Below are 56,794 nucleotides of genomic sequence, written 5' to 3' on the forward strand. Positions count from 1 at the left end.
GCATTGTAAATCAGAAACCGTTGTCAGGGCAATTCCGCTGCCGTTATCAGGCTGGCGTTCCTGTCTATGAGCAAATCATATCCTCGGCGGATAAGGCCCACAACTACCAGTGCGTGCCTCGTCTGGTAGTCGAATCAGCCTGGGCAGAGTTTTATCGTCGTCCTGAATGTGCCGGGGTGAAGAATGGAAACTGAAATCATTAAGCCTTGGGTTGAAAAGTACAAAGACAATCGTGGCGTTCCGGTCACAACTGTTGGCGTCGATACGGTTAATCACCGCGTTATCTTTCGTCGCCCTGATTATCCGTATGACTGCATGCTGCCGCGTGTGTTGTTCAGCCAGAAGTTCAGGAAGGTATCACCATGAGTTTACTGCTTAAGGTCAAGCCGCTTGTGGTGAGCCCTGAGCTTGCCAGCCGCATTGGCCTCAATGAAGCCATAGTGCTTCAACAGATTTGCTACTGGCTGGAAGACACCACATCTGGCGTCGAATATGACGGGAAACGCTGGGTTTATAACACTATCGATGAATGGACAAATCAGTTTCCATTCTGGTCATCTGACACTGTTAAGCGTGCTCTTACGTCACTTAAAAAGCGTGACCTGATTTTCGTCGAGCAGCTTAAAAAAACTCAGCATGATCGGACTAATTATTACGCAATTAACCACGCAAACCCTTTATTGACCGATGAGGGCAATTTGCACTCATCGAAGAATGCAAATTGCACTAATCGAATGGGGCAACCTGCACCAATCGAACAGGGCAACATGCCCTCATCCATCGGGGCAAATTGCCCTCATCTTACAGAGAATACAACAGAGAATACTACAGAGATTACAGGTAAAGACTCTTGTCCGGTTTCTGCGAAACCCGACAGCGAATCTTCCGAGGATGCTTTCCGTGTTCTTGAGCATCTTAATCGCGCCGCTGGATTGCGTTATCAGAAATCGAAATCGTCACTGGGTCCTATCCGTGGTCGCCTTAGTGAAGACTTCAGCGCTGATGAGCTGATCCTTACTGTGGATTACACCATTGCCAAGTGGTCTGAAGACCCGAAGATGAGCGAATTCGTTCGGCCAGAAACCATTTTCCGTCCCGGAAAGTTTCCCGGTTATCTGAGTTCAGCCCAGAAGTGGGACCGCGCCGGGCGTCCGCCATGCATCAACGGCAAGTGGATGCGTGACGTAACCGCTTTGCCACCAGTAGACAGCCAGACGCCTCCGGGCTTCCGTGGCGCTTAGGGGGATTCATGGACAACGCCGAAATTATTCTTGAATGCCTCCGCACTCACGGTGGGATGAGCATGAAGCGCATCAGCGAAAAGACAGGCATTAAGTACGCAACAGCCCGCGATGCCGTTTTTCAGATGTGCGAGCAGCTCATCCTGATTCGCAATCAGAAGTGGCTGTTTACGGTAAACACCGCGCCCAGGCCTGAAGAGAACGGTGAATATCTCAAAGCCGTTCAGACAGCGACTGAGCTTGAGAGCAAGGGCCTGTGGCTTCGCGCCAGCCATAACTGGTTGAACGCAATGATGACAGCCACCTTTGAGCACAACCGGCAGGTTGCAAAAGTCAAAAGCGATAAGTGCGCGGCCAGAGGCGCAATACGCTGCAGCAGCTATAGCGGCATCAACAGCGGGAAAGTCAGCGATTACTGGCAGTGGGAGGTTCACCGATGAAACCAGCCCTTAAGCGCCACTTTGAAGAAAACGAATATTTCTACAGGTCTTTGCCGGAAGTGCTGGTGATCATCCTGTTACTGATTATCTCTCTGGTTATGGAGTTACACACAGTATGACTAACTTATCTCAGGTTTATAAAGGCAAAGACGAAAAAGGCACCAACATCACTACTCGCAAAACCTACTTGCTGAGCGTGGATGAGCTTTACGTCGAGCCTGGTTACAACGTCCGCGAGATTGACCAGACCCACGTTGAAGAATTCCGTGATGCGTTTATCGCTGGTGAGCATGTCCCGCCGCTTGCCGTTCAGGTTACTGAGCATGGCATCAAGGTTATCGACGGGCATCACCGTTACTTCGGCGCGAAGCTGGCTCAGGAGGCTGGTCATGAGTTGCGCCTTGAGTGCAAAGACTTCGTTGGTAGTGAAGCAGACCGCATTGCATTCATGGTGACAAGCAGCCAGGGCAGAGCATTACTTCCGCTTGAACGTGCCGCTGCCTATCAGCGCCTTGTCAATCAGGGCTGGGAACCGGCAGAGATAGCGAAGAAGGTTAAGCGCTCGGTCACTGACGTTGAACAGCACCTGCAGCTTCTGACTGTTGGCGATGGGCTGATTAATATGGTCAGGTCTGGCGAAGTAGCAGCGACCACTGCATTAGCCCTTCAGCGTGAGCATGGCGCAAAGGCTTCCAGCATTGCACAACAGCAGATGGAGAAGGTAAAAGCCGCGGGCAAAAAGAAACTGACCAAAACCGCAGCGATGCCGAAGTTCAACGCAGAGAAGGCGCGGCGATTGGTCGAATTGCTATGCGATGCGCAGGCAAGAGACGATGAAGACGGCCAGACAGCGCTGTATCACAATTCCAGCTACACCGATGAGATCATGTCTATCCTGGCAGAATACCGTGAAGGCATCCCCGGCGCTGAAAAAGCTGCTGAACCAGAGCTGTTAGAGGAGCAGCAGGGAGGCGAGCAATTACCGCTTAAGCGTGTTGATATTCTGGAGCAAAGCGGCGTTGAGACAATGGCCTGTGTAGTGGCTGCGTTCGGCATGAAGCACGAATACAGTTTCAGTGAGTCGAAATACGCCCACGTATGGGCCTCAGATTCAGTTGAAAGCCCAGAGATGTTGGTTGTGCCTGCTGAAACCATCCAGAAGGCAAAGCGACTCATCCAGGAGCATAAGGACGATCTTGAATTAAAACTGTGGATTGCTGAAAAGTTTGAAGGCCCGGATGAAGATAGCTTTCGATTCCGCCGCTTCCATTCGGTACTGGTTGAAACCCGACTTGTTAAACCCTGTACAGTCGGTGAGTTCATTGAGCTGGTGGAGCAGACAGACCCGAACTGCTGGGAAAACGTCCGCCTCTTACGTGGAGCAGTCAAAGAGCTATTAACCGAGGAGGGTTATACAGTAGGAAATTAATCCTGCCATTTCCACCAAGTGTTAACGGTTACTGGCGGGCTACGAATACGGGAATGATAATCAGCGCCTCCGGGCGCTCTTTTCGTTCCGGCGCAATCGCAGCCATCCTTACGCAGCTCAAGCGGTGCCCCTAACTTATCAAAGTGAAAGTGGAAGTTAAAGTGTGACTGTACCTGTGAAAAAATCGAAGCCGTTACCATGTTAACTATAAGAAAGGTATGAAGAATTTAAGATGAATGACGTTCATGCAAGTTAATTACTAAAAAGTAGGGTGTGATGCATCAGTTAAGATTGATTCTTATCGGTAAAAATGTTTAATATATAGTACTGGCTATTGATGATAGATGTTCCCAATATAGGAAGGGTTAATCTTACTTTCCCTATGAGCCCCTGTAGAATCGTTTCTGATTCATACAGTCACTATCATTTCCTTAGTCAACGAATATCAATATGTGATATTTTCAACTAAAGGAATTGCAAACTACTCTCAAGGCTTGATGTAGTGTTTATTTTCACTAACAACTTAAAACTGATGTGGGTTGTTATCGTTTTATTGCTTTGTAGTGATTTTAATTTAAAAAAATCCTAATTTTCTAACAGCAACTTAATACCTTAAAAGGACTAAAGAATGGGTAATTCAACAAGAAACTACTGCGCTTTTTATGTGTCAGAGCCGTTTGATCCAAGTAGATTAGGTGCTCATGCGACAAGGGATTTTGTATATTATAATCTGCTTAAAAGTTGGAAGGCAAAGGATGACGAATTTCCATTTAATAATGCGCATGATTCCACTTATAATGTTCGAGATAGCAGTGACTGGGAATCTACATTAAAACCCCGTTTGCGTGAAAGGCTAGGTAATTCAAAAAATATTATTTTTTTTCTAAGTTCTCAAACAAAAGCCTCTAAAGCAGTCACTGAAGAGTTCGAATATGGCATGGGAAAGCTTGGGCTTCCAGTAATAGTTATTTATCCTGAGCTTTCTGAGAAATCAGATATAGCTGTAGATGGGAATATAAAGGCATCTGTTAAAAAACTATGGGATTTGGTTCCGGCCTTTAAATCTAATCTGACCATGGTTCCTACTCTTCATGTCCCAATGGATAAGGAATTAATTAAAAAAGCCCTTACTGACAAGGACTTCATGGTAAATTCTAAAGCAAGCGTTTCGTGTTATTTTTTCAAATAATTTAAATTGAATTCAAACCGGCATGATTATGTCGGTTTAGGGGTTTCTATGTCTAAAATAAGTTTTTTTGATAGAAAGATAATTAAAAAATTTTCTGAATGGACTTCAGGTATAAGTACGGCTGCATCCCTCGCTTTGATTTTCATTGATATACCCAAAGAGGATAAATATACTTTGGGGCTGATTTTTGTTTTAGGGTTGGGGCTTCTTTATGTATATATATGGTGGTGGTTGGGGAATTTAAGAAATATTGATATCGATATTGAAAGTAGTACAGTCACCATAAAGGAAGGGGATTTGTTTTCGGAGGATGGATTCAAGGTTATATCATTTAATGAATATTTTGATACAAAGGTCGATGAAAAGATAATCTCCTCAAAATCATTAAATGGCGAATTTTTGAAAAAACATCTTTCATGTTCTATTAATGAACTTGATCAAAGGATTTCCAATTATCGCTTTGAAGAGTCCGAATTGAAAGGTGAAAACCTAACCCGTGTAGATGGTAAAAGAAAGCGTTATACTCCGGGTACTATTTACGTCCATGATGATTTTCTTTTAACAGCATTCGCAAAATTTGATGAGCAGAATCGAGCTTGGCTAACTATGCCTGATTATCTTGAGTTCTTACTTAATTTCTGGGACAAAGTAAACAAAATCTATGCTCAAAAAAGTGTTTCTGTTCCAATTTTCGGTTCGGGTATAACTCGCATTAAGGAACATAAAAATATAAGTGATGAAGAGTTGCTGAAAATAATGTTATGGACATTCAGAATTAGTGAAATGAGATTCAAGTATCCAGCAAAGCTAACAGTTATCATACACTCTGGAAAAATCGACAGAATTAATTTGCTAGATATAAAGTCTGCTAGGAATGGGCTTTGATTGAATAAATTACAGGAAGTATTTTTCTAATTTTATGCTCATTGGCTGAGAGGTGATTTGTAAAGCCTTGATCTATCGATTTTAAATAAACACAACTAAGAAACGTATAGGTTTCGTTGAATATCATTGGGTTTTAAATAAAGGTTAATTTCTTGATTTTCAAATGCAACCTCTAATAGTTTCAGTGAAATAAAATTGAATAGCGGTTATAGTGCGAATGCCGGGATATGTTGCAGATGTCTCTGGTAAAGGTTGGTCCCGTTCACTTGCAGGTGATGGGGCGGGGCCGTTTAAAAATAATGCGTGTAAAGTGTGTGGAGAGTTAAAAATGCTAATTCAATCAGCGGGCGCTAATGCGCCTGTAGTCAGTGCCATTCAAGCCCCGATCATGACCAGCCGTGAGATTGCCGAACTGACAGGCAAAGAACACAAAAATGTCACTGTAGATATTCGCCGTATGCTGGATGACCTGGGAGAAGATGCGCTGAGATTCCAGCGTATCTATTTCGACACCATGAATCGTCAGCAAACTGAGTATCACCTCGACCGTGAGCACACCGAATGCCTTATTACCGGTTACAGTGCCATTCTCCGAATGAAAGTGATTAAGCGGCTGCATGAGTTAGAGGAAAGCCAGCCAGCTAAAATCCCGCAGACCTTTGCTGAGGCACTCCGCCTGGCCGCCGAAATGGAAGAGGAAAGGGAACGCCTGCAGCTACAGCTCACTGAAGCCGCGCCAAAGGTTGCTTTCGTGGATCGTTATGTCACGGCTACAGGGTCAATGACATTCCGGCAGGTGGCAAAACTTCTTGAGGCCAAAGAGCCAGAGCTTCGTCTGTTCCTGCTTGAGAGCCGGATCATGTACCGACTCAATGGTGTCATGACTCCCTATAGCCAGCACATCGAAGCCGGTCGGTTTGAAGTCAGAACCGGCACCACTACCGACTCAAATTATGCGTTCAGTCAGTCACGCTTCACTGCCAAAGGCGTTCAGTGGATTGGCGGGCTGTGGACGGCTCACAAAGCGGAAAGGGGTGATGAGTGAGAGCACTGCTTACACCTGAGGTTGCTCCGCGCACAGGGATAGTGCTGCTCAAGCCTGGCTCAGACCTGATGGGGATGTTTCGTGGCCGCGTTCTGGTGAGTACGCCTACACCGGATATGGCTGACCTTCCATCGGGCAGGATCAATGATGGCACACAGCCGCTACTTGATGAGCCATCCCTTACCCCGTTCTTCAGTCATGATCGCGTTATTGCTTCCGCTGGTGGACCTAATGGCCTGGCTGGGTTCGTGCGTAGCTTTGGCTGCTGCCAGTGGCATGACGATGCAACATGGCATCACCATGAGTACACGCTTCACGAGACTGAATCCGGCCTGGTGTCATTGTGTTACAGCCACGATAATCAGTTCAGGGAGCATGGCACACCCGGCAAGCTGGACAACATTGCTAAGGGAAACACAGCGCTGTGGATAATCAGGATGGTTTGCAGCCAGCTTGGTCTGCATGGGGAGCATCAGCTTACACTGCCAGAGCTTTGCTGGTGGGCCTCACTGAATGACCTTATCGACCTGATACCTGAAACCCCGGCAAGACGTGTACTCCGCATTCCAGCAAGCATCGTCTCTGGTGAGTTAAAGGAATCGCACATCGCGCCAGAGCGCCAGCCTCAACAGGTCATTCAGCAGGCCGCTGAGCAGGTAAAAAAGATAATCACTCTTGTCGCTGACCCTGAATCGCCTGAGTCATTCATGAGACGGCCTAAGCGTAAGCGCTGGGAGAGCCAGAAATACACACAGTGGGTGAAGGCGCAGAAATGCGCATGCTGCGCTAATCAGGCAGATGATCCGCATCACATCATCGGACACGGTCAGGGAGGTATGGGAACAAAGGCACATGATTTATTCGTGATACCGCTTTGCAGGGCGCATCACGACGAGTTACACCGCGACCCAAAACTTTTTGAGTCGAATTACGGCAGTCAGATTGAACTGTTATTCCGGTTTCTTGATCACGCTATTGCAGTTGGCGTCATTGGGACAGATAAAAAATAAGTGTGTGGAGGAGATTTAATATGCGTGACATTCAACTGGTTTTAGAGCGTTGGGGCGGATGGGCTGCAAGCGAAGGCACTCAGGTCAGCTGGAATCCAACCAGCCCCATGTTTATTACACTGCTGCCAAAGAGCACCAGTAGCCGTCCTTCGTGCTGTGACAATGACGGCATGATTATTGATACCGCTGTTGGGATGCTTAAAAAGGTTGGTCGCCTGGATGAGCTGGATTTAATTATGGCGCACTACCGTTGTGACGTTTCCAAATCAACAATTGCCCGCTGGCTTAAATGCTCAGAGGGTAAAGTGCGCCAAAAGCTGATGATCGCTGAGACGTTTATTGATGCCTGCATACTGATGACAGATGCCCGGCTTGAGATGGATGAAGCCACTCAGAAAACTATTTTTCAAAAAACTGCTTAATCTGCTTTTCGTTACGAATTTCTCTATGTAATCTGTTAAGAGTGGTAACAACGCATAGCCTCTTAAATTAGAAACCTCGCCAACTGGCGGGGTTTTTTCATTTCCACACAATACCAAAGGCACTGAGCGCAGACGGGTTAACCGCTCTGTCCAGGACTGCAAACCTGTAGCGCCTTTCATATTGTGATATTCACAGCAAGATTAACCCTGTTGCCGACGGGCAAAGAAACTATCGCGGAATGCGTCAGGGATTTATGATGAATGGATTTACGTAAGAATACGTTTTTAACTTGTTAAAAAGTAATGACTTAACCTTAAATTCTATACTTTGGTATAGCTTGAATTGCACTTAAGGTTAGTTGTTCTGGTTGGGGCAAAGCATTAGTTTTGCTGAATGATTCCTTGATGGCTCTTAAGTGAAGATTCGAGGCTCTGTCTAGAAAAAAAGTCCCCAACTTCACCATCCTGCGAAGATATCTGAAGTTGGAGATGCTAAGTAGCGAACACAGGGAAAATCCAATACCAACATATCGGATTGGTTAGATAAAATAAACAGTTTGGAAACACTTAAGCTCACATATGTGAGCTTTTTTTGTGTCCGATCAAAATCCAAGAGGTCGCCATCGCGCGGCCTTTTTTCGTTTTTGCGCTCGCCAATCAGCAACCACTTACCCTTTGACGCCGTGGCGATGCGCAATCTTTTCCTCAACTACAAGCCGCCATCATTCCGGTGGCGGGAACTAAGCGCATGCCTCCAGAAAAAGACCCGGGCTTTTGGGCCACAGTGCTGCTGTGGCTGTACGCCCACAAAACAGAATGGGGATATGCCGGGGTAGCAGGCATGTTTTCACTATTACGCAGTGCCTATGCAAAAAGCCCGTGGAGTAAGCGGGTTCTCGACGCTGTTTCCTGTAGTGCGCTGGCCTTCTTCGCTGCGCCAACACTTCAGGTAGTCGGCGCTCTATTCAACTGGAACATCCCTGACGCTGCCGCACAGGTTTTCGCGGTGTACATCGGGTATGTCGGCAATGACTACATCAGCGCCAGACTGCGCGGGTGGATAGACAGAAAATCAGGGGAACCTAATGACGGACAGCAATAATTCACGCGGCATACGCAATAACAATCCAGGTAATATCCGCTGGGGCGACGAGTGGAAAGGTCTGGTGCCTGAAGGCCAGCGCACAGATAAATCATTCTGTCAGTTCAAAGCGCCAGAATTTGGCATCAGAGCGATGATAATCATTCTTCGCAACTACCAGAGCAAATACGGCCTTAAAACTATTACGGGCATCATCAAGCGCTGGGCACCGCCGAACGAGAATGACACACAGGCTTATATCCGCAGCGTGGCGCAGGCTACAGGTACTTATGCTGATAAGCCTATCGATCTGACGGACAGCCGTAAGCTGTTCCCGCTTTTGCAGGCAATCATAAAGCACGAGAACGGCTCGCAGCCATACGAATACGATGTATTTATTCGGGCGCTCGATCTCGTCTGACAGCAGGAGGTCGTATGGCCGCTTTCCAGTTCATCAAAAACTATTCACACATCTTCGTCATCGGGCTTATCTGCCTGGCACTCTGGATGCTGAACGCCCGCAGCTCACAGCTTGAGGCAACCAATCAGCGCCTTGAGAAGCTGGCGAACAGCAAAGACGAGCAGATTAACGACCTGCGATCAAAGAATGACGGCCTCGCTACCAGCGTTAACGAGCTTGTTACAGCCGTTAAGCATCAGAATGAAGTAATGGGGCAGGTCACCGAACAACGCGCCGTAACAGCCCAGCAGAACCGGAAACTACAGAATGAAATCAAGCAATATCTTGCAGCGGATAAGTGCGCTGTTGCTCCTGTTCCCGCTGATGCTGCTGACAGGTTGCGGAGTGCAGCAAAAGCCGCAAGTGGAGTACCGGACAATCAGCCAGCCAAAGGTACCACTCCCCGCTGACCTGACAAGCCCTATTGAAGCACCACTCCCGATTGAACGAATGTCTTTTGGAGACAGCGTAAGTCTCAACGCAGAGTTATATGGAGTTATTGGCCGTTGCAACATTGACAGAGCTGCGATAGCAAGGATTGAGGCTTCTCGTTAAGCAGATAAAGTCGCGCGCTTGTTTGTGTTCATTCAATGGCAAATTAGGCAGTAAAAATGTTATGCTCCCGAATCATCAAAGCATCGGGGGCGCCTAGTGTCTGCTATAAGTCACATAAAGAATCCGTTGACCATAATCGGGATTTTCGCAGGTATAGTTGAGATTTCGGCTAACGTAGTATTGCCATTACTTGATGCAGCTAATCAGACAACCTATTTATGGTTTTTGATGTTATTCCCTACAGGATTAGTTGTCATCTTTTTTGCAATATTGAACTGGAATCATGGGGTCCTTTATGCACCAAGCGACTATCAAGATGAAGGAAACTTCGTCCAAATTCATGATAACCAAAAGTTTAGCGTGCGAGACAATCAGTTTGTCGGCATTAGCTCGATAAAAGTGGAATCTTCGGAGTAAAAGTTATGGAGTTCAGAAACTGTTCATTTAACTCTGAGAGAGTTGAGTTAGATGGGAATTCTTATACAAACGTAAGGTTCACTAATTGCAAAATGGTTTTTAAAGCTTCGAGTCCAGATCCTTTGTCACTAGTAGGCTGTGGTTTCGATGGCTGCACTTGGCACTTCGAAGGTGCTGCAGGTAATACCATTAATTTCATAAATACATTAGCTCAAGGGATGGGGCCTGGCTATGGTAGAAAATTTTTGAAAAGTTTATTTAAAAATAACTTTTGATTCTGTTTTAAAAATCTTATTTTCTATATTGACCACCTCCGGGTGGTTTTTTTATGGGTAAAACATGCAAGTTTACATAGATGATATTCTTTATGAGCCTGCAATAAATCTGCCGTCTAATATCGGTGTAGCTATCAGCACTCACAACCGCCATGACGTTTTATCCCGCGCCCTTGAGCAACAGCTTAAGTTCCTTCCTGCTGGCGCGCTGGTGGTTGTGATTGATGACGGGTCAAACGTTCCGGTAACTGTTCCATCTGGAGTCAGGGTTATTCGTCGTGACGTGTCACGCGGCATAGTGGCATCAAAGAACGCCAGTCTTCAGGCGCTGATTGATGCGGGATGTGAGCATCTTTTCCTGTGGGATGATGATGCATGGCCCACTGCTGGTGGATGGGAGCAGCCTTACATCGATTCACCCGAACCGCATCTGGCTTATCAGTTTCAGGACTTTGCCACGGGGCAAAAGCTAAATGACATAGCCGTGTTGTACCGTGACGAAAAGCACGTTGCCTACACAGGCCAGCGCGGCGTGATGCTTTACTACCATCGCAGTGTGATTGAAAAGGTTGGTGGCTTTGACCCCATCTATCAGCGCGGCATGTACGAGCACTCAGATTTAGCATTACGCATTCACAATGCCGGGCTCACGTCATGGGCCTTCGCTGATGTAGTCGGTTCGGAGAAACTTATTTACTCGCTTGATGAGCATCAGGCCGTTGAGCGTTCTGTACCAAAGCCAGACCGTGAAGCACAGGTTAAGCGCAATGTGACAATTCATAATGAGCGCCGTAACAGTAGCTACACTGGATATGCTGATTACCGCGATAAGCGCAATGTGGTTATCACCACGTTACTGACCAGCCAGCCTGACCCCCAGCGCGGCAATAAGATAACACCAACACCTGACCTGCTGGCTAAGTGGGCGGCATCGCTGAGTGGTTGTGGCCGCATCGTCCTGGCTGATGAACTTGATACTGTTCCGGCTGACACAGAGTTATTTCGTGTGCCTGATGTGAAGATGAATGTCTACTTCCGGCGCTGGCTGCATATCTGGCAGCACTTGCGCGATCACCCTGAATATCACTTTGTCTGGTGTACCGATGGTACTGATGTGGAAATGCTTCAGCAGCCGTGGCAGGAAATGGAAGAGGGCAAGATTTACGTTGGCTCTGAACCCAAGACTTATGCCGACAACTGGGCTAAGCAGAATCATCCCGAAGCTATCTGTCAGGCCTTTATTGATAAGCATCGCAACGATGTGATGTTAAACGCTGGCCTGCTGGGAGGTTCCCGCGCTGATGTGATGGCAATAGCGCATGGCATTATCCGGCTGTATTACCACATCGAATCGTTGAGGTTTTGGGGCAAAGAGCAGTCAGCATCGTCCGTTGGCGACATGATCGCTTTCGGCATAGTCGCTCATCGTTACCGTGACCGTCTGGTTACAGGCCCGCGTATCCATACCGTGTTCAAATCTGACGGGCTTGGTAAGGAGTTTGCCTGGTGGAAGCATAAGTAAGGTTGAATGTGCCTATGAGAATCTTTTCAGCGGTCATGCATAAGAACAGCTTTTATCTTCATGCTAATACTCAGCAAGAGTTTTGGGTAAAGCTAAGTTCACGGTTAGGGTGGGGCAAGTTTGAATTAATTCGTCCCTCTGAGCAATTTAGCCCTATTGGAGGGCTGTTTGAATTAGTTGAAGTGCGCGCGGCAGATTCTGAACCCCCTGACTTATTAGCTGTAGGGTCAAATGTTTTATGGAGTCTGCCGGAAGCTCTCGAAGTTTTGAAATCAATCCCTTCTTCTGATCTTCAGGCATATTTGCAACGCGAATAATATCTTCAAGTGCAACGATAGTATCGTTGTGTAACCGGACTGTTTGAACTTTGAGGATTGCACTCAAGCCTCCATCATCAAGAAGGAAATCAATGCCTTTTTCAGTAATGCTGCAAGCGTCTGAGTTAAAAATGTATATTATTCCACTACCTAAAGGGTGGCTTTTTAAAAAAGGCGAGCGAACCAAATCGTGCATTTCAAGATAAAGCATGCATGCTACGAAATGCTCATAGTTGTCGAATTTATCCTTAAGATCTCGCTCCTGGTTCTTGTCAAGTGTACCAGGTGCACAGTCTATAAGCGCGTTGAGGATTTCTAACTGCAAGGCTCTATCGTATTTCCTTGATTTGTCCACTGAATTAACTCCTCTGATTTTATTAAAAGACTAACCTGAAATAGTCCTGCGTAACATCCTGACAAATGAACAGTAGCTGCCATTGTGGGGATTTTTTAATTGGAGTTTCTTTGATGACCGAAGAGATAAGGTTTTTAGTGGTCGGCCATCACTCGCGCCGGCATCAGGCTGAACAACTGGCATGGTCGCTGCGTGCTCACCTGCTGATTGATGAGGACCGGCATGGCGCGAACTGGAATCATCGTCGCGCTATCGAATGGACCAGCCAGCAGGATTGCCGGGTAGTTATACTGGAAGACGATGCGCTGCTGGTAGGTGGCTTCACCGAAAAGTTAGCAGCCTGGCTTGACCGATTCCCTGATGATTTGCTGTCTTTCTATTTAGGTACCGGCAGGCCACCACAGTATCAGCTTGAGGTTGCCACAAAGCTTATTGAAAGCGACCAGCGCCAGACAGACTACATCCTCATGAGCAGGCTGATACACGGCGTCTGTTACAGTATACCGCAACATCGTATCAGTGATGTGCTTACAAGGTGGGATAGCGCAAAGCCAGCAGACTACGCCGTTGGTGATGCCTATGGCGGCGACGTTATCTATCCATGCTATTCACTTGTTGACCATGCAGACTCGGACACCGTTGAGCAGCACCCGGACAATGAGCAACGCACACAGCGCCGCAGGGCGTGGAGGCTTGATGCCAACACTGATACCAAGAGCATGCAGAAAGCACGGCTGCGCCAAGACCACAACTGACCGTTCAGGTTACTGTGAAGCTCACCGCAATCATGGTTGGGAGCAACATCAGCAGGGACAGAGCAGGCATGAGCGCGGCTACGGCAGCAAATGGGATGTGATAAGAGCCCGCATCCTGCAGCGTGATCGGCATCTCTGCCAAAACTGCCTTAGAATCGGAAGGCCAACAGCAGCCAAGACCGTTGACCATATCGTACCCAAAGCACATGGGGGTACCGATGATGACACCAACCTTGAGGCCCTGTGCTGGCCCTGCCACCGCAGCAAAACTGCAAAAGAAAGGTTGAAGTGAGAATCAATATCATCAAAGTGATTTCAAATGTAACTATCTCAGATCAAATGATAGTCATTATCGTTTGTCAGGGGGAGGGCGGGTCGAAAGTTCAGCCCTCTCGCCTTTAAGGACCGCCGCCTAACCTTTTTCCGCATCGCCGCAGGTTAGAAAACTTTTTTATGGGTTCCCCCAAGCATCGATTGATAGGAGTTTTCGATTATGCCAGGACCGCCGAAAACCCCTACCCATCTGCAATTGGTGAGGGGTAACCCTTCAAAACGGGCCGTCAACAAGAACGAGCCTAAACCGCCCTCTGGGGTACCCACAACTCCGAAGCATTTCAGCAAGCAGGAAAAGTACTGGTTCAAGCGGCTGGGTGACGAACTCGACTGCATGGGCGTAATTACCAAGCTGGATGGCATGGCGCTGGAACTTCTGATCGGGGCTTATATTGAATGGCGCACACATCGTGATTATCTCGATGAAGAAGGCGAGACGTACACCACCAAAACACAGACGGGCGACACGCTGATAAAAGCTCACCCCCGCGTTGCCATGATGGCTGATGCGTGGAAACGGCTCAGGGGCATGATGTCGGAATTCGGTATGACACCCGCATCACGCAGCAAAGTGAATACGGGCGGTACCGGAGAGGTTGACCCGTTCGACGAATTTCTTAAAGCGAGAGAATAATGGCAAAGGTCAGTGACGGAATACGCTACGCCGAAAGGGTTGTGGCGGGGGAAATTGTTGCCGGAAAATACGTAAAGCAGGCCTGCACCCGGTTCCTCAATGACCTGAAAGACGGTGAGCAGCGCAATATCTTTTTCAGTGAGAGCCGTGCGCAGCATATTCTCAACTTTTATAAATTTGTGCCTCACGTCAAAGGCGATCTGGCTGGTAAGCCCATTGACCTGATGGACTGGCACATCTTTATTCTGATAAATATTTTTGGCTTCGTAATTCCATTAATCAACGAACAGACGGGAAAGCCGGTTATTAACGAAAAAAACCGGCCGGTTATGGTCAGGCGTTACCGTACAGCTTACAACGAGGTAGCGCGTAAAAATGCCAAATCGACAGTTTCTTCCGGCATTGGGCTTTATATGGCAGGTGCTGATGGCGAAGGTGGCGCAGAGGTTTATTCTGCGGCCACGACGCGCGACCAGGCCCGAATCGTGTTTAACGATGCAGTTAACATGATCAAGCAGTCAAAAGCCGCCCTGGGCAGGTTGATGGAATTTAACAAGATGGCGATTTTTCAGGAGCGCACAGCGTCCAAATTTGAGCCACTTTCCAGCGATGCCAACAATCTCGACGGCCTGAATATTCACTGCGCAATCGTGGATGAGCTTCACGCACACCGCACCCGTGCGGTATGGGATGTGCTTGAAACGGCAACCGGCGCACGCTCACAGCCACTTTTGTTTGCCATCACGACAGCCGGATTTAATAAAGAGGGAATCTGTTACGACACCCGCGACTACGCCACCAAGGTGCTTAACGGTATCGTTGAGGATGATTCTTTCTTTGCCATCATTTATACGCTGGATGAAGAAGACGATCCCTTTGATGAGTCGGTATGGCAGAAGGCCAACCCGGGTCTGGGGGTGTGCAAACGCTGGGACGATATGCGTCGCCTGGCAAAAAAAGCCAGAGAGCAGGTTTCTGCACGAAATAACTTTCTGACAAAGCACCTCAATATATGGGTCACGGCTGAATCCGCGTGGATTGACATGATGAAGTGGGAGGCCTGCCCGCCACTGGCTCCTGAGCATGAGCTTAAAACCTACCCGCTTTGGGTGGGTGTTGACCTTGCCAACAAGATTGATATCTGTGCCGCAGTGAAAATCTGGCGTGCGCCAGGCGGTCACGTTCATGCCGACTTTAAATTCTGGCTTCCTGAAGGGCGGCTGGAGCGTTGTTCACGTCAGATGGCAGAGCTTTACCGGGACTGGAGCGAAACCGGTGCACTGACGTTAACCGATGGTGACGTTGTGGATCACGCCGTCATCAAAGAAGACCTGATTGCCTGGCTAAGCGGCGAAAATCTTCGTGAGGTAGGTTTTGACCCATGGGGAGCCGTTCAGTTCAGCCTCGCGATGCGTGATGAAGGAGTGCCGATGGTTGAGGTCGCACAGACGGTAAAAAACCTGTCAGAAGCGATGAAAGAAACCGAGGCCATGACCTTTGCCGGAAAAATTCATCATGACAATCACCCGGTTATGAACTGGATGATGAGTAACGTCACCGTAAAGCCTGACAGAAACGAGAATATTTTCCCTAACAAGTCCACGCCGGAGGCGAAGATAGACGGTCCGGTAGCCATGTTTACGGGACTTAGCCGCCTCATACTCAACGGTGGGGAAGACAAACCCGACTTAACGGGATTCTTTGATAACCCGATCATGGTAGGTTTCTGATGAAAAAAAACAGGCATCCGGGGCGCGTTAAAAGTGCGCTCCTGAACTGGCTGGGTGTGCCCATCAGCCTGACTACCGGCACGTTCTGGGAGGAATGGTGGGGTAAAAGCAGCAGCGGAAAAACGGTGTCCGCTGATAAAGCAATGCGCCTGTCAGCAGTCTGGGCATGCACCCGCCTGCTAAGCGAGTCAGTTTCCACACTTCCGCTTAAGGTTTATCAGCGTCAGCCTGACGGATCGCGCGTTCTGGCTCTGGATAACCCCGTATATCAGGTGTTGTGCCGCCGCCCAAACCTTGAAATGACACCATCGCGATTCATGCTGTCAGTCGTTGCGTCGATATGTTTGCGCGGCAACGCTTTCATTGAGAAAAAGATGATTGGTAAAAAACTGGTGTCGCTGGTGCCGCTTCTTCCGCAGAACATGGTGGTTAAGCGCCTGGACAACGGGAGTCTTCAGTACACCTACACCGAAGTAAAGACGCAGCGCGAAATACCGGTTCAGAACATGATGCATATCCGTGGGTTTGGCCTGGACGGCGTTTGCGGGCTGATGCCAATGATGACCGGCCGGGATGTGATCGGCGCAGCGATGTCGGTAGAAGAAGCGGCAGCAAAAATATTTGAAAACGGATTGCAGAGTTCCGGCTTCCTTTCTTCAGATGCCGCCCTGGACGAAAAACAGCGTGAAAGGCTTAGAGGTTATTTAGAGCGATTCATCGGTTCGAAAAACGCCGGAAAGGTGATGGTGCTTGAAGCCGGAATGAAATATCAGGGCGTAACCATCAATCCTGAAGCTGCTCAGATGCTGGAGTCGCGCTCTTTCAGTATAGAAGAAATCTGTCGATGGTTCCGCGTGCCACCTTTCATGGTCGGGCATACCACCAAGCAGAGTAGTTGGGCTTCAAGCGTTGAGGGGATGAACCTGCTGTTCCTGACCAACACGCTTCGCCCGCTGTTGGTCAATATTGAGCAGGAGATATCACGCTGTCTGCTCGACGGCAGCGACGATGTGTTTGCTGAATTCTCTGTTGAAGGGTTGCTCCGGGCAGACACGGCAGGCCGCTCGGCGTACTACACCACCGCACTACAGAACGGCTGGATGTCGCGTAACGATGTGCGCCGTCTGGAAAATCTTCCACCGATTGAGGGTGGCGATATCTACACCGTGCAGCTTAACCTCACGCCGCTGGATCAGTTACGTGAAAACAATGCTGGTGTTCAGGCCAGTAACCTGATGAAGCTACACGCTTTCCTCTTCCCGGATATTCCACCGGAACAATCACCGCTTAAAAAAGCGGCTTAGGAGAACCCCCAGATGACGATTAAAACGCTTCCGGTTGCACCGGAGGGGCGTCCTTTTGCACGTCAGAATACAGAGCTTCCCACAGCAGCCTTTGAACGGTGGGACGGTGGCATTCGTGCAGCGGGCCAGTCTGGTGATAACACGATCTCCATTCTGGACACCATTGGCGAGGACTGGTTTGGCGATGGCGTTACGGCCAGCCGGATTTCCGGTGCGCTGAGAAGCATTGGTGGCGGTGATGTGACGGTTAACATCAACTCTCCAGGCGGTGACATGTGGGAAGGGCTGGCTATCTATAACCTACTTGTCGCCTATGAAGGCAAGGTCACTGTCAAGGTGCTGGGCATTGCGGCCTCAGCGGCGTCAATAATCGCAATGGCTGGTGATGAGATTCAGATGGGGCGAGGTGCGTTCCTGATGATCCACAACTGCTGGACGATTGCAGCCGGAAACCGCAACGACTTTCGCGCTTATGCGGACTCGCTTGAGCCTTTTGATAAGGCAATGGCAGATATTTACGCCGCCCGCTCCGGGCTGAAGCTGAGCGAAGTACAAACCCTGATGGATAACGAATCCTTTATTTCCGGCAGCGATGCCATTGAGAAAGGTTTTGCTGATTCACTGCTGTCAGCCGATGAAATTACCAGCGACGACGAAAGCCCCGCCGCCGCGCTGAGAAAAATTGATGCTTTTCTGGCTAAGGGCGGGATGCCCCGCTCTGAGCGCCGGAAGCACCTCAAGGCTTTAGGTGGCAAGCCGGGCGCTGCCACCGAAGAGAACGACAAGCCGGGCGCTGTCGATGAAATCCACCCTGAAGCACTTAACTCACTCAAAAACGCGCTGGCTTCGCTCGGCGAATAAGGAAAAAGCATGTCTGATGTAAACGATCTGTTGACGAAAGTCTCAAACAAGCTGGAAAAAGTGTCTGCTGAATTCAGCCAGAAAGCCGAAAGTGCACTGAATGAAGCGAAAAACTCAGGTCAGCTTTCTACCGAAACCAAAGCTGCTGTGGATAAAATCGCACTTGAGCATAATGCGCTCAATGATGCGTTTAAAACCCTGAAATCTTCTGTAGGCGAACTGGAACAGCACGTAGCCAGTATGCCGCTTAACGCAGCTAAAGAAGTGATCCAGTCCGTGGGACAGCAGTTTGTATCTGCTGAGGCCATGAAGGATATTCGCTCCAGCCTGGAAGGCAGCAAGCGCATTTCGGTTCCGGTAAAAGCTGCGCTGACAACCGTTGACGTACCGGGCCAGATTGTGGCGCCACAGCGTCTGCCAGGTATCGATACCGCACCGAAACAGCGACTGTTCATCCGCGACCTGATTGCGCCGGGCCGCACGCAGTCCAACACCATTTATTACGTGAAACAGACCGGATTCACGAATAACGCTGCCGTAGTGCCGGAAAACACCACCAAGCCCTACAGCGATATCAAATTTGCTGAAGAAACTACGCCGGTTCGCACCATTGCGCATATGTTCAAGGCGTCAAAGCAGATTCTGGACGACTTTGCACAGCTTCAGTCAACTGTGGATGCCGAAATGCGCTACGGCCTTCAGTATGTCGAAGAACAGGAAATTCTGTTCGGTGACGGTACCGGCGCACACCTGAAAGGCATCATCCCGCAGGCGGTGACTTTCAAACAGGCCTTTGCCGTAAAAAAACAGACCAGCATCGACGTTCTGCGTCTTGCCATGCTTCAGGCGCAGCTTGCCCGCTTCCCGGCAACCGGTCACGTCCTGCACTTTACCGACTGGGCTGGCATTGAGCTGAGCAAAGACGATCTGGGCCGCTACATCCTGGCTAACCCGGCTCAGCTTACCTCGCCAACGTTGTGGGGTCTGCCAGTTGTGGCGACCGAGGCCGCGCAATTCCTGGGCAAGTTCCTGACAGGTGCCTTTAATGCAGGTGCGCAGCTCTTTGATCGTGAAGACGCGAACGTAGTGGTTTCCAGCGAAAACCAGGACGACTTTGAGAAAAACATGATCACCATCCGTTGCGAGGAGCGCCTTGCTCTGGCGGTGTATCGTCCTGAAGCGTTTGTCTGGGGTAGCCTGAGCGGTTCAGGTAGCTGATATCAACGCGGCCTCCGGGCCGCTTTTTAACGGATTCAGCCATGATTGTTTCTATCGATACCGTCAGGGAGCACTGCCGTATTGATGATGACGATACCAGCGAAGATTCGCTGCTGACCATCTATATCGGTGCTGCAAAACGTCACATTGAGCGGTGGACACGCCGTAATATTTACGAAACCAACGCCGATCCTGGCTTTTCCACCGACGAAAACGGCCTTCTTCTTGATGATGATATCCGGCTGGTGGTGCTGCTTCTTGTCGGTCACTGGTACGAAAACCGTGAGGCCAGCGTAACGGGTGTGTCGGTGTCAACGCTGCCTCTGGCAGTTGAATCACTGCTTCAGCCATACCGCATCTACGGTCTGTAGGGGGGATTATGCAGGCAGGCCGGTTAAGGGACCGCGTAACAATTCAGAACTTCACAACATCACGCTCACTGTCCGGGCAACCGCAGAAATTGTGGATTGATGTTGCAACGGTCAGGGCAGAGGTAAAGGGTATCAGCGGGCGGGAAATGATGACCGCCGATGCCGAAAGGGCAGAATCCACTATCAGGGTCTGGATGCGCTATCGCAGCGATATCACAGCAGCATCAAGGATTTTATGTCTGACGGGGCCATTTAAAGGAAAGGTCCTGAACGTTTCTGGTCCACCAATCCCAGACAGCAAGGGTGTCAGGCTGGAAATTTTGTGTAAGCAGGGGGTTGAACCATGATCGACACGCGACTCGACTTTTCCGGCCTTATTGACCTGTCAGATGACCTGAATACGCTCAGTAAAGCCGAAAATCGTAAAGTTCTTCGTGACGCGACACGCGCCGCCGCTATGGTGGTCCGTGACGAAGCCAAAAAACGCGCCCCACGCAAAACCGGCCGGCTGGCCCGTAATATCGTTGTGGCCACGCTCCGGGAGCGCGATGGCGGTATTGCTTCCGGTGTACATGTGCGCGGCACTAACCCGGTTACGGGTAAAAGTGACGGTAAAATGAAAACGGGCGACCGCAATAATGCTTATTACTGGCGCTTTCTGGAGCTGGGCACGTCAAAGATGCCGCCTGTGCCTTTTCTGCGCCCGGCCTATGACGCCCGGCAGGAAGAGGCGGCGAAAGCGGCCTTTGAGGTGGCGAACCGGTCAATCGATAAGGTGCTGGCAAAATGACAGAGGCAGACGTTTACCCGCTGCTGGCTGGTATAGCAGGTGGCAGGGTTTATCCCTACGTTGTGCCACTCAATCCGCAGGGCCAACCGGCAGTCACCGCGCCGTGGGTGGTGTTTTCCATCATTACTGAAGTCTCAGCGGATGTGCTGTGCGGTCCGGCAGAGAAAACCGCCTCGCTTCAGGTGGATGTTTACGCCAGCAGTATCGATGAGGCCAGGCTGATTCGTGAAGAGGTCCGCAGTGCGCTTGAGCCGCTCGGTTACAGCGACATGAGCGACTCTAACGGCTACGAGCCGGACACGGCACTTTACCGCGCCATGCTCGACGTGCGCATTATCAACTGATCCACACCAAATCACCACGCCACCTTCGGGTGGCTTTTTTATTTTGGAGAAAAGCATGTCCAGTAAGTATGAAAAAACGAAGGGGATGACCTTTGGCGTGTCATCTGGCCCGGTTACGGTTGCCAATCCTGACAATGTTCAGTGGCTTGAAGCCGCCTGTGCGACCAAGGAAATTACCTACACGGGCGGTCAGAAGTCAGACATTGACGTGACCACGCTCTGCTCGACCGAGCAGGAGCAGACTAACGGCCTGGCTGCACCGGCTGAAATGTCCATTTCCCGTAACTGGGTTGGCGATGAAGAGGCGCAGATGTCACTCCAGACCGCCTATGAAAATGACGAACTCCGCGCCCTGCGGATTCTGTTCCCGTCCGGTAACGGCTTTTACGTACTGGTTGAGGTCCGTCAGAGTTCCTGGACGGCGGGCACATCGGCGGTGGTCAGTGCGACCTATTCCCTGCGTGTGAAAGGCAAGCCGGTTCCGATCAAGGCCAGTCAGCCCGGTTCTTAATTTCCACTGATGCGCCTGCGGGCGCTTTTCATCTTTTATATATGGCATCGACGCCAGCAGGAATTATGAAATGTCCAAAACAGCACAGAACAAAGCATCACCGGCTTCACTTCGCGCTCTGGCGCTTGCTCCATCGTCCGGTTTCCGTACTGCCAGCGTCACCGTGCCAGAATGGCAGGGTGTGCGTGTAAACATCCGCGAACCCTCGTCACAGGCGTGGCTTGAGTGGGAATCCGTCATTCGCCCTGCTCTTAAAGAAGGCGAAGAAGAAGACGCGCTGACTCCGGCGCAGATCGCACACCGCAACATCAAAGCCGATGTGATGCTGTTTATTGACGTGGTCCTGGATGAAGACATGATGCCGGTATTCCTGCCTGAAGACCGTGAGCAGGTTCAGGGCATTTACGGGCCCGTTCATGCCCGCCTTCTGAAGCAGGCCCTTCAGCTCAGCACGTCACAGGCAGACGCAGAAGCAAAGTAAAATCGCCCGGCATGTTCTTCCTGATGACGCTTGCGCTCCGTCTGGGGCGCACGCTGCACGAACTCAAGACCTCACTGACGGCCTCCGAACTCAGAATGTGGATCGAGTTTGACCGCATCAGCCCGATTGGTGACAGGCGCGGCGATATTCAGGCGGCGCAGGTTGCCGCTGCTACGCTCAACGCTCAGGGCGGTAAGTTCAGTATTGACGATCTTCTGCTCAGTTGGGGCCAGAGCGAAAAACAGCAGGAAGAATCTGACGGGCTGGAAAACTTCCTCGGCGAACTCAGCGCGTAACCGGACATAAAGGGTAAAAAATGGCTACGCTCCGCGAACTCATTATCAAAATTTCTGCAAACTCATCCTCGTTTCAGTCTGAGATTTCCCGCGCCTCACGTATGGGTGCCGATTATTACAAGACGATGGAGCAGGGCGGGCGCAGGGCAGCGGCGGCCTCGCGTGAATCACAGCGGGCGCTGACAGAACTTAATTCACAGCTTGCTTCAGTGCGGGCCACCGCAACCGGCATGGCGGGGGCGTTTGCGGGTGCGTTTGCAACCGGCCAGCTTATCCATTACGCCGATACCTGGAATCAGCTCAGCGGTCGCCTTAAGCTGGCCTCTACCTCTACAGAGGATTTTACCAGCGCACAGAAAACGCTGATGGACGTCAGCCAGCGTACCGGCACGTCTTTTGAGGCCAACGCCAACCTTTACAGCCGTATCGCGTCATCACTGCGTGATGCGGGCTATGCGTCACAGGACGTGGCGAAAGTCACCGAAACCGTAGCCACCTCGCTCAAGCTTTCCGGTGCCAGTACGGAGGAAGCCAGTTCCGTTATTACCCAACTCAGTCAGGCGCTGGGTTCCGGCGTCCTTCGCGGCGAAGAGTTTAACGCCATCATGGAAAACGGCGGCAGGCTGGCAAAGCTGCTGGCTACCGGGCTGAACACCACGATTGGCGGTCTGCGCAACATGGCGAATAACGGCCAGTTGACGACCGACAAGCTTATTCCGATCCTGACCAACGTCGAACTGTTGCGCAAAGAGTTTGATACGCTGCCTGCTTCCGTCAGCGGTTCGGCTCAGAAGGTCGAAAACGCCTTCATGGCGTGGGTGGGCGGCACCAACGAGACAACCGGCGCGTCAGCCGCGCTGGCGCATACCCTTGACGGTCTGGCGGGCAACATCAATAACGTGGCAACCGCCGCAGGCGTGCTGGTGGCCGTAGGCGTCGCCCGCTATTTTGGCGGCGTGACGTCCGGTGTTGCCAGTGCTACGGCAGCGCTGCTTGAAAACCGCAGAAACCAGATAGCGCTTGCCGATGCACAGGCGGTTGCCGCCGTCCAGGCTCAGCGTAAAGCGCTGGCGAACGCCGAAGCCGCCCGCTCTGATTACAACCTTGCCCTGGCTGAATCGAACGTAGCCAAAAACACCAACGCCTCCGCAATCGCCACGCAGAACCTGACGCAAAAGCGCAGTGCGATGATTGCGGCCAACGCGAATCTGGTCCTTTCAAACCGCGCCGTCACTACATCACAGGAATCGCTTAACGCGGCCACGTCGGCAGTGGGCCTGATGAAAACGGCGGGTGCAGGTCTGCTGTCTCTGGTTGGCGGCATTCCGGGGCTGGTGCTGCTCGGTGCCGGTGCCTGGTACACGATGTATCAGAATCAGGAGCAGGCCAGAAAGTCCGCGCAGGAATACGGCAGCACGATTGATGAGGTCAGAAAAAAGGCACAGTCGCTGGCGCTGCCACAGGTCGATGAAAACCGTGGCAAAACCATTGAAGCGCTGAACGAGCAGAACCGCCTGATTGATGAGCAGAAAGCCAAGGTTGCCGAAGTTAAGCAGCAGATGGCAGACCTCAGCAGCGCGCGGGGCAGTACCGGACTCAGCAGCGAAAATGAGGCCAATATCACCCGTGCAATGGCGATCCTCACGGGCAATCTCAGGGTAGAGGAGGAGCGGCTTTATCAGCTTCGTGGCCGTTCGGCAGATATTCAGCAGGCGCTGGAAGCGATTGAGCGCCGCCGTAATGATCTGATACGTGAACAGGCATGGCGGCAGAATGCCGCTTACCAGTCGCTGGTGAGCATGAACGGCGAGAATACCGAGTTTAACCGCCTGCTTTCGCTGGGTAACCAGCTTCTGGCCTCACGTAACGGCCTGGTCAGGTCACCAATGGCGGTGCCGCAGGCCGCAGTGAGTGCGCCGGATCAGCAGACACTTCAGCAGAAGCAACAGGCCGCTGAGCTGGCCGGACTAACCGGCCTGGCGAAAGTCAGGAAACAGGCTCAGTTTGACCTGGAAAAAATGGGGCGTACTGGCGTTGAGAATGCCAAGTACTCCATGCAGTACGTCAAGGCGCTGGAGGATGAGTACAACAATACGCAGAAAGTATCAGCAGCCAAAAAAGCTGACACTTCCGCGACCAACGCAAAAAACAAGGCAGAGCGTGAAGCGGCCACAACCGCTGAACAGTACAGCCGGAAAATTGCCGATCTGAGCGTAGCCATTGAGGTGCAGAAGGTCAGGGCAACACAGGGGGAAAAAGCCTCAGAGCTTTATGCTGCTTCTCATCAGGCAGGTACCAAATGGACAGAAGAGCAGCGTAAAAGCATTCGTGACAATGCGACAGAGCTTGAGCGCTGGACGCAGAAGGCCGATGCAAACGTCAAAAAGCAGAATGAGCAGGCTGAAGCGTTAAAGGATTTAACGCAGGCCGCCAGAAAGCTTCGTGACGAAGCGACGCTCACGACTGAAACCCGCGGGCTGAGCGATCGTCAGCGTTCCCGTTTTGATGAAACCCAGCAGATTAACCGGGTTTTCGACAAGACCGACAAGGGGAAACAGGCGGTTGCCGCTCAGAAAGCCGCACTGGATGAGCTGGACGCCAAATATAAAGCCATCGCGGCATCTGATGCAGACTGGCGCTCAGGTATCAGTAAAGGCTACGAAAACTGGCTTGAGAGCGTCAGTAATGTGTCCGGTACGGTTTCTCAGGGCATCACCAGTACCATGAGCAGTGCGCTTGATAACATGTCTTCCATGCTGGTTGGCAGTAAAGCCGACTGGAAGTCATGGGGCCTGTCTGTGCTTCAGATGATATCGAAGGTCGCGCTTCAGATTGCGATTGTCAATGCAGTCGGCAGCAGCGGTTCGTCACTGGGCAGTATTCTGGGCTCGGTGGCGGGCAGCTTCGGCGGCGTGTCGGCTGGCTCAGCAGGGGCAGCATCTACCGGGGCTATGGGGCTTGCAACCAGTTATAACGGCTATGACGGTGGCGGATTTACCGGATGGGGTGGAAAACATGAGCCTGCTGGCGTGGTGCATAAAGGCGAGTTCGTGTTTACCAAAGAAGCTACTGAACGCATTGGCGTTTCCAACCTTTACTCCATGATGAAAGGCTACGCCGATGGCGGCGTGGTGGGTGATGGCACACCTGCATTCTCATCAGGCGTTGATCGCGCAGGCGGTAATGGCGGCGGTATTGTTGTAAATGCATCGGTGAGTGTCGTCCAGGGCGAGGCTTCGGGTGATGCATCAGCCAGCGGTACCCTGAGTGCGGCGAAACAGCTTAAAGGCATCGTTGAAACCACGCTGACTGAACGAATCAAAAAAGAAATATCACCGGGTGGTCTGCTCTACAGGCCCGCTTAAGGGGAATTTATGGCTACAGACACATTTACCTGGTGCGCACGGGTAGAAGCCAGTGAGCAGGTCGCTGTCTCAGTCATACAGGCGCAGTTCGGAGACGGCTACAAACAGGTTTCAGGCCGGGGGATTAACGATCAGTCAGAGTCATGGTCGCTGACGTGTAACGGTAAAAAATCAGTAATGGCTGAGGTCCGGGCTTTTTTACGGAGCCATGTCACAGCGTCATTCTGGTGGACTAACCCCTGGGGGGAGAAAAAGCTGTACCGCGTTAAGGCTGACTCTATCAATCCAAAATTTGTTAACGGCAGCTTTGCGGAGATCGCCTTCACGTTTGAGCAGGCTTTCGCGCCGTGACATGTCACGCACCATCAGGACGCTACGGCGTCCTTTTTTTATGGGTGAAAAATGAGCTTTAATCAGGATATTCAGACGCTGGAGCCGGGAAGCCTGGTGCATCTGATAGAAATTGACGGTACGGCCTTCGGGCTCGATACCGTTCTCCGCTTCCATGCCTACAACATCTCAGCCGAGGGCTGGAAATCTTTTGCGGCTGAAAACCTGCCCTCCATCATCTGGCAGGGAAATGAGTACGATCCGCACCCCTACGAGCTGAGCGGGGTTGAAATGACCAGTTCCGGTTCTCAGCCCACGCCAAAGCTGTCTGTCGGCAACGTAGGTAACTACGTCACCGCGCTTTGTCTTCAGTTCGATGACATGGTTAAGGCCAAAGTCAAAATACACACCACGATGGTGAAGTATCTGGATGCGGACAACTGGACTGCGGGTAACCCTAACGCTAACCCACAGGAAGAGCGGCTTCAGGTTTTCTACATTAATTCCAAGACCGCCGAAAACCGTAATCAGGTGGATTTCGAGCTGTGTTCGCCCTTCGATATTCAGAGCCTGCAACTGCCGTCCCGTCAGATTACGCCCGTTTGTACGTGGTGTATGCGCGGCTGGTACCGGACGGGAACCGGCTGCGATTATGCCGGTAACCGTTATTTTGCCAAGGACGGTTCGGCGACTTCTGACCCGTCAAAAGACGTGTGCGGTGGTCGCCTGGCTGACTGTAAGGCGCGGTTTGGTGACACTGAGCCGCTACCATTCGGCGGCTTCCCCGCTGCCAACCTTCAGGGGAAATAGCGATGCGCGAAAAGCTGATGACGGCAATACGCGAACACGTAGCCGCTGAATACCCGAAAGAAGCCTGCGGGCTGGTGGTTCAGTCAGGCAGGGCGCAGATATATATTCCCTGTAAAAACATTTCAGAGAATCCGACCGAGCATTTTGCAATTTCGCCAGAGGAAAAACGCCAGGCTGAGCAGCAGGGCTCAGTTCTGATGGTTATTCACTCTCACCCTGATGTGCCTCAGCTTATACCGTCTGAGCGTGACCGGGTGCAGTGTGATTATTCCGGCGTGGAGTGGGGGATCATGTCCTGGCCGGACGGCGATTTCTGCACCATCAGCCCGCGGGGTGAACGTGACCTGGTCGGGCGTCAGTGGGTGCTGGGGTTTGCTGACTGCTGGACGCTCATCATGGATTACTACCGTCAGGAACACGGCATTAAGCTGAATAACTGGTCGGTGGATTATGAATGGTGGGTAGATGGCAAAGAAAACCGTTATGACGATAACTGGCAGGCCGAGGGTTTTACCGAAGTGCCACTTCAGGACATGCGCGAAGGCGACATGATCATGATGCGCATTCAGTCACCCGTCACCAACCATGCGGCAATTTATCTGGGTAACAACCTCATTCTTCATCATAACTCGGGCAATTTATCCACGCGCGTTCCCTATGGCGATTACTGGCGTAACCGCACCGTGCGTGTCGTGCGCCGAAAGGAGCTGGCTGATGCTTAAAACGATGCGTTTAAAAGGGATCATGGCAAAAAAGTTTGGGCCGGTTCACCGCTTCCACGTTGCAGACCTGCGCGAGCTTATCCGCGCTATGTGTTCACAGGTGCCGGGCTTCAAAAAGTACGTATCTAACGCGCATCTTAACGGTGTCCGTTTTGCGTTTTTCAGTGGCAGAGACAATATCTCGCTACAGGAGTTTGATATGTGCTCAGCGTCTGCTGAGTTTGAGATGGAACCCATTATTGAAGGCTCCAAGCGCGGGGGCATGCTTCAGGTCGTTATCGGCGCGGTTGCGCTCGTTGCTGCTTATTTCACGGCAGGCGCATCACTGGCGGCCTTTGGACTGAGCGCCGCAGCGGCAACCGGCGTGACCACGGCATTAACCGGACTGGGTATCAGTATGTTGCTGGGCGGCGTGGTGCAGATGCTGACCCCGCAACCTAAATACAACGTAGGCGCATCGTCCAGCACCGATAACAAACCCAACTATGCCTTCGGTGCGCCGGTCAATACCGTTGCAATGGGGTATCCGGTGCCGGTGCTTTACGGCCAGCGGGAAATTGGCGGTGCGATCATCAGCGCGGGCAGTTTTACCAGCGACCAGCAGTAAAATTCAGAATCAGACAGGCCACCTCCGGGTGGCTTTTTTTATGGGTGAAATATGCGGCTTCTTGACGGCGAAATCATATACCACGGTAACAAGGGCGGTGGCGGCGGTGAAGCGCACACGCCCGTTGAGCAGCCTGACGACCTGCTTTCCGTCGCCAAATTAAAACTGCTGGTTGCAATCTCTGAAGGCGAAATTCAGGGAGACTTAACGGCGCAGCAGATTTACCTGAACGACACGCAGCTTGCCAATGATGACGGCACCTATAATTTCACTGGCGTGGTGTGGGACTGGAGGAAGGGCACGCAGGACCAGACCTATATTCCGGGCATGCCTGAAGTGGATAATGAGCTGTCCGTTGGTGTGACCGTCACGCAGTCTGTACCCTGGACACGCCAGTATACTAACCTGTCGCTGGATGCCGTGCGCATCAAACTCAGCCTGCCCGTTCAGTATCAGTATAAAGACAACGGCGATATGGTCGGCACCGAGACGCAGTATGCTATCGACCTGTCAACCGATGGTGGTTCATGGGTGCAGGTTGTGGACGGTCGCTTCAGCGGCAAAACCACGTCAGAATACCAGCGCGATCACCGCATCACCTTTCCGCGTGCAACAAGCGGCTGGTCAGTGCGCGTGCGCCGGATCACCGCAGATTCGAATTCCTCAAAGCTCATTAACGCCTTCAAAGTCTTTTCATTCGCTGAGGTCATCGACAGCAAACTGCGCTATCCCAATACCGCCCTGCTTTATATTGAAGTCAATGCGCAGCAGTTTAACGGCCAGGCTCCGAAAATCACCTGTAAGCCTAAAGGCAAGCTGGTGCGTGTGCCGACCACGTATGACCCGGTAAGCCGTACTTACAGCGGTAGCTGGTCCGGTGATTTCAAATACGCCTATACCAACAACCCTGCGTGGATTTTTTACGACCTGGTGCTGGATAAGATTTACGGGATGGGAAACCGCGTTGATGCGTCCATGATTGATAAGTGGGAGCTTTACAGCATCGCGCAGTACTGCGATGAGCCGGTTTCAAATGGCGCGGGCGGCACTGAGCCGCGCTTTACCTGCAACGTATTCATCCAGAGCCAGCAGGACGCCTACACCGTTCTGAAGGACATTGCCGCAATTTTCCGTGGTATCACTTTCTGGGGCAACAACCAGATATTCATCAATGCAGATGTTCCGCAGGTGGACTCCGGCGGCAATGTTGATGTGGACTTTGTTTATCACGCTGCAAACGTCATCGACGGCATGTTCAGCTACGCCGGGGGCAGTTACAAAAACCGCTATTCATCCTGTCAGGTGAGCTGGTCAGACCCGGTAAACCATTATTCCGATACGGTTGAGGGCGTGTACGATTCAGAGCTGGTACAGCGCTATGATGTCCGGGAAATGAGCCTGACGGCCATTGGCTGTACGTCACAGAGTGAAGCGCACCGCCGTGGCCGCTGGGCTATTCTGTCGAACGCCAAAGACGGCACGGTTTCATTTGGTGTTGGCCTGGACGGTTATATTCCGGTTCCGGCTGAAATCATTGGCGTTGCTGACCCGTTCCGAAGCGGCAGGCAAAACGGCGGGCGGCTGAGTTCAGTCAACGGACGCAGTTTCGGGCTGGACCGTGCCATTGATTACGCCGCGGGCGACAGGCTTGTGGTGAATCTGCCAGACGGAACGGCACAGACACGCACCATATCCGCCGTCAGCGCGGACAAAAAAACGGTAACGGTAGCGACTTCATTTAAAATTGACCCTGTTGCGGGGGCAGTATGGGCGATAGACAGCGACAGTCTGGCTATCCAGTATTTCCGTGTCACCTCCATTTCCGGCAATGACGACGGCTCCTTTACTGTCGCGGGTGTCCAGCACGACCCTAACAAGTACCGTTACATTGATGATGGCGTGCGGATTGAGCCTGCACCCATCACCGTCACCCCGATAAGCGTTCTCAAGGCTCCGGCCAACATAAAGCTTTCTCAGGTCAGCTTTGTTGAGCAGGGAATGTCCGTTGCATCCATGCAGGTAACGTGGGACAGGATTGAGGGGGCGCTGAATTATGTTGCACAGTGGCGCAAGGACAAAGGCGACTGGGTTAACGTCAGCCAGACCAGCGCACAGAGTTTCAGCATCCGGGGCGTTTACAGCGGTGTTTATGACGTGCGCGTCAGGGCGGTAAATGCAGCCGAAGTGTCATCGCCCTGGGGATATTCAGAAAGCACATCGATCAGCGGGAAAGTCGGTAAGCCCGGCACACCTGTAAACCTCATCGCCAGTATTGATGTGGTCTGGGCCATTGATGTGACATGGGGCTTCCCTGATGGCGCTGGCGATACGGCTTACACTGAAATTCAGGTATCCACGACCGCAGATGGTCAGAACCCGCAGTTTCTGGCATATGTGCCTTATCCCGGTGTCAGCTATCAGCACGGGCCGATGCCTGCCGGGGTCAGGCGCTGGTATCGCGCACGTCTGGTTGACAGGATTGGCAACGTGGGCGACTGGACGGGCTTTTCATGGGGGGCGACTAATTCAAACGCCGATGATCTGATAGGCAGCGTGGTTGAAGAATATCTTCAGTCTGAAGACGGCAAGGCGCTGCTGACACCGCTGATTACCGAACCGAGCGCACTGGCTGAAAGCATCCTCGCCAGCTATGACGATGTTGAGCAGCAGTGGGCGAACTACGGAGAGAACCGCGCCGGAATCATTGAGGCCAGAAAGGTTGCGGCTGATGCGCAGAGTTCCGTTGCTGAACTGAACACCACCGTTACGGCCGGATTCAAATCCACCAATCAGGCAATTTCGGCTAACTCAGCAGCCATTCAGCAGAAAATGACCGCTTATGCTGATGCCAGTGGTGGTTCGGCCATATACACGCTGAAAGCCGGTATCAGCTATGGCGGCGTGAACTATGACGCGGGTATGTCTGTTGCCGTAACTATCAACGGCTCTCAGGTGAACACGCGCTTTGCAGTCAATGCCAACCAGTTCGTCGTTATCAATGGCAGCGGCAATAACGTGTATTCGCCCTTCATTATTAAAGACGGACAGGTGCTTATCAGCCAGGCTTTTATAGGTGAGGGCTGGATCACTAATGGCATGATTGGTAATTACATCCAGTCCAATAACTGGGGTTCCGGTCAGGCAAGCTGGCGGCTGGATAAAAATGGAGGATTGCAAATTATTACAGGTAGCGGCGGGCGAGGAGGAACAGTTTATGACGGAAACGGCGTTCACTGTTTCACAGCGACAGGTGTTGAAGTGGTGACTCTGGGGTGGGTTGGTAATGGCTGACATTTATGGGTTGCGTATTGTTCCTGATGACGGCGGTAAACCGTTAATACTTGATGCATCGACACGCTATGCATCTTACCTGGGCACGGCTGCTGTAAAGGCAGCCAGTGCCTCCTATGGAGGTTTCAAGCCTCAGCCTGCCAACAGTAAGGTGCTGATCCTTCCTCGGAATGTCGTCAGAGTTGGCGTAGGCGATCAGAGTGGCCCGCCTGTTAATTACATATCATCGATGAGCTTTGACGGAAGTCTTAATATTGGCATCGGCACCATCAAAGCAAATCAGACAAGTGCCTTAGATATCGGTTCTGTTGACGTATATAGCATTCAGTATGCAGCCAACCCTTCAGCGCAGTATGGGTTGAGGATCACAAACGGCGCTAACTTTATGGAAATAACGGACGCTTCTCTGTCAGGATTTGTGACGTTTCGTGGCGTTGTAGATATAAACGGCCAGTGGAATATACCTGACAGCGTTCTTAATCTTGGCGGCAACTACATCGTTTTTGCCAGGTGGAGTAACACCGGAACGCCTTTATTTCTGGATAAGGATACTAACTCCATCCGCACTTATGGCGCGTTCAGTTCTGTGAATGGTTCAGAGCAGGGAGGTTTGGTTAGCGGGGTGCAGATTGTCATAGTCAGTAGCGGCTTCTCACCTGCGCTGCCTGCGTCAGGTTATGGGCTGGTTATCAGAAATACTTCCGGTGCCATTACCTATTCCAGCAAATATCCACCCGTGATGTGGTCAGATGCCTATTATGACTTTGGCAGCTATTTCGACACTTCAGATTCTACGGGTGACAGGCAGGCATGGATAAACCCGACTGGCAATGTCACAAAGCCAATGGTTCCGCTTTGCGTTCTTGGAACTCAGCGCGGAGATTACACCAGGTCAGGCGGTAACTATCAATACAGGAAGATGCTTTTATCTGGAATGATGATGTCAGGAAACTCTGTAACCACTTCAAGAGCTAAAAGTACTGGTTCAGATATTCCGTTGTATACTTACCCTAAAGCTTTGCAGATTGCTTGTCAGCTACCCTGCATAGATGCAACTTACTATTTTTAAAATAGAGTTAGAATGAGTTGAATTTTGTAATCTGTTCCCTTCCCATTCAACGATTCTCGGTTTAGGATAAATTAAATATTTTTATGGGGGTAGGGATATGAAGTTTAGTATGTTTTTATTGGTAATATTAACGATTGCAGGATGTACATCATTGGGAGATGCAAGGAAAGCTGGAGTCCATTCAACTTTAGAGTCAAGTAAAAGCGTTGATGATGTATCTCAGTGCATTCTCATTAAATGGCAAAATGAAAAGGATATTTTTGGAAGTGTTTATGGCGCTTTCATTCAGCCACTTCCCAACGGCAAGACTGTTTATGTTGATGGAAACTATTTTATAGCTGATGTGACAAAGCATAATGATAAAACATATGTTGATCTTTATTTGTTAAAATCACCTACCGACTGGGCGGGGATAGCAAAAAGCTGCCTTTAGAAATTCAAATATAAATTTATTTAGAGAACCCGCTTAAATGCGGGTTTTTTATTGCGCGGAGAAACCCATGTCAGCAGGCACTATCGCATTAACCAATAACTCAACCACAGTAAACGGGAGCGGTACCAGTTTCACTACAGAGCTGAAGACGGGCGATTTCGTTTACGTCACGGTAGGTGGCGCACCCTATACGCTGGTGGCTGCTAACATCACATCAGACACACAAATGACCCTAGCTGTAGCGTTCGACGGACCGACAACCAGCGGATTAGCCTGGAATGCAGTACCGGCATCTTTGAATGTTGCTATCACCCAAAAAATCCTCAATGACTTTGCCAGCGTGGCGCGTGGCCGCATTCTGGACTTTCAGAACTGGCAGAAGATTTACAGTGATGCGCAGTCCGTAGATGTGATCCGCCCGGACAGAACGACGTTCACCGGCCCGAGCTGGGGGTATATGGCAAAACAGTATTCGAACACGCTCAAAAGTGGTGATATTGGCAAATCTGTAGCATCTCAAACGGACTCCAGATTTGGTACTGTAGACGGCAAGACGGGTGGCGTAATTACTGGTGGCGTAAACATAGAGGGTAATAATCTCAATATCCGTTCGACAAACCCGTCTGGCGGCTGGCCCGCTTTTCTCACTTTTATGGCCGGGCAGGGTAATAATGTTCCCTTTGCGCGTGTTTATCAGGAAAATTCCGGCTCAATTACAATCGCCACAAACGTTAACGGAACTCCCAAATACTCAACCTTTGCGTCAAATGGCGATTTTTCTGTGCCGGGCAACGTTACCTGTGTAGCGCTGAATCAGACGTCAGACAGGAACAAGAAGTCAAAAATCAAAAAGATTGATGGTGCTTTAGACAAGGTTCAGCAAATCAATGGCTATACATTTGTACTTAACGACAGTCAGACCACGTCTGCTGGTGTCATCGCTCAGGAGCTTATCGAAGTACTTCCCGATGTAGTCACAAAAAACACAAAATTAACCCCGATTCTCGATGAGAACTGGTTACCCACTGGAAAATCAACTGAGGAATCTTATCTCACTGTTGACTATGCGGGGCCGGTTGCATTGCTGATAGAGGCCGTCAAAGAACTCAGTGCAAAAGTAAGCATGCAGGACAGTGTAATCTCTGAACTTCAGAAAAGGATGAAAGCGATTGACGGACTGGATGCCTGAAAAAAGCCCGGCGACCGGGCAATGACTTAGCCGCTCCTGTCTTTGCAGGTTTGCGGGGTGGGTGATTAAAGCTTAGTCACCCGCCAAAGACCCTTCAAAATAAAATCCCTTTCCCGCCAGTGACTTTACAAATATTTCAACCGCAGCGGCTTGATCAAATTCATATGTTGATATTACTGTGATTATATACAGTAAAAGATCGGAGGGTAAAACAATGCCCCGTGACTATGAAATCATGATTGCCTTTCGCCAGGCTATTAAGCGTGACAGCCAGGGGCGTTACACACTCAGCACACTCGACTTTGTACGCGAGCTTGACCGCCTTAACTGGCACTATACGCTTCGCGCCGCCAATAAGTGGATCGAAACCCACACAACCACTTTTCGTGACATCTCAACGTCTGAAGGTGAGGACCGCGTGTTTCAGGTTTTCAATCCAAACGGTGGCTTCTGATGTTCGCCCTTGTTGACGTTAATTCTTTTTACGCCAGTTGCGAAACGGTTTTCAGGCCTGACCTGCGTGGAAAGCCAGTAGTGGTTCTGAGCAACAACGATGGTTGTGTGATTGCCCGTTCAGCGGAAGCAAAAGCATTGCAGATACCCATGGGAGCACCTTATTTCAAGCTGAAGAATGAGTTCAGACGTCATGGTGTGCAGGTTTTCAGTTCCAATTATGCGCTCTACGCCGATATGAGTAACCGCGTCATGACGACACTGGAGGACATGTGCCCGGCTGTAGAGATTTATTCAATTGATGAGGCGTTCATGTGCCTGGATGGCATGCAGCGCCTGACATCACTTGAAGATTTAGGGCGAAAGGTGCGCGCCAGGGTTAAACAGGAAACTCACCTGACGGTTGGCGTTGGCATCGCGCAGACCAAAACGCTGGCAAAGCTGGCCAACCATGCGGCCAAAAAATGGACCAAGACAGGCGGTGTCCTCGATCTTTCGAATATCGACCGCCAGAAAAAATTACTCGCTCTGGTGCCGGTGGAGGACGTATGGGGCGTTGGGCGTCGCATCAGTAAAAAACTTAATGCCATGGGTATCACTACAGCCAAAGACCTCGCTGAGCAAAGCACATACATCATCCGAAAACACTTCAACGTCGTGCTTGAGCGTACCGTCAGGGAGCTTCGTGGAGAGCCCTGTTTAGAGCTGGAAGAATTTGCACCGACCAAACAGCAGATAGTGTGCTCACGTTCATTTGGATCACGTATCACCGAATACATGGATATGCGTCAGGCCGTCTGCGCTTTTGCAGAACGCGCTGCTGAAAAGCTGAGGAAGGAAAGGCAGTACTGCAAACAGATAGCTGTATTTGTGCGAACCAGCCCGCACGCAGAGGGAGAAGTATTTTATGGCAATCAGGCCGCTGGAAAGTTACTGACACCTTCTAACGATACCCGCGACATTATCCGGGTGGCTATGGACGCTCTGGATCAGATATGGCTCGACGGTCATCGCTATATGAAAGCAGGAGTGATGCTGGGCGACTTTTTTAGCCAGGGAGTATCTCAGCTCAACCTTTTTGATGAATACCGCCCGCAGCCCAATAGCGAAGCTTTAATGCGTGTTGTTGATGGGCTCAACCAGAGCGGCAAGGCTAATTTATTTTTTGCGGGGCAGGGAATAGAGAAGTCCTGGGCAATGAAGCGTGAGATGCTTTCACCTGCTTACACGACCCGCTTTGCAGACCTGCCAGTGGTGAAATGAGGGCGAGTTTTACCATCATTTTACCATTGTTTTACCATCGCAAATCGCAGGCAATAAAAAAGCAGCCGTAACAGGCTGCTTTTTAGGGGTAATTTGGTCGGCTCGAGAGGATTTGAACCTCCGCCCCCTGACATCCCATGACACTGATATGCTAAAGACATAATTTACGAATAGACCCTATGGCTTTAGAGAAGTCAGACAGACGGAAAAAAGCATTTTTTTTGCCTGTATCATTTTTCCAAGTGTCGAACTCTATTTCATCGGGTTCAAAACCAAAGTAGTACACAGAGGCTTTTGATTCAGCGATCTCTTTCCAGATGTGCTCATCTACCTGATGAACTCTTACCCCGATTATGAATATTTTCGATACCCGCTTTAGGCTTTCCTTCCAATATTGTTGCTGCCTTTCAATGTAGTCGGGACAAACTCTTACTTGTTTTCCTTCTGCAAACATTGCAATGGCTGGCGCGAAGCAACTTTCTGATGAAGACTTGATGGTATCCTCATAATTCAAAGGTCTTATATTCGCGTTTATATCAGCACGCCCAGCACCACCCGTTACACAGTCTTCAAAGATGGCACCCCCAAAGTCGGGCCAAAAATTACTTGAGCCATGAATCTTAAGAAGCCTAACAAAACCAGTTTTAAATATATTTGAATAAGTTATATTTAAAGAAAGCTTTGCGGCAGATAACTCGAATAGAAGATCATAATTAAGGCTGCAGTAAACCACTCTACGACTGTTTAGCGATCTTATAAGCTTTATATAGTTGTTTTCATTTCCTGGTTTGAATTTTGCCAAATAGCCAGCAAGCTCTCTTTGGAAATCCATTGTGTTTTTATTATACCGTTCAAAATATTCCTTCATTCCTACTTCGAAATTTTCACGGAAAGTATCTTTCAAGTCTTTGGGAAGATGTGCGGCATTTTTACCTAACTTTTCCAGTTCATCAAATAGCTCGCGACCCAAAGGCGGTGGGTCTGGGTCCACGTCAAGACTTCCTTTACTGGCTCCTGCACCTAAAAGTACTAAATAGCCCATAGCAGGCCTCCATCAGAGACGGTTTAATTCAGTATAGATTTGTTCATAATATATGGGTAATGCTGATTATAACTTACTGATTTTATTATAGCTGAAAGTAAAAATTATTATGAAGAATTTTTATAATCTATTGATTTTCTTATTTTTGATGAGTGATTTAAAATCCCTCGATCGCAAGGTCGTGCGGGTTCAAGTCCCGCCCCGGGCACCATATTGAAACATCAATAAAATCAAGTAGTAGCAATGTCGTTTAAGCCGCCTCTTTGGGCGGTTTTTTTGTGTCTGACATTCGGCAGTGGTAGCAAAATGGCAGCAGTGTGGCAACAGACATTTTTTGCTGCCATCTTTCATCATGGACTTTCAGCCCATCCTTATCCTCGTACTCTCCTGCCTTGCATAAACCTGCATTTTGGCATCCCTCAGCTTTAGGCCCGCGTCGAAAACTCAAGGCCAGGTCGTTCACAAACTAAAGAGGAAAACAGATGCGTGCAGGCTGTAGTCAGCGGCATCAGCGCTAGCGTTTGAGCTTGATGGGCAACAGCCAAAAGAGCAGGGAAGCCTTCAACCGCAGGAATAAAATTAATTGCTCATTTTATGTGCTATGCTGAATTTCCGTTTCACAACTTAGGCTCACATGGACGACGATGATGAACGGCCCTATATTATCTTTACCGCAATCGGTAAAGCCGTGCTGGAACTGCTTGATGTAAAAGAAGGTTTTTTTGATTTAGAGCTTGCTGAAATACTTGAAGACTGGATGAAAGAGGAGACGAATCCACTTCAGGCGGAGGTTTACAGAATGGCGGCGGAGTTTGTCAGGGCAGGGAAGGCAGTAAATTAAAAAGGCCTGCGTTACACAGGCAGAAACTGTTACAAGGGAAAATCCAGCAGTCAATTTTGACTGACTGTGGAAGCATACAGTGATCGTGCTTTTTAGATACAACTGAATGAGATTTGATCGATAAAAGGCACGATATGCCTGCGTCAGATATAAAAAAGCCCACTCGGATGTGGGCATAGCGAACAGGGCTATAAAGATAAGGTACTATCGATTACATTTTGATTATCGGCTGGGAAGCAGAAACCTTCAGATCTAAATTTGGATAAAAACGACAACGATCATTTGTTTTTTTATTCTTATACTTCAATGGTTTGCCGGTCTTTAACTTTCCTCAGATATTCTTCATAAAATTAATGACCCTGATTGGCCTCTTTTCTTATCGCGAGACATCTTTTTCCAATGTATATCCCTGTCCTTAACGCTCTATCGTCGGGTATCACGCTACGAGCTTGTATAGGCAGGCACGGTTTATCTTGGGTTAATGCTTGTGACTTTCACTCATAAGCTGCGGAAGTTTTCCGCTGAGATGAAAGACGTAGCTAAACCGGCGCGAGGGTAAGCACTCGACTTTTACCGGTCTGGAACACCTGCTGCCAGGACTGTGGTTGGCACAGGCTCAGTGCGATTGTTTCATACCCGCAATTTTTCACATACCCTGTATTCAGGCTCAACTGGACATAGTGATCAATCGCGCTCTCACAAAAGATATTTTGAGATGGTTATTCCTCATACCGTTTTTCCATTTGTAATCCCGTCACTGTCTGTCTCAACCTGAGGCAGTTAAAAGCCGCAACGACATATCTTGAAAATCCTGATTGCCAGGCTTTATGACGGCTGTTCTCTTCTGTTGACGTGCCATCGATAGCCGGACGCATGTCCGTAGTACTCTCACAAGCCTCAGTACAGAATGAAATCGAGCGCAAGGGCTGTGCCGTGAAGGCCGGAACGCGCTCAGTCAATTACATCAAATTAAACGGGAGTCACCATAATGAAATTAAAATCGTTCATCGCATTGAGTTTAGTATCACTGTCGTTTGGTAGTCAGGCTGCATCTTTTGTCGTCGATGCCAAAAATAACTGCTTTGATCCTCAGGCCGTTAACAGTAAGGTTCAAAGTGGTTCGCCTCTGAAATTCAACCTCGATGCGGGTACCTATAATATTTACCTGACGTCGAATAGCGCCAACTGCGTCACAGGAAGTTCATGTCAGATTGATCGGGTTGTTATGGCTGGTGGAATGAGTACGGCAAGATGGGGGTCTGCAATCAGCAGTACACCACAACAGATTAATGTGGCTGGAAGCAATTATTATCTTATCGCTTACATTGGTGATGACAACTGCGCAGACAATACAGGTTCTGTGACCATTCAGGCAGATAAGGTCCAGTAAACAAGCACGTTCGTTTCACTAAGACTATCACAAGACGCATTTTCGAATGCGTCTGATAATGTTTTTCCTGGCTGAGCTCGTCTTATCTGAAAGGATAAACGACAGTGGATGTACGTTACTGTGAAACCTGTGTTCAGATCAGAGTAGGGCAGCAGAAGCTGGGTTATCTGCGTGCGGTTTTGCCTAAAGACTAAAACTTATTTAAAGCGTCATGCGTCGGTGAGGAAGACTCACCTGAGATGCCTCTTGATGCACTAACCTTATCATCACCAACTCTACACTCGTGACTGATAAGGACAAGCCGTGCCCGGACATCAAGCAGAAATCGATTTCGGTTCAGACCACATCATCATAGCGCGCCGCTACCGGGCCCTTGGGGCACTGAACGATCTCTTTATCGCGATATGGTTTTTGACAGGAAGCGTTCTTTTTTTCTTCGATTCGCTAATGACCGGCGGTACCTGGTTATTTGTGGTCGGCAGCCTTCAACTTCTGTTACGCCCGGCGATAACCCTGGCAGAGCTTATTCATGTCAAACGTGTTTATCGCTCTCGCCCTGCCACTTCGCGGTGACAGCCTGAGATAGGTGGTTCAGATGAGTCAGCCCGGCCGCTATCCTGCGGCCCGGCTGTAAGGCGGTCAGACTTAACATCGCTGCTAAAACGTTACCAGGTGCGAGCCGGTGGCGGAGGCGGTTGTTCGCCGGTTGCGGCTGGAGGGGGCGGAGGAGGGGCGTCAGCCCGAGGAGGTGGTGGCGCGAAAGCCTGTTCTGGCGGTGGAGGCGGTGGTGGTGGACGACGATCATGCGGCGGCGGTGGCGCGCCGCAACCCGGACCTGGCGGCGGCGGTGCGCAGGCGCTGAGCGTGGAAACGACAAAAGCAGCGGCTAAAAAGGTCAGACGACGATTCATTCTATTTCCCTTATGAAATTAACAGTAAGCTAATTGTAGACACCCGTAACTAAAAATAGGGCGGCGAAGGGGAAAAGCGAAGCGAGGAAGGCCATTTGTTTGTTTTTTGAGATACTTCTCATCTCACGATGATGATTCGGCTTTTTGTCTTCACTCCGGTTAAGGTAGCGCATCAATGTAGAGGAGTAATGTTATGAATGGCATTTTGAAATTCGTCCGCGGCTGGCTGATTTTTTCGGTTCTGTGGGGCGTCTTCATGTGGTTTATGTCATGGCAGGCGCAGGGCAAAGAGATTGGACTGGCCATTTTAATGAGCCTGTATGCCGGTTTGCTATACCAGGCACTCATCACCATGGTGGCCCGCTACAAAGCCCGCCGCCAGCAAGCCTGACTGCGACCTGCTGCGCTCAGGCAGCAGGCCAGTGACTCAGCTTAGATTACCGGTCAAGCGGCGATGGAAATCACTGCTGCGCAGATCCAGTCCTTCTATGGTCACGTGCGTGCCATAACGCTGGTAGCGATATTCGATTCCATCCAGCGCGGCGACGCTGGAGGCATCCCAGATTTGCGCGTGGGTGAGGTCGATAATGACGGATTTCGGATCCTGTGCGTAATCAAAGTGCTCAAACAAATCGTTGCTGCTGGCAAAAAACAGCGGCCCGCGCACGGTGTAACGCACCGACTGCCCGTCTTCGCTTAGCTGCCTTTCGGCATGAATGACATGCGCAACGCGGCGTGCAAATAACATCATCGCAACGATAACCCCAGCTAGTACCCCAAGCGCGAGATTACCGGTGAGTACCGTAATGCCTACCGTCAGCACCATCACCAGTGTTTCTGACCAGGGCATCCGTTTCAGGGTTGCCGGTTGTAGACTGTGCCAGTTTACCGTCTTGACGGCGACCACCATCATGATTCCGGCCAGAACAACCATAGGGATCTTCGCCATAATGTGGCTCAGGCCTGTGACGAGAAGCAGCAGGACCAGGCCCGCCGCAATCGTTGATACCCGACTGCGCGCTTTGCCGAGTTCTACGTTAACAATGGTCTGGCCAATCATGGCGCAGCCGGCGATGCCGCCGTAAAAGCCAGCAAAAATATTGCCTATGCCCAGCCCCCAGGATTCGCGCCGTTTGCTGGAAGGCGTGTCCGTAAGATCATCAACTAATTTGGCGGTCAGCAGCGATTCCATCAGTCCGACAAACGCAATGCTGAGCGCCGTGGGCCAGACGATTTGCAGCGTGTGGCGGTCGAGCGGTACGGCTAAGGTCGTAAAGTCAGGTAAGCCGGCACTCATCGGGCCTTCATCCCCCACATCCGGTACCCGGTAACCCATCAGCAGCGCCACGCCGGTCACAACGATAATGGCGACCAGAGGGGAAGGAACACTTTTAAGCACTCGGGGCAACAGCAGCACAATCGCCAGAGTGAGTGCGAACAGAGCCCATACTACAGGCGACTGACCCCAGACGTGGGGAACCTGAGCAAAGAAAATCAACACGCCAAGCGCATTCACAAAGCCGATCATCACCGAACGTGGGATATAGCGCATCGCCCGTGACATGCCGGTGACACCAAACAGAATCTGAATCAGTCCGGCCATCACGACCGCAGGCAGAATGTAGGCCACGCCATGGGCATGTACCATCGGGCCAATCACCAGCGCCACCGAACCCGCCGCCGCCGTCACCATGGCCGGCCGTCCGCCAAGAATGGACAGCGTCAGGCAAAGTACAACAGAGGCGACCAGGCTGACTTTGGGATCGACGCCCGCGATAACAGAGAAAGAGATCACTTCAGGAATCAGTGCCAGGGCCGTAATGACGCCAGCCAGACATTCTCGGGTAAGCAGTGCAGGCGAGCGCAGTACGCGCCCCACACTGATATCGTTTTCCACAACGGCGGTCGTGGCGACATCGTTTTGTTGAATCATAATGTTGTGCAGGCTCTTTTATTCATATCTTGCGCGAAAGGCAAGGAGGACTGGATATGGTGAGGGGCAGATGTTACCGATGGATAAACGAAGAAGCCAGAGAAAGCGAAATGACTCCATCCATGGAGAAAGGACTATACCGTTAAGTCGTCAGGGGTTTTATACACCACCATCTCCAGCAGGTGACGATAAACATCCAGTGAAACTTCGTCACTTTCCAGTTCAAGACGATGAATCAGCTTAGAAATTATCGCTTTGTTATTCACAGCCATGCCTGACTGCAGAATTTCTGCAACCACCAGTCCAAGAATTTCCATATCACTGTCAGGCTTGTTACCAGCAACGGTAAAGTAGTCAGCAATCTCTTTATCAGTTTGGGGCAGTGTGTTTTGCATGTGTTAGCCTTTCAAATAGCCAGCTACCCGGGCGGACAGCAGGACAAACAGACCTAAAAGCCATCGCATAAAATACAATGGAACCCAACGCCGTAAACAGGTCGAGATAATCAAAAAAGAAACCTCTGAGGGTGGAAATCCATTACACCTTCAGAGGCGACGCAGATGCATCATTCGTTACAGAGTCGTGATCACAACTCGTTGGCTGTAAAGTTATACAATGTAACTTTGATTGTACAAGTAAATTATTAAGCAAAAAATGCTAATGGTTAACAATCAGCATTTTAGGTAAATTATTTGCCGTTAATCTGTACAGGGAAATGTGTACAAGTTGAAAAATCGGCGCGTGAGCAGCACGATTCACAGCAGGTTAAGCAAACAGGTGAAGTTTCGCGGTGAGTTTACGGACCTTCTTCTTGTCCCCGACGATAGCCACGCCCAGCAGACGCCATTCCGATGCCGGTTGTGTCTTCATGGCGGCAGTAAAGGCGCCATAGTCTGTCGTCGACTGACCTTCTTCCGGAAACACCACAATATCGCATTCCGCCTGCTCAGCCTGCGGCCATAATGCGCTGAGCTGCTGTGCATCGGCGGCCAGCACGGGGATGCCTACAGGAATCAGGCCGGGAAAGCGCCGGGTGGCGGCATCCTCAAGGGCTTCGCCTGCAAGGGAAGGGTGCCGCTGACCCACGGTCAGGGCGATAACGGCTGCGGCATTGGTTGCTTTGCCAGCGGGTAACGCGCTGTTCAATATCATTACACATCGTGGTTCTGTCATTTTCATCTCCTGAGGCAAAAAGCCATTGTGGCAAGGCTCAGCTCAGGCGTCTGGAAGATTTGTGCACAGTTGCTGGTAACGCGCGGGCGTCAGTTGGCAGGCGCGTTTGAACCAGCGCCCCAGATGGCTCTGGTCGGCGAAACCCAGCTCGGCTGCAACCTGTGCGGGCGATTCACCGATGGCCAGCCGACGGCGCGCCTGGCTCAGGCGCCACTGCACTAACCAGGCGTGCGGCGGCAGGCCCCATTGTTTTTGAAACAGCCGGGAGAGGCGAAACCGATCGACGTTGAGCGCCTGTGCCAGCTCGGCAATGCCGGGATTTTCCGCATGATAAGCCATCAACCAGTCGCGCGCCTGATGCGCCAGCGACGGTGCTGTCTCTGCCCGGGCGCCGCGCAAGACGGGAGAATAACGGAGTTGCTGGAATAAGCGATCCAGCGCTGCATCTTTAATGAGCCGGGGATGATCGTGCCAGAAAGCGTCAAACGCGTGCCAGACCGCCCAGGAGAGTTGACCATCGTCTTTCAGCGTGCTGGCAAAGCGTAGCTCTCCGCAGGGGAGTCCATCAAGACAGGCTGGCGCAAGCTGCTGATGTAGCTGATGAGGCGAAAGATACAGCATACGGTAGGTAAAACCCTGGGCATCAACGGCATCGCCGTCATGCAGTTCTTCAGGTTCTAACATAAAGACGGTGCCGGGGCGGCTGTGATGACGCTGGCGTCGGGAATGGAACTGCTGTACGCCTTGCTCAGTCACGCCAATTAAATAGCTGTCATGCCAGTGAGGATCGTAGGCATGACCGGTAAAATGCGCCCGCAGAGATTCAATACCGCTGTTTGGGTCGCGACGCAAATCCACCCAGCTGTCTGTTGAGTCTTTCATACGCATTTTACTCCACTAAACTTTTACGACAGTATCAACCTGGACATTCTGCCGCGATTATCCAGTATTTAACAGAGCAGACACTTTTCATTCGCAATTTGCTTTGCGTATAATAACTTATTCAACTAATTAGAACTCTAATCATTAGGTTGCTATTTAAATGTCATCTACCCGTACCTTTACGCACTTGCTCCATCTTACTGCTCATGCCTGGCGTCTGGCCGTCGATCGTCATTTGAAAGACAGTGGCTTAAGTACCAGCAGTTGGATGGCGATTGGGCTTATTGCCAGCGAACCTCAGCGGCTTACGCAAACGGAACTGGCGCAACGGATGGGGCTGGAGGATGCCAGTATGGTGCCGCTGGTGGATCGTCTGGTGAAGCAGGATTTACTGACGCGCGTGCAGCCAGCCGAAGATCGCCGCAAACGTCACCTGGTGCTGACCGAAAAAGGGAATGACGCGTTCGCCAACGTTAAAACCCACGCGGATGCCTTACGTGCTGAGCTGCTGGCTGATATCGATCCTCAGGAGCTCGCGGTGGTTGAGCGAATTTTAGAGACACTGCTGACCCGAATGGGAACGATGTAATTATGGCCCGGCGCAATCCCTACGCTGCGCGTGAATGGTTGCCACATGAAAAACCTATGCTGCCGGGGTCGCCTTCGACGCCGCTGCACTCAACGCCTAAACGCATTGCGTTTGGGCTGATTGGCCTGCTGATCTCCCTGACCGGTGCACTGAGCAACGCGCTGGTCAGTGCGAACCTCACGAATCTGCAAGGAACCTTTGCCGCTTACTCCAATGAAATCGCCTGGCTACCGGCGGTATATGTGATGGGGAATATCTCTATCAACCTGCTGCTGGTGAAATTTCGTCAGCAGTTTGGACTGCGGGTTTTCACCGAAGCCTTTCTGGTGCTTTATGTCTTAGTCGCCTTTTTCCATCTCTTTGCCAACGATCTCAGTTCGGCGATTATCGTACGCACCGCCCATGGCATGGTGGGCGCTGCCCTGAGCTCGCTGGGGATCTATTATCAGGTGCAGGCGTGGCCTGCGAAACATCGCCTGAAGGCCCTGGTTATTGGCCTGACCGTTTCGCAGTTGGCGATTCCGCTGGCCCGACTCTTTTCCAGCGAGTTGCTCCAGCTTGAGGAGTGGCGCGGGCTTTATCTGTTTGAGCTGGGATTAGCGCTGATTGCGTTAGGCGCGGTGTTAGTGGTTAAGCTGCCGCCGGGCGATCGTATTAAGGCGTTTGAGAAGATGGATTTCGTCACCTTTATGCTGCTGGCACCGGGCATGGCACTGCTGTGCGGCGTACTGTCTCTTGGCCGAATTGAATGGTGGTTTAGCACGCCCTGGCTCGGCGTTTGTGCTGTGCTGGCGTTGGTGCTGATCGTCACGGCTTTTGTGATTGAGCATAACCGCCGCAATCCGCTGATCAATACGCGCTGGCTCAGCAACGGGATGATCGTGCGTCTGGGCATCGTGATGATCATGATTCGTATCGTGCTGGCGGAGCAGAATACCGGTGCGATAGGTTTTTTGCAGCAGATTGGCCTACAAAACGATCAGTTGCACGGCTTAGCCTGGGCGATCATCGCCGGGGTGATTGCCGGCATTGCTGCCAGTGCGCTAACCATTAAGCCAACGCATCTCAACTGGCCGATTGTGGTGTCACTCATCGTGATGATCATCGCCTCACTGATGGACGCGCAATCCAGCCCGGTTACCCGCGCGAACAACATGTACTTAAGCCAGTTTTTACTGGGATTCGGCAGCGCCTTTTTTATGGCGCCCGCCATGCTGATGGGCATTGGTAGCGTGGTGACCCAGCCGAAAAATCTGGTCAGTTTTGTGGTGTTGTTTGGCATGAGCCAAAATCTGGGCGGCTTAATCGGCTCGGCGATTCTGGGCACCTTTCAAACCTGGCGTGAAAAATATCACTCCAGTCTTCTTGGCGATCAATTATCGTTACTGGATCCCAACGTCAGTGAACGGCTTAGCCAATATGGCGCCCTGTTTACCAGTCAGATCAACGACAGCGCCCTGCTTAGTGCACAAAGCACCAGCCAGCTTCAGTCAGTCGCAACCTTGCAGGCCAACGTACTGGCCTATAACGATACCTATCTGCTGACGGCGGCTCTGGCGCTGATTACCCTGATGTGGGTGCTGTGGCGCTTAACGCGTCGGCGCTATCTCGACTGGCGACAGGCCACCTTCAATCTGGCAGAGCAGCGTCAGCTTGCCGCCGCACAAGAACGAACGGAGCAACAATGAGTCAACAGGATGAACTTCAGGCAGCAGAGCGCGATCGGGCCAACCGCCGTCGTATTCTCTCGATTGCCTTAGGCAGCGGTATTGTGGTGACAGGCGTGCTGGTTATTCTGTATGCCTGGCAGCTTTGGCCTTTCACCAGTTCCGTTCAGAGCACGGAAAATGCCTATGTCCGCGGGCAGGTCACGTTTATCAGCCCGCAGGTAAATGGTTATCTGACCCAGGTGGATGTGGTTGACCTGCAGCCGGTTAAAAAAGGTCAGTTACTGATGACCATTGACGATCGTATCTATCGTCAGCGCGTGCACCAGGCGCAGGCGCAGCTGGCCATGAAGCAGGCTGCACTCAATAATAATCAGCAGCAGCGCCTCAGCGCGCAGGCCACGATTCAGAGTAATAAAGCGGCGCTGGAAAACGCCAAAGCCCAGGCGGTGAAAAGCGGTCTGGATCTAAAACGTGTTGAAAATCTGGCCGCAGACGGTTCGCTCTCGGTGCGCGAACGCGATGCGGCGCACGCGGCGAATGCGCAGGGGCTGGCTCAGCTGCATCAGGCGGAAGCGCAGGTTGCGGTGGCCCAGCAAAACTTGCAAACGGTCATTGTTAACCGTGCCTCGCTTGAAGGGGACGTGGCCAGCGCGAAGGCCGCTCTGGAGCTGGCGGAAATCGATCTGGCCAACACGCGCATTACCTCACCTGACGAAGGGCAACTCGGACAGCTATCCGTGCGTAAAGGCGCCTACGTGACGGCCGGTACGCGCCTGACGTCGGTGGTGCCCAACCATAAGTGGATTATCGCGAACTACAAAGAAACGCAGCTGGCGCATATTCGTCCGGGGCTGCCGGTAACGATTCGTGTGGATGCGCTGGACGGTAAAACCTTCCAGGGTCGCGTTGAATATCTTTCACCTGCTGCAGGTTCAGAATTCAGTGCCATATCGCCGGACAATGCGACCGGCAACTTCGTTAAAATCGCTCAGCGTATTCCGGTACGTATTGATGTGGCGCCAGAGGTCCAGCAACAGCTGCGTCCCGGGATGTCGGTTGAGGTCAGCATTGACACGGCCGCACACGTGGACGGAGAGGGAGAGAAAACGCCATGAAGGGCTTGCGTATAGCCGCTGCCCTGCTGGCGGTCGTGCTGGCAGGGTGCAGCACCCAGGTCGACAAAGCCCCGTCCGCCTTGCCCATTCCCCCACAGTGGCGCGATCGGGTAGGGCCTTCTGCGCCACCGGAAGCCGCATGGTGGCAGGCCTTCGGCGACGCCGATCTGAATCGCCTGGTGGATCAGGCGTTGCGTAATAATCCGGATATCCTGATCGCCCGTTCACGGGTTGATCAGTATCGGGCCCAGCTACGTGCAACGGAAGGGGACAATTTTCCGACGCTCAGCGGCGGCGTCGCGGCGACGCGTCAGCGCGCATTATCCGCGGCGACGGGACAGCCTAATGACACCTCTGTTTTTCAGGGACAGCTACAGGCCAGCTACAATGTGGATTTGTGGGGCGCGCGCAGCCGTTCGATCGATGCGGCGCAGGCGACGCTGGAGGCACAGCAGGCCGCCGCCTCGGCAGCCGAGCTGACCATCGCCAGTTCGGTGGCATCCGGTTATATGACGCTGTGCGCGCTGGATGAGCAACTGCGCGTTACCGAGGCTACGCTGGCAACGCGGCACAACTCGCTCAAACTGGCGCAGCGCCAGTTCGAAACGGGATATACCTCCCGGCTGGAGTGGATGCAGGCTTCATCTGAGTATCAGTCCGCTAAAGCTCAGGTTCCGCAACTCCAGCATCAAATTGCGCAACAGGAAAATGCGCTCAGCATCCTGGTAGGGATGAATCCACGTGAAATCGCACGCCATCGGGCGTTCACGGCCATCATGCCGCAGGTTATGCCGGGCGTGCTGCCGTCTGCACTGCTGAATCGTCGTCCTGATATCGTGCAGGCACAGCGTCAACTGCTGGCCGCCGATGCCACGCTGGCGTCATCCAAAGCGAAGCTGCTGCCGGGAATTAACCTCACTGCCTCAGGCACGCTTCAGAGTTCCGTGTTGCATCAGCTGGTGGACGATCCTTTCCGCCTGTGGAGCGTCGGCGGCAGTATTCTGGCCCCCTTACTCAACCGCGAAGCGTTAACCGCGCAGGTGGATGTCTCCATGGCTTCGCGTAATCAGGCTTTGTACAGCTATGAGAAAGTGGTGCGAAACGCCTTTTCAGAGGTGAATAATGCACTGGATGCGATTCGCCAGGGCGAGGCGCAACAGGAAGCGCTTCGTCAACAGGAACAGTTTGTCGCCGACGCGTTGCGCATCGCGACCGAACGCTACCAAAACGGTTATGCCTCTTATCTGGACGAGCTGGATGCACAGCGCACCCTGTTTGCGACTCAACTGAACCTGGTGACGGTCAAAAATAATCTACTGCAGGCGCAAATTGAGCTGTATCGCGCGCTGGGCGGCGGCTGGTCTGCCGGGAATAGCGTCGCACTATCCGGTATGGCAGGGGCTGAAGGGCGGCACATTCCGGTCGTGCCGCTCCATCAGGGCGGGTTTGTAAAATAACGGATTCCTGAATAAGATTGCTCTACACTGTAGCCCGCAAATGCACCTTTGAGCCACGCGTTAACCAGGAAGAGCATGCTTTTACCCAGCCCACCAGAAGAGCACGATGAACCTGTGGTTCAGCCCCTTGCCGATGCTCACTTTGCGATTGTGGTGCTGGCAGTAACCTCGGTCACGCTGATTATTTTCGTTTTGATCGTCACGCTTTGGATGAGTTAGTGTTTATCAACCGGACCTGAAAGGAGTGAGGGATGGAATCGAGAGATGATAAACTGATTGCGATTATTGGCCTGCTGACCGCTTGCCTGATCGGCGTCACTTTCTTGTTTGTGGTGACGTGGCTAAACGACAGCCGCCTTGCCTCGCCGCCGGAGCGCCTTGATACGCAAACCTGTTATCCCAAACCGCCCTCGCGTCAGCTCTGATCGCGCTTAGTGAACTTTATCTGCTGACTGCGCAGCACCAGTGCCAGGTCCTCATGCACGGTGCGGTTGCCATTGGGATCGGCGAGGCCCAGCAGTGACCCTGGAGAACGCCTGTCGTCTGCCCATGCCGGGTACTCCACCACGGGATAGAGCGAAATGCCCTCCATCGCAATGCCCTGATCCAGGGCAACGGCAACGTTTTCACTGACCTCCTGTAGCCAGGGCGCGCGAGCTTCGCCTTCGGCACCGGTTTCGGCTATCAGCATGGGACGTTGGTAACGCTGCCAGTATTGCGCCAGCAGAATATGGAGCGGGGCGCGTACCGGGTCGTCTCTGTCCATTGGCCGATCGGGGAAGAACCAGTGGTTATCCGGATAGTAGTTCAGGCCCAGAATATCCAGAAAATCTTCGTGCCCGCCTAGTTCTTTATCGACACGTCCGGCTAACATATCCCAGGCTTCAAACTGCGCCTGATGCTGTGCATCAGCCCCGGGTTTACTGTCGGGGTTATCGGGATGATGGGCAATCTGCACCAAAGGATCGGTCAGCACAAAACGGGCGTCGGGTATCACCTCACGAATTGCCTGCATGGCAGCCAGAGAAGCACGAACCAGTTGCCGCTTAAGCTCTTTACCACGCTGACTGGCATGGGGATTAAACCAGGCCACGTCGGCGCCTGCCCAAGACCAGAATGAGATCTGGTTTACGGGCGTGAAAAAAGCCTGCTGAATGCCCTGATCGCGGATAATGCGCGCCATTTCCCGGGCATAACGTTCGAAGTGGTCGACGAACCCGGCTTTCCAGACAGAAATATGATCGGGATAGCCAAAGTGGGCCAGTTCCCAGATGATCTGCAACTGGTTATCCCGTGCCGCTTCGACCATTGGCAGGAAACTGCTCCAGTCGTACTGGTTAGGCGTTTTTTCAATCAGGTGCCAGCGTGCACCATCCCGCGCGGTCAACAGATGCAGATCGACCAGTGCCGCATAGTCTTTTTTAAGCAGCATATCGTGCCCGCTGCTGATCACCATATCCAGCCGTTTGCCCGGCGTGCGGCAGGCGGTGGAACAGGGGAAGCTGCCCTGAAAAAAGCTCTGAAACAGGCGGGGATGATGGCGTAAACGGTCGTCAGTTAAGGGCGATTGACTCATATTCCTCTCCTGCCGGGCAAATGACAGTCACAGATCGTTCGACTAAGTCTAGACTAAAAAACGGTGCCATCAGCATGGCTGATGTGCAACCGGCGCTGGCATACTCTGGCGCCCGGAGGAATAATAATAAATGACAGTATGATTCAGGGAATATTCATGACCGAAGCGTTTGATTTGCCCCAGAGCCCATCACGGCAGAGCTGGCTTGAAGAGCGGCTGGTTCCGCTTTGTTTGCACCATCCGGGGTTGAGCGGCATTCATCCACTCAGTGATGGGCTGGATGCTTTTGCCGCACGTTACCTGCTGATGGAGAAAGCCGCGAAGACGCTGGATATACAATACTATATCTGGCAAAACGATATGTCGGGCAGGTTGCTGTTCAGTGCCATGTTGGAGGCCGCCAATCGCGGGGTGATCGTACGGCTGCTGCTGGACGATAACAATACGCCAGGGCTGGATGATACGCTGGCGCAGCTGAATCACCATCCCAACATTACCGTCAGGCTGTTCAATCCGTTCTCCTTTCGTACCCTGCGCGCGCTGGGCTATCTCACCGACTTCGCCCGCCTCAACCGGCGGATGCATAATAAGAGCTTCACGGCGGATGGCGTCACGACGGTAGTCGGTGGACGTAACATTGGCGACGAATATTTTGGTACGGGCAACGAACCCCTGTTTGCCGATCTCGACGTGCTGGCTATCGGCTCGGTGGTTAACGAAGTGGCCGAAGATTTTGAACGCTACTGGAACAGTAAACCCGTTTCGCCGCTAAGCGAGGTGCTGGATCAGCCGATGTCGGCGCATCCGGATGTGGTGTTACCGCCGGAGTGGCGTGAAAGCGAGACCGTACAGCATTATCTTCAGCGCCTGAATAAGTCCTCGCTGATCGATCAACTGACTCAGGACGATCTGCCTTTTGTCTGGGCCAAAACGCGACTGTTGAGTGACGATCCGCGCAAGGGCCTGGGAAAAGCGCGACGCAAGTCACTTCTGCCTCAGCGTATGATGGAAGTGATCGGCGCGCCTCAGCATCAGTTCGACATCATTTCCGCTTACTTTGTGCCGACCCGCGCGGGGGTTGCCCAACTGCTGGCGATGAAGCGCAAAGGGGTGAAGATCGCGGTGTTAACGAACTCGCTGGCGGCAAACGATGTGTCCATTGTGCATGCGGGCTATGCAAAATGGCGGAAAAAACTGTTGCGGCACGGGATTTCGCTTTTCGAATTAAAACCCCAGGCCGGCCTGAATGACACGCCGCACGATCGCGGCTTGACCGGTAATTCAGGCTCAAGTTTGCACGCGAAAACCTTTTCAGTGGATGAAAAAATCCTGTTTATCGGCTCATTTAACTTCGATCCACGCTCGGCGGTGCTCAACACCGAAATGGGGCTGGTCATTGAAAGTGAAAAACTGGCCGCCGAAACCCATCAGCGTTTTAGCGACTCAATGCGCGATCGGGCCTGGACGTTGCGGCTGGACAAGTGGGGAAGAGTAAACTGGCTGGAGTATCCCGGCGAGGCGCAGCAGGTTGTTCACAAGCATGAACCCGGCTGCAGCTGGTGGCAGCGTCTGCAGGTTCGACTGGTGTGGCGATTGCCTATTGAGTGGCTGCTTTGAAGCAAGGCGATCGGCAGCGATCGCCTTATCATTAGCGCTTCTGCGGCTTACCGGAAAACAGAAAACGCAGAAGAGGAATACGCAGGTGCAACTCATACAACGTGAATGACACGCCAAATACCATGACCAGACCCAGCAGGAAGCCCAGCGTATTGTTATGCAGTACAGGCGTCACATAAATGCCGTACAACAGCGTCAGGGGATGGTGCACCAGATAAATAAACAGCGAGGCGTTAACCAGATACATAATGCCTGGCGAATGTGAGTTAAGCAGTTTATGTCCCAGACTGTAACAGACGTTCAGCATGCAAAGTCCCATCATGCTGCTGATTAACGCGTCCAGCTCATACAACCAGCCTTCACCACTGCTTGTGCGTTGATTGACAATATATGCCACCAGCAGCAGCACTGCGCCAATGAACAGCACGGGATTCACCCGCACGAACAGCTGTTTCAGCGCCTGATGTTTCCAACTGAGTGCGCCCAGCATAAAAAAGGGCAGGTAGAACAGGGACTGCATCACCACGAAATTAAACAGCGCATCGCTTAACAGGGTTGGATTCGTGTAAAAGACAACACGTCGAAAAGCGCCCCACATCAGGCCCCAGATCAACAGGCCAAGCGCCAGTTTCCCCCAGCCCACGTGTTGATAATCAATGTTACGCTTTTGATCCCGCAACCAGCGGAACGTGATCATGCCGAGTGTGGTAAGAATTAACAGCACCAGTAAAAACCACAGGTGGGAGATCAGCTCCCACATCAGGTTGTTGAATTTCGCGTAGGGCGGCAGGGCGCTCCAGTCCGCGTATTTGCTTGTCCATGCCTTCAGCATAAAAAACTGCGGCAGCGTAATTAAGGGCACCGCCGTAAGCATCGGAATGCCGACCCGCTCCAGACGAACTTTCAGAAAGCGTCGGGGCTGATAGCGCAGATAGAGCATGTAAGAGAAGTAGCCGGAGATGACAAAAAACACCTGCATGCGGAACGCATGAATAAAATCATTCAGGGTCGTAAGCCATAGCGAAGCGTCGCTGCTGTTGACGGCCCATTTCTGCGACGAATAGATCAGGGAAACGTGAAACGGCACGCCCAATAACATCAAACAGGCCCGGATCGAGTCGAGAAAATACTCACGCTCAGTTTTTGTTGTACTCATAAAGTTCCAGTTCGTTAGTACGTTTTTAGCCGGTTTCGCCCTGAAACCGTATTATGTCGGAAGGAAATTCTAGCTGCAGATAACAGAGTATACTATCAGTTGAATCTCAGTTGAGCCCGTAACGTTTAATTGTCCTAAAATCACCCCTCGAGCAGAGGATTATCGGGAACATTGTTGTGCATGTGCTGTCGGAAAGCCGAATTATCCATTAAGATAAGCGGGTTTGTATTAAGCACACGAAAGGGGGGGATGTGCTGACTAAAGAAAAAAATAATGTTGGGCTGACGAAAATGCGCTGGATTGGCGCGGCAGTCCTGCTGGCTTTGTATGCCAACAACAGTTGGGCGTTTAATTTTGATGATGTGGCAAAACAAGCCAAAGATCTGTCCGGAAAAAGCTTCGAAGCGCCAAAAAGCAATTTACCCTCTCAATTTCGTGATATGAAATTTGCTGACTACCAGCAGATTCAGTTCAACCACGATAAAGCGTATTGGGGCAAACTGCGTACGCCGTTCAAACTCGAATTCTACCATCAGGGGATGTACTTTGATCTGCCGGTGAAAATTAACGAGATCACCGCCAATACCGTACGCGAAATCAAATACAGTCCTGATTATTTCAACTTCGGCAATGTGAAACACGATGCCGATGCGGTGAAAAACCTCGGCTTTGCGGGTTTTAAAGTGCTGTATCCGTTGAACAGCAAGAACAAGAAAGATGACGAAATCGCCAGCTTCCTCGGCGCCAGCTATTTCCGCGTGATCGGTGCCGGTCAGGTTTATGGCCTGTCTGCCCGTGGTCTGGCTATCGACACCGCACTGCCATCAGGCGAAGAGTTCCCGCGTTTTAAAGAGTTCTGGATTGAACGACCCAAACCTCAGGACAAGCAGCTGGTGATCTACGCACTGCTGGATTCTCCACGCGCGACCGGTGCTTATCGCTTTACCATCCATCCAGGCCAGGAATCCACGGTTGATGTGCAGACCAAAGTCTATTTACGCGACAACGTAGGTAAACTGGGTATTGCACCGTTAACCAGCATGTTCCTGTTTGGCCGCAATCAGCCGTCGCCAGTGTCTAATTTCCGTCCTGAACTGCATGATTCAGACGGTCTGTCGATTCACAGCGGCAACGGTGAGTGGATTTGGCGTCCGCTGAATAACCCACGTCACCTGGCCGTCAGCACCTATACCATTGAAAATCCAAAAGGCTTCGGGCTGTTACAGCGCGGACGTGATTTCAATAACTATCAGGACCTGGATGACCGTTACGACCTGCGTCCAAGCGGCTGGGTTGAGCCAATCGGCGACTGGGGTAAAGGGCGCGTTGAGCTGGTTGAGATTCCTACCGCAGATGAGACGAACGATAACATCGTGACGTTCTGGACACCGGAAAACCTGCCGGAACCGGGTAAAGCGATGGATTTCAAATACCGTCTGCACTTTGGCCGTAATGAAAACAAACTGCATTCTGACGATGTTGCCTGGGTGAAAGATACGCTGCGTTCAGCGGGCGATGTGAAGCAGTCGAATTTAGTCCGTCAACCGGATGGCACTGTTGCCTTCACCATCGATTTCGTCGGCAAAGACATGAGTGAAATGCCTGCCGACAGTCAGGTTGCGCCGCAGGTCAGCGTAGGCAAGAACGCCGAAGTGGTCGAACAAAGCGTTCGCTACAATCCGGTCACCAAAGGCTGGCGTCTGGTATTGCGTCTGCGCGTGAAAGATAACAAGCAGGCGACAGAGATGCGTGCAGCGCTGGTCAGCGGTGACAAGACATTGACGGAAACCTGGAGCTATCAGTTACCTGCCAATGAATAATTTGACTTTTACACCTCAACGCTATGTAGAAGCCCTGCCGCTGGATGCGGCAGGAAAAACGCGTCTGGCCGCTTCGTTGCAAAATGCGCAGACGTTTCACCAGTTACACGAATCGCTGGGCCAGGATGTGGCTGCCAGCGATCGCCCTGAGGATGCACCTTTAAAATCGGTGTCGTCGCGAGTGGAAATGGCCTGGCCCGATTCACTTGCCGGGGGACAACAGTTAGGCAAGGACTATCTTGATCGCACCACGTTAAAGGCGATGCCAAAAGTGAAGCGTTCATTGATGTTCCCGGAAGCCTGGCGCACTAACCCGCTGGCTCGCGCCTGGGACTCGCTACGGGGACACAAGTCTGTTCCCCGTTATGCTTCGGCCGAAGAGCAGCGCGCGGAAGAGAAGTGGCGCCACGTGGGGTCCATTCGTCGTTATATTCTGTTGATCCTCACGATTATGCAGACCGTGGTGGCGACGTGGTACATGAAAACCATTTTGCCTTACCAGGGCTGGACGCTGCTGGATCCCATGGACATGATCAACCAGAACTGGCAGCAGTCTGTTATGCAGATTCTGCCTTATGTGTTGCAGACCGGGATTCTGTTCCTGTTTGCGATCCTGTTCTGCTGGGTGTCGGCGGGTTTCTGGACGGCGTTGATGGGCTTCCTGCAACTGCTGATTGGTCGGGATAAATACAGCATTTCCTATTCTACCGTCGGCGATGAACCCCTTAATCCCGCGCACCGTACCGCGCTGATCATGCCGATCTGTAATGAAGATGTAGGACGCGTTTTTGCTGGTTTACGGGCGACCTGGGAATCAGTGGTGCGTACCGGCAATGCTGAGCACTTTGATGTTTACATCCTGAGTGACAGTTACGATGCCGATATCGCTATCGCTGAGCAGAAAGCCTGGATGGAGCTGGTACGTGACGTCGGTGGCGCGGGCAAGATATTCTATCGCCGTCGTCGTCGCCGTGTGAAGCGTAAAAGCGGCAACATCGATGACTTCTGCCGTCGCTGGGGCAGCAACTATAGCTACATGGTGGTGCTGGACGCCGACAGCGTCATGAGCGGTGAATGTCTGACGGGCCTGGTGCGCATGATGGATGCTAACCCTAATGCCGGTATCATCCAGTCTTCGCCAAAAGCCTCGGGCATGGACACGCTTTATGCGCGTTGTCAGCAGTTTGCGACCCGCGTTTACGGCCCGTTGTTTACCGCCGGTCTGCACTTCTGGCAGTTGGGTGAATCGCACTACTGGGGCCATAACGCCATCATTCGTGTGAAGCCGTTTATCGAGCACTGCGCACTGGCACCGCTGCCGGGTGAAGGCTCGTTTGCCGGTTCCATCCTGTCGCATGACTTCGTGGAAGCGGCACTGATGCGCCGTGCTGGCTGGGGCGTATGGATCGCCTATGATTTGCCGGGTTCCTATGAGGAGCTCCCGCCAAACCTTCTGGACGAACTTAAGCGCGATCGCCGCTGGTGTCACGGTAACCTGATGAACTTCCGCCTGTTTCTGGTGAAAGGGATGCACCCGGTGCACCGTGCCGTCTTCCTGACGGGCGTGATGTCTTATCTGTCGGCACCACTGTGGTTCCTGTTCCTGGCACTGTCCACCGCGTTACAGGTGGTGCATACGCTCATGGAGCCCACTTACTTCCTGCAGCCAAGGCAGCTGTTCCCGGTCTGGCCCCAGTGGCGTCCTGAACTGGCGATTGCGCTGTTCTCGACCACGCTGGTGCTGCTTTTCCTGCCGAAACTGCTCAGCGTGGTGCTTATCTGGTGTAAGGGGGCGAAACCCTACGGCGGTGCGCTACGT

The 56,794-nt window shown here is 51.5% G+C and carries 62 protein-coding genes (1 of these 62 running past the window's edge); 54 read left to right on the forward strand and 8 right to left on the reverse strand.

All coding sequences use genetic code 11. The features are described from left to right. Positions 1-183 precede the first annotated feature (183 nt). The 15 genes from NYE92_RS22295 (at position 184) to NYE92_RS22365 (ending at position 11,971) form a co-directional block, all read left to right on the forward strand. Positions 184-366, forward strand: coding sequence for a DUF4222 domain-containing protein (locus tag NYE92_RS22295; RefSeq protein WP_247103499.1), 183 nt, complete (start codon positions 184-186; stop codon positions 364-366). Beyond that, on the forward strand, positions 363-1,241 hold the full coding sequence (locus tag NYE92_RS22300) for a conserved phage C-terminal domain-containing protein (RefSeq protein ID WP_259019438.1): 879 nt from the start codon (positions 363-365) through the stop codon (positions 1,239-1,241). Before NYE92_RS22295 ends, NYE92_RS22300 begins: the two co-directional genes overlap by 4 nt. Positions 1,242-1,249: 8 nt before the next feature. Continuing rightward, a complete protein-coding gene (locus tag NYE92_RS22305; protein WP_259019439.1) occupies positions 1,250-1,681 on the forward strand; it encodes a PerC family transcriptional regulator in 432 nt (143 codons plus the stop codon). Next, the gene (locus tag NYE92_RS22310; RefSeq protein WP_259019440.1) at positions 1,678-1,800 is read left to right on the forward strand and encodes a hypothetical protein; all 123 of its coding nucleotides are present in this window, start codon (positions 1,678-1,680) and stop codon (positions 1,798-1,800) included. Before NYE92_RS22305 ends, NYE92_RS22310 begins: the two co-directional genes overlap by 4 nt. Further along, positions 1,797-3,110 (forward strand): chromosome partitioning protein ParB, encoded by a 1,314-nt coding sequence (locus NYE92_RS22315; protein WP_259019441.1) that lies wholly within the window; start codon positions 1,797-1,799, stop codon positions 3,108-3,110. The genes NYE92_RS22310 and NYE92_RS22315 overlap by 4 nt, the downstream gene beginning before the upstream one ends. Positions 3,111-3,738: 628 nt before the next feature. Next, positions 3,739-4,299, forward strand: coding sequence for a TIR domain-containing protein (locus NYE92_RS22320; protein ID WP_259019442.1), 561 nt, complete (start codon positions 3,739-3,741; stop codon positions 4,297-4,299). 48 nt (positions 4,300-4,347) lie between these two features. Further along, the gene (locus NYE92_RS22325; RefSeq protein WP_259019443.1) at positions 4,348-5,184 is read left to right on the forward strand and encodes a macro domain-containing protein; all 837 of its coding nucleotides are present in this window, start codon (positions 4,348-4,350) and stop codon (positions 5,182-5,184) included. Positions 5,185-5,512: 328 nt separating this feature from the next. Then, complete coding sequence (locus NYE92_RS22330; protein ID WP_259019444.1) at positions 5,513-6,229, forward strand: phage antirepressor KilAC domain-containing protein; 717 nt, start codon at positions 5,513-5,515, stop codon at positions 6,227-6,229. Beyond that, entirely contained in the window at positions 6,226-7,239 is a 1,014-nt protein-coding gene (locus NYE92_RS22335; protein ID WP_259019445.1) for a DUF968 domain-containing protein, read from the forward strand. The genes NYE92_RS22330 and NYE92_RS22335 overlap by 4 nt, the downstream gene beginning before the upstream one ends. A gap of 20 nt (positions 7,240-7,259) precedes the next feature. Continuing rightward, entirely contained in the window at positions 7,260-7,661 is a 402-nt protein-coding gene (locus NYE92_RS22340; RefSeq protein ID WP_259019446.1) for an antiterminator Q family protein, read from the forward strand. A 748-nt stretch (positions 7,662-8,409) separates the two neighbouring features. Further along, the gene (locus tag NYE92_RS22345) at positions 8,410-8,763 is read left to right on the forward strand and encodes a phage holin, lambda family (protein ID WP_210456362.1); all 354 of its coding nucleotides are present in this window, start codon (positions 8,410-8,412) and stop codon (positions 8,761-8,763) included. Next, positions 8,747-9,163 (forward strand): structural protein, encoded by a 417-nt coding sequence (locus NYE92_RS22350; protein ID WP_259019447.1) that lies wholly within the window; start codon positions 8,747-8,749, stop codon positions 9,161-9,163. The genes NYE92_RS22345 and NYE92_RS22350 overlap by 17 nt, the downstream gene beginning before the upstream one ends. A 14-nt stretch (positions 9,164-9,177) precedes the next feature. Further along, positions 9,178-9,612, forward strand: a complete 435-nt coding sequence (locus tag NYE92_RS22355; RefSeq protein ID WP_259019448.1) for an Rz lytic protein — start codon at positions 9,178-9,180, stop codon at positions 9,610-9,612. Positions 9,613-9,853: 241 nt separating this feature from the next. Then, the gene (locus tag NYE92_RS22360) at positions 9,854-10,174 is read left to right on the forward strand and encodes a hypothetical protein (protein ID WP_259019449.1); all 321 of its coding nucleotides are present in this window, start codon (positions 9,854-9,856) and stop codon (positions 10,172-10,174) included. Between the two features lie 339 nt (positions 10,175-10,513). Continuing rightward, positions 10,514-11,971, forward strand: coding sequence for a glycosyltransferase family 2 protein (locus NYE92_RS22365; protein WP_259019450.1), 1,458 nt, complete (start codon positions 10,514-10,516; stop codon positions 11,969-11,971). Between the two features lie 153 nt (positions 11,972-12,124). Here the strand turns inward: NYE92_RS22365 and NYE92_RS22370 are convergent, their stop codons facing one another. Next, entirely contained in the window at positions 12,125-12,643 is a 519-nt protein-coding gene (locus NYE92_RS22370) for a hypothetical protein (protein ID WP_259019451.1), read from the reverse strand. A gap of 113 nt (positions 12,644-12,756) precedes the next feature. Between NYE92_RS22370 and NYE92_RS22375 the strand changes: the two genes are divergently transcribed. The 25 genes from NYE92_RS22375 to umuC all read left to right on the forward strand — a co-directional run bounded on the left by NYE92_RS22375 (position 12,757) and on the right by umuC (position 35,803). Beyond that, positions 12,757-13,398: a hypothetical protein gene (locus tag NYE92_RS22375; protein ID WP_259019452.1), complete on the forward strand. Its 642-nt coding sequence runs from the start codon at positions 12,757-12,759 to the stop codon at positions 13,396-13,398. Then, on the forward strand, positions 13,340-13,690 hold the full coding sequence (locus NYE92_RS22380) for an HNH endonuclease (protein WP_259019453.1): 351 nt from the start codon (positions 13,340-13,342) through the stop codon (positions 13,688-13,690). Before NYE92_RS22375 ends, NYE92_RS22380 begins: the two co-directional genes overlap by 59 nt. A 201-nt stretch (positions 13,691-13,891) precedes the next feature. Further along, entirely contained in the window at positions 13,892-14,365 is a 474-nt protein-coding gene (locus NYE92_RS22385; RefSeq protein WP_096012288.1) for a phage terminase small subunit P27 family, read from the forward strand. Next, positions 14,365-16,095, forward strand: coding sequence for a terminase large subunit (locus NYE92_RS22390; protein ID WP_164482270.1), 1,731 nt, complete (start codon positions 14,365-14,367; stop codon positions 16,093-16,095). The genes NYE92_RS22385 and NYE92_RS22390 overlap by 1 nt, the downstream gene beginning before the upstream one ends. After that, on the forward strand, positions 16,095-17,399 hold the full coding sequence (locus NYE92_RS22395) for a phage portal protein (protein ID WP_259019454.1): 1,305 nt from the start codon (positions 16,095-16,097) through the stop codon (positions 17,397-17,399). Before NYE92_RS22390 ends, NYE92_RS22395 begins: the two co-directional genes overlap by 1 nt. A 12-nt stretch (positions 17,400-17,411) precedes the next feature. Next, positions 17,412-18,260 carry a head maturation protease, ClpP-related gene (locus NYE92_RS22400; RefSeq protein WP_259019455.1) on the forward strand — a complete coding sequence of 283 codons (849 nt, stop codon included), beginning with the start codon at positions 17,412-17,414 and terminating at the stop codon, positions 18,258-18,260. A 9-nt stretch (positions 18,261-18,269) separates the two neighbouring features. Next, complete coding sequence (locus NYE92_RS22405; RefSeq protein ID WP_096012292.1) at positions 18,270-19,478, forward strand: phage major capsid protein; 1,209 nt, start codon at positions 18,270-18,272, stop codon at positions 19,476-19,478. 41 nt (positions 19,479-19,519) lie between these two features. After that, positions 19,520-19,849: a head-tail connector protein gene (locus NYE92_RS22410; RefSeq protein ID WP_259019456.1), complete on the forward strand. Its 330-nt coding sequence runs from the start codon at positions 19,520-19,522 to the stop codon at positions 19,847-19,849. An 8-nt stretch (positions 19,850-19,857) separates the two neighbouring features. Next, on the forward strand, positions 19,858-20,196 hold the full coding sequence (locus tag NYE92_RS22415; protein ID WP_096012294.1) for a phage head closure protein: 339 nt from the start codon (positions 19,858-19,860) through the stop codon (positions 20,194-20,196). Further along, positions 20,193-20,639, forward strand: a complete 447-nt coding sequence (locus NYE92_RS22420) for an HK97-gp10 family putative phage morphogenesis protein (protein ID WP_259019457.1) — start codon at positions 20,193-20,195, stop codon at positions 20,637-20,639. Before NYE92_RS22415 ends, NYE92_RS22420 begins: the two co-directional genes overlap by 4 nt. After that, complete coding sequence (locus tag NYE92_RS22425) at positions 20,636-20,983, forward strand: DUF3168 domain-containing protein (protein WP_259019458.1); 348 nt, start codon at positions 20,636-20,638, stop codon at positions 20,981-20,983. Before NYE92_RS22420 ends, NYE92_RS22425 begins: the two co-directional genes overlap by 4 nt. Before the next feature lie 55 nt (positions 20,984-21,038). Beyond that, entirely contained in the window at positions 21,039-21,494 is a 456-nt protein-coding gene (locus NYE92_RS22430; RefSeq protein WP_064352390.1) for a phage tail tube protein, read from the forward strand. Positions 21,495-21,564: 70 nt separating this feature from the next. Further along, positions 21,565-21,975, forward strand: a complete 411-nt coding sequence (locus NYE92_RS22435) for a phage tail assembly chaperone (RefSeq protein ID WP_082999227.1) — start codon at positions 21,565-21,567, stop codon at positions 21,973-21,975. A 23-nt stretch (positions 21,976-21,998) separates the two neighbouring features. Next, a complete protein-coding gene (locus tag NYE92_RS22440; protein WP_259019459.1) occupies positions 21,999-22,271 on the forward strand; it encodes a DUF4035 domain-containing protein in 273 nt (90 codons plus the stop codon). 20 nt (positions 22,272-22,291) lie between these two features. Next, on the forward strand, positions 22,292-25,636 hold the full coding sequence (locus NYE92_RS22445; RefSeq protein WP_259019460.1) for a phage tail tape measure protein: 3,345 nt from the start codon (positions 22,292-22,294) through the stop codon (positions 25,634-25,636). 9 nt (positions 25,637-25,645) lie between these two features. Beyond that, on the forward strand, positions 25,646-25,987 hold the full coding sequence (locus NYE92_RS22450) for a phage tail protein (protein WP_259019461.1): 342 nt from the start codon (positions 25,646-25,648) through the stop codon (positions 25,985-25,987). A 51-nt stretch (positions 25,988-26,038) separates the two neighbouring features. Continuing rightward, positions 26,039-26,776 carry a phage minor tail protein L gene (locus tag NYE92_RS22455; protein ID WP_259019462.1) on the forward strand — a complete coding sequence of 246 codons (738 nt, stop codon included), beginning with the start codon at positions 26,039-26,041 and terminating at the stop codon, positions 26,774-26,776. Positions 26,777-26,778: 2 nt separating this feature from the next. Next, the gene (locus tag NYE92_RS22460; protein WP_259019463.1) at positions 26,779-27,498 is read left to right on the forward strand and encodes a C40 family peptidase; all 720 of its coding nucleotides are present in this window, start codon (positions 26,779-26,781) and stop codon (positions 27,496-27,498) included. Continuing rightward, the gene (locus NYE92_RS22465) at positions 27,491-28,105 is read left to right on the forward strand and encodes a tail assembly protein (protein ID WP_096012301.1); all 615 of its coding nucleotides are present in this window, start codon (positions 27,491-27,493) and stop codon (positions 28,103-28,105) included. Before NYE92_RS22460 ends, NYE92_RS22465 begins: the two co-directional genes overlap by 8 nt. A gap of 51 nt (positions 28,106-28,156) precedes the next feature. Next, entirely contained in the window at positions 28,157-31,396 is a 3,240-nt protein-coding gene (locus NYE92_RS22470; protein ID WP_259019464.1) for a host specificity protein J, read from the forward strand. Beyond that, complete coding sequence (locus NYE92_RS22475; RefSeq protein ID WP_259019465.1) at positions 31,389-32,465, forward strand: DUF6453 family protein; 1,077 nt, start codon at positions 31,389-31,391, stop codon at positions 32,463-32,465. Before NYE92_RS22470 ends, NYE92_RS22475 begins: the two co-directional genes overlap by 8 nt. A gap of 109 nt (positions 32,466-32,574) precedes the next feature. Continuing rightward, positions 32,575-32,898 (forward strand): hypothetical protein, encoded by a 324-nt coding sequence (locus NYE92_RS22480; protein WP_259019466.1) that lies wholly within the window; start codon positions 32,575-32,577, stop codon positions 32,896-32,898. A 67-nt stretch (positions 32,899-32,965) separates the two neighbouring features. Continuing rightward, complete coding sequence (locus tag NYE92_RS22485; protein ID WP_259019467.1) at positions 32,966-34,087, forward strand: tail fiber domain-containing protein; 1,122 nt, start codon at positions 32,966-32,968, stop codon at positions 34,085-34,087. A 214-nt stretch (positions 34,088-34,301) separates the two neighbouring features. Further along, positions 34,302-34,541, forward strand: a complete 240-nt coding sequence (locus NYE92_RS22490; RefSeq protein ID WP_164482251.1) for a DNA polymerase V — start codon at positions 34,302-34,304, stop codon at positions 34,539-34,541. Continuing rightward, the gene (umuC, locus tag NYE92_RS22495; protein ID WP_259019468.1) at positions 34,541-35,803 is read left to right on the forward strand and encodes a translesion error-prone DNA polymerase V subunit UmuC; all 1,263 of its coding nucleotides are present in this window, start codon (positions 34,541-34,543) and stop codon (positions 35,801-35,803) included. Before NYE92_RS22490 ends, umuC begins: the two co-directional genes overlap by 1 nt. A 151-nt stretch (positions 35,804-35,954) precedes the next feature. Here the strand turns inward: umuC and NYE92_RS22500 are convergent, their stop codons facing one another. Continuing rightward, complete coding sequence (locus NYE92_RS22500; protein ID WP_259019469.1) at positions 35,955-36,845, reverse strand: hypothetical protein; 891 nt, start codon at positions 36,843-36,845, stop codon at positions 35,955-35,957. 634 nt (positions 36,846-37,479) lie between these two features. Between NYE92_RS22500 and NYE92_RS22505 the strand changes: the two genes are divergently transcribed. The 5 genes from NYE92_RS22505 (at position 37,480) to NYE92_RS22525 (ending at position 40,378) form a co-directional block, all read left to right on the forward strand. Continuing rightward, complete coding sequence (locus NYE92_RS22505) at positions 37,480-37,686, forward strand: hypothetical protein (RefSeq protein ID WP_013025305.1); 207 nt, start codon at positions 37,480-37,482, stop codon at positions 37,684-37,686. Between the two features lie 988 nt (positions 37,687-38,674). Then, positions 38,675-39,076, forward strand: coding sequence for a hypothetical protein (locus tag NYE92_RS22510; RefSeq protein ID WP_014606160.1), 402 nt, complete (start codon positions 38,675-38,677; stop codon positions 39,074-39,076). Positions 39,077-39,379: 303 nt separating this feature from the next. Beyond that, positions 39,380-39,649 (forward strand): YrhK family protein, encoded by a 270-nt coding sequence (locus tag NYE92_RS22515; RefSeq protein WP_013025306.1) that lies wholly within the window; start codon positions 39,380-39,382, stop codon positions 39,647-39,649. A gap of 109 nt (positions 39,650-39,758) precedes the next feature. After that, a complete protein-coding gene (locus tag NYE92_RS22520; protein ID WP_014606159.1) occupies positions 39,759-39,938 on the forward strand; it encodes a hypothetical protein in 180 nt (59 codons plus the stop codon). Between the two features lie 242 nt (positions 39,939-40,180). Next, the gene (locus NYE92_RS22525) at positions 40,181-40,378 is read left to right on the forward strand and encodes a DUF6404 family protein (protein WP_013025308.1); all 198 of its coding nucleotides are present in this window, start codon (positions 40,181-40,183) and stop codon (positions 40,376-40,378) included. A gap of 36 nt (positions 40,379-40,414) precedes the next feature. On the opposite strand, the gene NYE92_RS22530 is transcribed toward NYE92_RS22525, so the two are convergent. From NYE92_RS22530 to NYE92_RS22545, 4 genes are all read right to left on the reverse strand, one after another. Next, positions 40,415-41,920 (reverse strand): SulP family inorganic anion transporter, encoded by a 1,506-nt coding sequence (locus tag NYE92_RS22530; RefSeq protein ID WP_064373499.1) that lies wholly within the window; start codon positions 41,918-41,920, stop codon positions 40,415-40,417. A 134-nt stretch (positions 41,921-42,054) separates the two neighbouring features. Further along, positions 42,055-42,315, reverse strand: coding sequence for a biofilm/acid-resistance regulator YmgB/AriR (locus tag NYE92_RS22535; protein WP_013025310.1), 261 nt, complete (start codon positions 42,313-42,315; stop codon positions 42,055-42,057). 370 nt (positions 42,316-42,685) lie between these two features. Then, positions 42,686-43,093 carry a DUF2000 domain-containing protein gene (locus NYE92_RS22540; protein WP_110015016.1) on the reverse strand — a complete coding sequence of 136 codons (408 nt, stop codon included), beginning with the start codon at positions 43,091-43,093 and terminating at the stop codon, positions 42,686-42,688. 42 nt (positions 43,094-43,135) lie between these two features. Next, positions 43,136-43,981 carry an AraC family transcriptional regulator gene (locus tag NYE92_RS22545; RefSeq protein WP_259019470.1) on the reverse strand — a complete coding sequence of 282 codons (846 nt, stop codon included), beginning with the start codon at positions 43,979-43,981 and terminating at the stop codon, positions 43,136-43,138. Positions 43,982-44,135: 154 nt separating this feature from the next. Between NYE92_RS22545 and NYE92_RS22550 the strand changes: the two genes are divergently transcribed. The 6 genes from NYE92_RS22550 (at position 44,136) to NYE92_RS22575 (ending at position 49,231) form a co-directional block, all read left to right on the forward strand. Continuing rightward, the gene (locus NYE92_RS22550; protein WP_013025313.1) at positions 44,136-44,564 is read left to right on the forward strand and encodes a MarR family winged helix-turn-helix transcriptional regulator; all 429 of its coding nucleotides are present in this window, start codon (positions 44,136-44,138) and stop codon (positions 44,562-44,564) included. 2 nt (positions 44,565-44,566) lie between these two features. Further along, the gene (locus tag NYE92_RS22555; protein WP_259019471.1) at positions 44,567-46,252 is read left to right on the forward strand and encodes an MFS transporter; all 1,686 of its coding nucleotides are present in this window, start codon (positions 44,567-44,569) and stop codon (positions 46,250-46,252) included. Further along, entirely contained in the window at positions 46,249-47,349 is a 1,101-nt protein-coding gene (locus NYE92_RS22560) for an HlyD family secretion protein (RefSeq protein ID WP_259019472.1), read from the forward strand. Before NYE92_RS22555 ends, NYE92_RS22560 begins: the two co-directional genes overlap by 4 nt. Beyond that, positions 47,346-48,806 (forward strand): efflux transporter outer membrane subunit, encoded by a 1,461-nt coding sequence (locus tag NYE92_RS22565; protein WP_259019473.1) that lies wholly within the window; start codon positions 47,346-47,348, stop codon positions 48,804-48,806. The genes NYE92_RS22560 and NYE92_RS22565 overlap by 4 nt, the downstream gene beginning before the upstream one ends. Positions 48,807-48,881: 75 nt before the next feature. Beyond that, positions 48,882-49,025, forward strand: coding sequence for a hypothetical protein (locus NYE92_RS22570; protein WP_014606152.1), 144 nt, complete (start codon positions 48,882-48,884; stop codon positions 49,023-49,025). A 32-nt stretch (positions 49,026-49,057) separates the two neighbouring features. After that, positions 49,058-49,231 carry a hypothetical protein gene (locus tag NYE92_RS22575; RefSeq protein WP_014606151.1) on the forward strand — a complete coding sequence of 58 codons (174 nt, stop codon included), beginning with the start codon at positions 49,058-49,060 and terminating at the stop codon, positions 49,229-49,231. Here the strand turns inward: NYE92_RS22575 and NYE92_RS22580 are convergent. Further along, positions 49,222-50,382 (reverse strand): beta-glucosidase, encoded by a 1,161-nt coding sequence (locus NYE92_RS22580; protein ID WP_014606150.1) that lies wholly within the window; start codon positions 50,380-50,382, stop codon positions 49,222-49,224. The two genes, NYE92_RS22575 and NYE92_RS22580, sit on opposite strands and share 10 nt — an antisense overlap. 156 nt (positions 50,383-50,538) lie before the next feature. Between NYE92_RS22580 and NYE92_RS22585 the strand changes: the two genes are divergently transcribed. Further along, entirely contained in the window at positions 50,539-51,999 is a 1,461-nt protein-coding gene (locus NYE92_RS22585) for a phospholipase D family protein (protein WP_019105718.1), read from the forward strand. Positions 52,000-52,030: 31 nt separating this feature from the next. Here NYE92_RS22585 and mdoC read toward each other — a convergent pair whose 3' ends face one another. After that, positions 52,031-53,155: a glucans biosynthesis protein MdoC gene (gene mdoC, locus NYE92_RS22590; RefSeq protein WP_013025321.1), complete on the reverse strand. Its 1,125-nt coding sequence runs from the start codon at positions 53,153-53,155 to the stop codon at positions 52,031-52,033. A gap of 281 nt (positions 53,156-53,436) precedes the next feature. On the opposite strand from mdoC, the gene NYE92_RS22595 reads away from it, so the two are divergent. Further along, positions 53,437-54,975 carry a glucan biosynthesis protein G gene (locus tag NYE92_RS22595; RefSeq protein WP_041457564.1) on the forward strand — a complete coding sequence of 513 codons (1,539 nt, stop codon included), beginning with the start codon at positions 53,437-53,439 and terminating at the stop codon, positions 54,973-54,975. Continuing rightward, positions 54,968-56,794: the 5' portion of a glucans biosynthesis glucosyltransferase MdoH gene (mdoH, locus tag NYE92_RS22600; protein ID WP_013025323.1), read on the forward strand. 726 nt of this gene lie beyond the right edge of the window; 1,827 of the gene's 2,553 nt are visible here — the first part of the coding sequence; it begins with the start codon at positions 54,968-54,970; its stop codon lies beyond the right edge, outside the window. The genes NYE92_RS22595 and mdoH overlap by 8 nt, the downstream gene beginning before the upstream one ends.

The sequence above is a fragment of the Pantoea sp. B566 genome, assembly GCF_024793925.1.
In the GTDB taxonomy this organism is placed as follows: domain Bacteria; phylum Pseudomonadota; class Gammaproteobacteria; order Enterobacterales; family Enterobacteriaceae; genus Pantoea; species Pantoea ananatis.

Bases quoted from the DNA above. Each gene is read 5' to 3' on its own strand.
- NYE92_RS22295 (WP_247103499.1), top strand. From the start codon at position 184: ATGGAAACTGAAATCATTAAGCCTTGGGTTGAAAAGTACAAAGACAAT.
- NYE92_RS22300 (WP_259019438.1), top strand. From the start codon at position 363: ATGAGTTTACTGCTTAAGGTCAAGCCGCTTGTGGTGAGCCCTGAGCTT.
- NYE92_RS22305 (WP_259019439.1), top strand. From the start codon at position 1,250: ATGGACAACGCCGAAATTATTCTTGAATGCCTCCGCACTCACGGTGGG.
- NYE92_RS22310 (WP_259019440.1), top strand. From the start codon at position 1,678: ATGAAACCAGCCCTTAAGCGCCACTTTGAAGAAAACGAATATTTCTAC.
- NYE92_RS22315 (WP_259019441.1), top strand. From the start codon at position 1,797: ATGACTAACTTATCTCAGGTTTATAAAGGCAAAGACGAAAAAGGCACC.
- NYE92_RS22320 (WP_259019442.1), top strand. From the start codon at position 3,739: ATGGGTAATTCAACAAGAAACTACTGCGCTTTTTATGTGTCAGAGCCG.
- NYE92_RS22325 (WP_259019443.1), top strand. From the start codon at position 4,348: ATGTCTAAAATAAGTTTTTTTGATAGAAAGATAATTAAAAAATTTTCT.
- NYE92_RS22330 (WP_259019444.1), top strand. From the start codon at position 5,513: ATGCTAATTCAATCAGCGGGCGCTAATGCGCCTGTAGTCAGTGCCATT.
- NYE92_RS22340 (WP_259019446.1), top strand. From the start codon at position 7,260: ATGCGTGACATTCAACTGGTTTTAGAGCGTTGGGGCGGATGGGCTGCA.
- NYE92_RS22345 (WP_210456362.1), top strand. From the start codon at position 8,410: ATGCCTCCAGAAAAAGACCCGGGCTTTTGGGCCACAGTGCTGCTGTGG.
- NYE92_RS22350 (WP_259019447.1), top strand. From the start codon at position 8,747: ATGACGGACAGCAATAATTCACGCGGCATACGCAATAACAATCCAGGT.
- NYE92_RS22355 (WP_259019448.1), top strand. From the start codon at position 9,178: ATGGCCGCTTTCCAGTTCATCAAAAACTATTCACACATCTTCGTCATC.
- NYE92_RS22365 (WP_259019450.1), top strand. From the start codon at position 10,514: ATGCAAGTTTACATAGATGATATTCTTTATGAGCCTGCAATAAATCTG.
- NYE92_RS22375 (WP_259019452.1), top strand. From the start codon at position 12,757: ATGACCGAAGAGATAAGGTTTTTAGTGGTCGGCCATCACTCGCGCCGG.
- NYE92_RS22380 (WP_259019453.1), top strand. From the start codon at position 13,340: ATGCCAACACTGATACCAAGAGCATGCAGAAAGCACGGCTGCGCCAAG.
- NYE92_RS22385 (WP_096012288.1), top strand. From the start codon at position 13,892: ATGCCAGGACCGCCGAAAACCCCTACCCATCTGCAATTGGTGAGGGGT.
- NYE92_RS22390 (WP_164482270.1), top strand. From the start codon at position 14,365: ATGGCAAAGGTCAGTGACGGAATACGCTACGCCGAAAGGGTTGTGGCG.
- NYE92_RS22395 (WP_259019454.1), top strand. From the start codon at position 16,095: ATGAAAAAAAACAGGCATCCGGGGCGCGTTAAAAGTGCGCTCCTGAAC.
- NYE92_RS22400 (WP_259019455.1), top strand. From the start codon at position 17,412: ATGACGATTAAAACGCTTCCGGTTGCACCGGAGGGGCGTCCTTTTGCA.
- NYE92_RS22405 (WP_096012292.1), top strand. From the start codon at position 18,270: ATGTCTGATGTAAACGATCTGTTGACGAAAGTCTCAAACAAGCTGGAA.
- NYE92_RS22410 (WP_259019456.1), top strand. From the start codon at position 19,520: ATGATTGTTTCTATCGATACCGTCAGGGAGCACTGCCGTATTGATGAT.
- NYE92_RS22415 (WP_096012294.1), top strand. From the start codon at position 19,858: ATGCAGGCAGGCCGGTTAAGGGACCGCGTAACAATTCAGAACTTCACA.
- NYE92_RS22420 (WP_259019457.1), top strand. From the start codon at position 20,193: ATGATCGACACGCGACTCGACTTTTCCGGCCTTATTGACCTGTCAGAT.
- NYE92_RS22425 (WP_259019458.1), top strand. From the start codon at position 20,636: ATGACAGAGGCAGACGTTTACCCGCTGCTGGCTGGTATAGCAGGTGGC.
- NYE92_RS22430 (WP_064352390.1), top strand. From the start codon at position 21,039: ATGTCCAGTAAGTATGAAAAAACGAAGGGGATGACCTTTGGCGTGTCA.
- NYE92_RS22435 (WP_082999227.1), top strand. From the start codon at position 21,565: ATGTCCAAAACAGCACAGAACAAAGCATCACCGGCTTCACTTCGCGCT.
- NYE92_RS22440 (WP_259019459.1), top strand. From the start codon at position 21,999: ATGACGCTTGCGCTCCGTCTGGGGCGCACGCTGCACGAACTCAAGACC.
- NYE92_RS22445 (WP_259019460.1), top strand. From the start codon at position 22,292: ATGGCTACGCTCCGCGAACTCATTATCAAAATTTCTGCAAACTCATCC.
- NYE92_RS22450 (WP_259019461.1), top strand. From the start codon at position 25,646: ATGGCTACAGACACATTTACCTGGTGCGCACGGGTAGAAGCCAGTGAG.
- NYE92_RS22455 (WP_259019462.1), top strand. From the start codon at position 26,039: ATGAGCTTTAATCAGGATATTCAGACGCTGGAGCCGGGAAGCCTGGTG.
- NYE92_RS22460 (WP_259019463.1), top strand. From the start codon at position 26,779: ATGCGCGAAAAGCTGATGACGGCAATACGCGAACACGTAGCCGCTGAA.
- NYE92_RS22465 (WP_096012301.1), top strand. From the start codon at position 27,491: ATGCTTAAAACGATGCGTTTAAAAGGGATCATGGCAAAAAAGTTTGGG.
- NYE92_RS22470 (WP_259019464.1), top strand. From the start codon at position 28,157: ATGCGGCTTCTTGACGGCGAAATCATATACCACGGTAACAAGGGCGGT.
- NYE92_RS22475 (WP_259019465.1), top strand. From the start codon at position 31,389: ATGGCTGACATTTATGGGTTGCGTATTGTTCCTGATGACGGCGGTAAA.
- NYE92_RS22480 (WP_259019466.1), top strand. From the start codon at position 32,575: ATGTTTTTATTGGTAATATTAACGATTGCAGGATGTACATCATTGGGA.
- NYE92_RS22485 (WP_259019467.1), top strand. From the start codon at position 32,966: ATGTCAGCAGGCACTATCGCATTAACCAATAACTCAACCACAGTAAAC.
- NYE92_RS22490 (WP_164482251.1), top strand. From the start codon at position 34,302: ATGCCCCGTGACTATGAAATCATGATTGCCTTTCGCCAGGCTATTAAG.
- umuC (WP_259019468.1), top strand. From the start codon at position 34,541: ATGTTCGCCCTTGTTGACGTTAATTCTTTTTACGCCAGTTGCGAAACG.
- NYE92_RS22500 (WP_259019469.1), bottom strand. From the start codon at position 36,845: ATGGGCTATTTAGTACTTTTAGGTGCAGGAGCCAGTAAAGGAAGTCTT.
- NYE92_RS22505 (WP_013025305.1), top strand. From the start codon at position 37,480: ATGGACGACGATGATGAACGGCCCTATATTATCTTTACCGCAATCGGT.
- NYE92_RS22510 (WP_014606160.1), top strand. From the start codon at position 38,675: ATGAAATTAAAATCGTTCATCGCATTGAGTTTAGTATCACTGTCGTTT.
- NYE92_RS22525 (WP_013025308.1), top strand. From the start codon at position 40,181: ATGAATGGCATTTTGAAATTCGTCCGCGGCTGGCTGATTTTTTCGGTT.
- NYE92_RS22530 (WP_064373499.1), bottom strand. From the start codon at position 41,920: ATGATTCAACAAAACGATGTCGCCACGACCGCCGTTGTGGAAAACGAT.
- NYE92_RS22535 (WP_013025310.1), bottom strand. From the start codon at position 42,315: ATGCAAAACACACTGCCCCAAACTGATAAAGAGATTGCTGACTACTTT.
- NYE92_RS22540 (WP_110015016.1), bottom strand. From the start codon at position 43,093: ATGACAGAACCACGATGTGTAATGATATTGAACAGCGCGTTACCCGCT.
- NYE92_RS22545 (WP_259019470.1), bottom strand. From the start codon at position 43,981: ATGCGTATGAAAGACTCAACAGACAGCTGGGTGGATTTGCGTCGCGAC.
- NYE92_RS22550 (WP_013025313.1), top strand. From the start codon at position 44,136: ATGTCATCTACCCGTACCTTTACGCACTTGCTCCATCTTACTGCTCAT.
- NYE92_RS22555 (WP_259019471.1), top strand. From the start codon at position 44,567: ATGGCCCGGCGCAATCCCTACGCTGCGCGTGAATGGTTGCCACATGAA.
- NYE92_RS22560 (WP_259019472.1), top strand. From the start codon at position 46,249: ATGAGTCAACAGGATGAACTTCAGGCAGCAGAGCGCGATCGGGCCAAC.
- NYE92_RS22565 (WP_259019473.1), top strand. From the start codon at position 47,346: ATGAAGGGCTTGCGTATAGCCGCTGCCCTGCTGGCGGTCGTGCTGGCA.
- NYE92_RS22570 (WP_014606152.1), top strand. From the start codon at position 48,882: ATGCTTTTACCCAGCCCACCAGAAGAGCACGATGAACCTGTGGTTCAG.
- NYE92_RS22575 (WP_014606151.1), top strand. From the start codon at position 49,058: ATGGAATCGAGAGATGATAAACTGATTGCGATTATTGGCCTGCTGACC.
- NYE92_RS22580 (WP_014606150.1), bottom strand. From the start codon at position 50,382: ATGAGTCAATCGCCCTTAACTGACGACCGTTTACGCCATCATCCCCGC.
- NYE92_RS22585 (WP_019105718.1), top strand. From the start codon at position 50,539: ATGACCGAAGCGTTTGATTTGCCCCAGAGCCCATCACGGCAGAGCTGG.
- mdoC (WP_013025321.1), bottom strand. From the start codon at position 53,155: ATGAGTACAACAAAAACTGAGCGTGAGTATTTTCTCGACTCGATCCGG.